The following is a 57,671-nucleotide window of genomic DNA, read 5'->3' as shown; positions in this document are numbered from 1 at the left end:
GAATTGAAGCCGCTTATCGCGATGGAAAAACCAAATGGAAAAAACCGATTTCTTGTGAATTGTACCCTGTACGTGTACAGCGTTATTCAGATTTTGCCGCGGTAAATTACCACCGTTGGCCCATTTGCGATGATGCTTGTAGCTTAGGAAAGCAACTACAAACTCCTATTTATAAATTTGTAAAAGAAGCGCTAATAAAGAAATTCGGTGAAGATTGGTATGCCCAAATCGAGAAAACCGCTCAAGATTTATAAGCTTTTGCCTACTTGGTAATAGGCGTTTATAACAAGGTTTTCAATACCCAGTATCGGGTATCTTTTGCAAGCTAACAATCTGTATTTCAGTATTTTGCTAGTTACACACAAAAAACAACCACTTACAAACTAATTAGGTTCAATTGCAAATTGAGCCTTTTTTATTGCCTTTATTCGTCTGATATTTGAGTCAACCAAAAACCGCAAACTGATGGATGCACGAATGAAATATGTACTGATTGCTTTTAGTTTTTTGATAGGGCTGAGTCCTTGTGAGGCCCAAATTTTTAAAAAGCTTAAAAAGAGAGTTGAGCAAAAAGCCGAACAAGTTATCATTGATAAATCGGCCGATAAGGCTGCCAAAGGCGTTGAAAGCGGGATGGACGATATTTTAAGTGCACCTGAAAACATTCGCGTAAAGTCGAGCAAAATCGCACCCAAAGAGCATTATCATTTTGACTATACCTATGTGCTTGAGATGCAAAGTCAAAAACAGCAAATAAAAATGACCTATTTTCTAAACACAGACAACCAGTATATGGGTATAAAATTGCAAGACGCTGGCGCTGACATGTTTATGGTAATCGATGCACAAAAGAACACACAATTCAGTTTTATTCAGGCTGGCAATCAAAAAATAGTTCAGGCCATGCAGGTCGATTTGGAGGAAGATACTTGGGAAGATGAAAGCGATTACCAATTTAGTGAGTTACCCTCAAAGAAAATTTTAGGCTATCAATGCAAAGGCAAGCGCTACACCAATGATGAATATCAAATCGACCTGTATTTTACGCAAGAGGTTCCGGTAAAAATGATTTATCAACAAAATCAAAACCTCAAGAATTTCCCTGAAGGTTTTGATCCCAACGAAAACGGCTTGGTATTATTAATGGACTTCAAGCACCATAATAAATCAAAACGTAATATGCGTATGCGCTGCATAAGTTTAGAGAAAGAACCTTTTAGTTTTTCGACAGCTGGTTACCAACAATTTTAAACAAACAAACCTTAATCACTAATAACTAACTATCAACTAAACCATTACATTATGAAACTAAAATTACTTTTTACCGCACTTTGTTTAATCGCTATAGGTCTATGGACTAGCCACGCTCAAATGCAAACCAAAATTGGAGCCGCATTGGCTTACGGTACCGAAATTGAAAACATCGGTTTGGGGGCTACAGCCGAATTTCATATTGCAGAACGCATTAGTCTTTCTCCCAATTTTATTTATTACTTCCCTAAAGAAGAAGGACCAATAAAAGTAAATTGGTGGGAAATAAATGCAGACGGGCATTATTACTTTCTAGCCGATGAGGGTATTCAGGTCTTTGGACTTGCGGGGGTAAATTACAGTCAGGTTAAAGTGAAATCTGATATTGATTTTGGTCCGTTTGGCGGTGGCGATTTTGAAGCCAGCGATGATCGGGTAGGCTTAAATATTGGAGCAGGTATTAATTTTGACCTTGGCTCAAACTTAGTACCCTTTGCCAAACTTAAATATGTAATCATAGATGAAGGTCAAGCAGTAATTGCCGCCGGCGTAAAATTTAAAATATAAACTAACTACTACAAACCAATCTTATTATGCAACTTAATTATCAATCTATTAAACTTAGCTTTTTGCTTTTAGCGAGTTTCATGCTTATCGCTTGCAGTAGCGATGACGATTCTGCTTCGCCAACAGGTGAAAATAACGATCAGAGCTCGTACATTTTAAACATCGAGAACAAAGGTGAATTCAGCAACACCTTTATAACAGATACCGAAGGCAGTGATTGGAACAATATGGCTGCCGTTTATGTGAATAGCGACGGAATTGAAGGCTTAAGCATTTCGCTTAGCGATGAAGATAAAAATTTATATCTCACAGGCTTTATAAAAATGAATAATGGTAAAGCCATGCCGCTCACCGACTATGATAGCGAAGAAAACAATCCAGAAAATAGTTCGGCTCTAGCCATTACTTTCACAGGGTTTACCGGTGAAGGCTATATATCTCGCTCGGGAACCGTAACGGTAAAGAACCTAAAAACCTATTTTGCTACCGAAGAGGGCGGCCTAGCTAGTCTAGATTTAATTTTAGACGGTATTTTTGACAATAGCGCCACCGAAATTAACGAATCGCTAAAAATTACGGGAACGCTTAAATTTCGTATCGGGGATGGCCTATACCCTATACCTCCCTCAATAAATTTTTGATGAACCAACTATAACCGAAACCATCAGTTTAAAAACCGGATTGTAGGTTTACCTCGTAAACGACAATTAAACTAACTAACCAATCCTTTTATCCTGTACCGACCGGTTTTCTGGTACAGGTTTTACTAAATTACAAAGCAACTTGATGGCGCAACACCGTTTAAGTTTTGTGTATTTGTGAATAGCCTCGCTATTTTTGTGTTAGCCGTGCAAAGTTGCTTTGTATTTTTTATTCTAGAACTCCCTAAAACTGCATTGAGTTTAGTATTTTTACCCGTAAAACTAACGCATGAACTGGGAACAATTACTAGCACTTACCCGTTACGGAGATGAGCAACCGCGTCTTCGAAAAGACCAAGACGATACCCGATTAGGCTTTGAAGTAGATTATGACAGGGTTATTTTCTCTTCGGCTTTTAGGAGTCTACAAGACAAAACCCAAGTAATTCCATTTTCTAAAACAGACTTTGTTCATACTCGGCTTACCCACAGCTTAGAAGTTTCTGTAGTAGGGCGCTCTTTGGGTCGACAAGTAGGGAAGAAAATTATCGAAAAATACCCCTACCTTCAAGAAGATTTAGGGCATCATTTTAACGATTTTGGTGCTATTGTGGCAGCTGCTTCCTTAGCTCATGACATTGGCAACCCCCCTTTTGGTCATGCAGGTGAAAAAGCCATGGGTGAATTTTTTCTTAGCGGAAAAGGCCAGCGTTTTAAAGACCAAATGACTGCAACACAATACCAAGATTTAATAAAATTTGAAGGAAATGCCAATGGTTTTAAACTACTAAACGAAACGAAAAACGGCAACCTTAACGGTTTACGGCTATCTTATGCCACTTTAGGAGCTTTTACTAAATACCCAAAAGAATCTTTACCGCACAAACCCAGTAACCAAATAAGCGATAAGAAATTTGGTTTTTTCCAGTCAGAAAAACAACTATTTGAAAGTGTAGCCAAAGGTTTAGGCCTAAAAAAGAAAGGCGATGCCCTGAATATCCACTACCATCGTCATCCGTTAACTTTTTTGGTTGAAGCTGCCGATGACATTTGTTATACCATCATCGATTTTGAAGACGGAATAAATTTAGGACTAATCCCCGAAGATAAAGCCTTAGAATACCTCATCCAATTAGTAAAGAAAAGTATAAACACTAGCAAGTACCACTCGCTTACTAGCGTTGGTAGCCGCTTAAGTTATTTACGTTCGCTGGCAATAAACACCTTAATACAAGATGCTGTACGGGTATTTTTAGAGAATGAAGAAGCCATTCTGCAAGGTGAATTTCATCATGCCTTGCTCGACTTCTCGGTGTATGCACCCCAAATAAAAGATATTATCTCTATATCGGTTGAAAAAGTATACCAAAGTCAAGAGGTTATTGAAAAAGAAATTGTGGGCTACCAAGTTATTCACAAGTTGCTAGAGGTTTTTACCGAAGCCATTGAGAACAAAATTAAACACGCTCAAAACAATTATCACGAACTCATTCTTAAAGGATTTTTACAAGACTTTGAGTTGCCCCAAGCTGGCGAAGAAGCATACGATTGGTTAATTCGGCTCACAAGCCACGTAGCGGCCTTAAGCGATAGTCAAGCGTTAAGAATGTACCAAAAATTAAACGCCATACGTTTTTAAGTTCCTTTTTAATATATTTGCAAAAAATTGCGTCATTATTTATGAAAAATCACCTCTTTTATCTCTTTTTATTTTCTTTTTTGTGGCTAACCCCTTCCGCGGAAGCTCAAAGTCAAGAATTCTTACCTCAGATCAAAGCTTACTTAGGTCAAAATAGTTCGCTCAGTCCACAAGATATGCAGCAATTGGTAGTGCGTGACAGTCATTTTGCCACCAGCACGCAAGCCCAAATGCTGTATGTAGATCAATATTATAAAGGCGTACCACTGCAGCAAGCTGTAGGAAGTTTTGCCATTAAAAACAATAAAATAGTTGCAGCCAATCACCGTTTTATTGAACAGCTTGCACAACAAATAAGCAGCAGCCAAGCTAACTTGAGCCCTATTGAAGCAGTAAACCAAGCAGCGGCTTACTTAAAACTAGAGGGAACAGCCGCTGAGATTATTGAGCAAGATCCTCAAAAAAACACTTATCTCATCGCTCAAAATGGCTTATCAAAAAAAGAAATACCAGTAAAATTGGTCTACCAATCGACTGAAGCAGGCTACAGAATGGCTTATAACCTGCGTATATTTACCTTAGATGATTTGCATTGGTGGTCGGTTAGTATTGATGCCGCAACTGGAGAAGTTTTACACGTAAACGATTATCTTTTGCACTGCCAGTTTGAAGAAGTTCCTCACACGCACGAAAAAACGGATGCTACTCCACCTAATTTCACATTAGAAAATCAACAACAAAGCTTGGTAGGCAATGCAGCCTATCGCGTATTCCCTATGCCCATTGAATCCCCTTCTTACGGAAATCGTGTTTTGGTCAATCAACCCGCCGATGCTGTAGCCTCTCCTTTTGGTTGGCACGATATAGATGGTGTGAGCGGAAATGAATTTACCAGCACTCTTGGTAATAATGTCTTTGCAGCCGATTCGCGTGACGGTAACTTTGGAAACTCACCCGATGGCGGAAGCAACTTGGTTTTTGATTTCCCGTTAAACCTCAACCAAGACCCAAAGGGATACCTAGATGCATCGGTAACCAATCTTTTTTATTGGAGTAATTTAGCGCACGACGTATGGTATCAATATGGTTTTGATGAGGCTAGTGGTAATTTTCAAAGGTACAATTACACCAACCAAGGCTTGGCCAATGATGAGGTGTATGCTCGCGGACAATTTAACGCCGATGCAGGACCTGGAAACAATGCTTTTTTTGGTACGTTAGAAGACGGTAATGCGGCAAGTATGAGTATGTTTACTTGGGGAGCACCAGGCGACCCTAATTTGCTTCAAATCGCTAGTCCGAATAATTTAGCCGGAGCTTATGCAGCCAAAGCTGCTTCTTTTGGTCCGTCTATCACCAGTACCGGAGTAAGCGGAAATTTGGTCTTAGCCGAAGATGCTACCCCAGATATTTATAATGCTTGTGAGCCTTTTATCAATACCAATGCTTTAAACAACCAAATTGCGGTAATTAGACGCGGTAGCTGTAATTTTACCTCAAAAGTATTGCAAGCCCAAAATGCTGGAGCCGTTGGGGTGATTGTAGTGAATAATGTAAATGGACCCACTATAAATATGGGAGGAAACCCCAGCGCCACCATTACTATTCCTAGCATTATGATTGATTTGAATACAGGTAGTAACCTAATTAGCAATTTAGAAAATGGAGTAAGCATACAGGCGAGTATTAAAAACGACGGACCCTATCAAAAAGATGGTTCGCTCGATGGCGGAATTATCGCCCACGAATACGGACACGGTATTTCTATCCGCTTGACGGGTGGCGCAGGAACTGCCGATTGCTTATATCCTTGTGAAATTACCAATCCTGACGGAAGTTGTTTTCAAGCTACCGAACAAATGGGTGAAGGATGGAGCGATTATGTCGCTTTAATGATGACTTTAAAAGCAAGCGATACCCGAACCGATGCTAGAGGCATTGCCACCTATGTGGTGAACCAACAGCCGGGCGGTACAGGGATTAGACCTTATGCTTATTCAACCGATTTTAGCATCAATCCCGCTACTTATGACCTTACCAATAATCCAAACTTAAGCGCTCCCCACGGAGTAGGTTTTGTATGGGCCACAATGCTTTGGGAAATGACTTGGGATTTTATTGATCTTTACGGATTTGATCCCGATATTTATAATGGCACAGGCGGTAATAATATGGCCATGCAATTAGTGATAGATGCATTAAAACTACAACCTTGTAATCCTGGCTTTATAGACGGTCGTGATGCCATCTTACAAGCCGATATGATTTTAAACAATGGTGCCAATCAGTGTCTCATTTGGGATGCTTTTGCGCGCAGAGGTTTAGGATTTAGTGCCGACCAAGGAAGCTCGCTAGACCGTACTGACCAATTGGAAGCTTTTGACTTGCCTACTACTTGTACGATGGGAACCGCCACACCGCAGCAAAATTTGTTTCAGGTATACCCTAATCCTACAGAAGGTTTAATACAATTACGTCAACACCAACAACCTGAAGCATTTAAAGTACAAGTATTTGATGTTAAGGGTAGATTGCTTTTAGAACAAGAATTTAATGCCCAACAACAGACGCAGGTGAATTTAAGCATCTTAAATACGGGAGTTTATCTTTTACAAATAAATACAGCGAACCAACAACAAGTTGAAAAGCTAATCATAAATTAAAACTTAGCCGCTTAATATTAAAAGTTAAAAAGAAAACTTTAAAAACTCGGGTAGTTCAAAGACTACCCGAGTTGTTATTTATAAAGCAGTTTATTCTAACTTTTAGAATTTCTTGAACTTTTGTATTTTTAAAATGTAATTAAGAATCAAATAAATTGATGTCTTTATGAAATACTTGAAATATGATTTGATTTTTATTGGCTGCTGTAGCGCACTGTTATTTTTGGCCATACAACAAAATTGGTTAGTTGAGTATCAAGGCTTTATTTTACTACCTATTCTATGTGCTTACTTTGCTGGTAAATGGGTAGGCAAAAGAAAAATAAAACGAAATTAATCGCTGGCTAAGGCCTTAATTTGCCGCCCAATACTTGCGGCGTCTATTTTAGCCAAAGATTTTAATTCGGCTATGCTACCTTGTTCGATAAACATATCAGGAATTCCTAGTTTTACAAAACTACCTGGATATTTTTGCTGAACCAGAAAGTCTTGTATGGCACCACCTACTCCTCCTATTTTCGAAGCATCCTCAATGCTTATTATATGTTGATAAGCGGGAATTTGCTGAGCGAGTAACTCGGTATCTAATGGCTTTACAAAACGCAAATCGATTAAACCAACTTGTGTTTGTATGTTTTCTGGTAAATTGTTTATAGCATCTTGTGCATCGTAAACCGATGAGCCTAGGGCTAGAATTAGAATACGCGTCCCGGTTTTTAACAAATTAGCTTTACCTATGGGTAGCGTTTTAAAGGCTTGTTGCCATTTTAACTCTCTTCCTCTCCCCCGGGGATAACGAATCGCTAAAGGCATATCTAGCTTTTTAGATGCCGTATACAATAAATTACGTAAATCGATTAAATTGCTTGGTGCAGCGATTTGCAAATTGGGTATACAACGCAAATAAGCAATATCAAAAATACCATGGTGTGTGGCCCCATCTTCTCCTACTAAGCCAGCGCGGTCTATACAAAAAACCACCGGTAAATTTTGCAAGGCTACATCGTGAATCACTTGGTCATAAGCGCGTTGCAAAAATGTAGAATATATAGCACAAAAGACCCGTAAACCTTGGGTAGCCATACCCGCGGCAAGGGTTACCGCATGTTGTTCGGCTATGCCCACATCGATTGCCCTTTGTGGGAAAGCCTGCATCATATATTTAAGCGAACTTCCTGTTGGCATAGCTGGGGTGATTGCAAAAATCTGATCGTTCTGTTGTGCTAATTCCAATAAACTCAAACCAAAAACATCTTGAAATTTAGGAGGCAAATGAGCCTCTTGCTTGGGTAAAATCTCACCCGTAATTCGATCAAATTTTCCTGGTGCATGATAGCGCACTTGGTCCAATTCGGCTGGTTTTAAACCCTTACCTTTTGTGGTAATCACGTGTAAAAATTTGGGTCCTTCTACCCTTTCCATCGCCTCAAAAGCACGTAATAAGGCAGATAAGTCGTGACCATCTACTGGGCCGGTGTAATGAAAATTAAGTGCTTCAATAATATTGGCTTGCCTGGGTTTTTTACCAACTGTGGCTTTGGTGAGGTAATTTTTCAGCGCTCCTACACTAGGGTCAATACCCATAGCGTTATCATTTAAGATGATCCATAAATTTGCTGGGGTTACCCCCGCGTGATTTAGCCCTTCAAAAGCCATACCGCTGGCTATAGAAGCATCGCCTATCACCGCTACGTGCCTTTTGGTATAATCTCCTTTTAATTGTGCTGCTAGTGCCATACCCAAAGCTGCCGAAATAGAAGTTGAACTATGGCCCACTCCAAAGCTATCATAAGGACTTTCGCTACGCCTTGGAAAACCACTTAAACCATTAAATTGCCTATTGGTTTCAAAAATGGCGCGTCTACCGGTTAAAATTTTATGACCATAGGCTTGATGTCCAACATCCCAAACCAACTGATCGTAAGGAGTATTGAAATAATAATGCAAGGCTACGGTCAACTCGACCACACCCAAACTAGCCCCTAAATGTCCTTCTTTACTTGCCACCGCATCAATAATAAACCTACGCAACTCTTGCGCTACCTGCGGTAATTTTTCGGTTGATAATTGCCGCAAATCTTTGGGTGAATCTATTGTATTTAATAAAGGAGTTTCCATACTTTGCAAAGGTAAAACTTGCAAACGATATTTAACTATGCTTTCTCCTTTTGATGACACCTATTTTATGAAAAAAGCTATAGATGAAGCGCAAAATGCCTATGAACGCGGAGAAATACCTGTAGGCTGTGTCATTGTAAGCGGCGAACAAATTATTGCGCGCGGACATAATTTAACCGAGAGCCTAAACGATGTTACCGCCCACGCCGAGATGCAAGGAATTACCGCTGCGGCAAATTACCTAGGCGGCAAATACTTAAAAAATTGCACGCTTTATGTTAGCTTAGAGCCTTGCCAGATGTGCGCTGGAGCATTATATTGGAGTCAGATAGATCGAGTGGTTATTGCTGCCGAAGACCTGCATAGAGGTTACCGACAAATGGGAGGAAGTCTACACCCAAAAACAAAAGTTGAATTTGGTTTATTACAAGAAGAATCGGCTCAACTGTTGCAAAGTTTTTTCAAAGAACGCCGGAAAAAATAAAGCAGGATCAAAGAGTAGTCTTCATATTTTTCTTTACTATTTACCTATATAAAACCTGTTAGGGATAGCAGCGGTTACCCTGCAGGTGGCGTTAAGCCACCGAAGCGTATGAGCGCATAGCCCGGCTGCCGATGACTTATGGCAGAACAGCCTAACATGATTTCTTTAACATTTGAAAAGCCTTTTCTAAACGCAATTGCTTATCTTTGATTAAAAAACTTATCGTGCCCAATTATACCGCCACATACACCGATTTGTACCAGCTTAGCATGGCACAGGTTTATTTTAATGAAAATCATCACAGTCAAAAGGCAGTTTTTGATTACTATTTTAGAAAAAATCCTTACCAAGGTGGTTATACTGTTTTTGCAGGTTTAGAAACGCTCCTTGAAAATCTAAACGACTTTCAATTTTCGAAAGAAGATCTTGATTACCTAGCTGAGCAGCATTTTGAAGCAAATTTTTTAAACTATTTAAAAGATTTTCGCTTTCGCGGATCGATTTATTCTGTATTAGAAGGTGATGTGGTATTTCCCAATCAGCCTATCTTGCGGGTAGAAGGCTCACTGCTTGAAGCCCAATTAATTGAGACTTTTTTATTGAATATGCTCAATTTTCAGAGTTTAATCGCTACCAAAGCTCGCCGCATGCGTTATATCGCTCCCAATGGCGTTTTACTCGATTTTGGTCTGCGAAGGGCTCACGGTCCTGGTGGTTATTATGCCTCGCGTGCTGCTTTTATTGGTGGTTTTAATGGCACCAGCAACGTAATAGCGGCTAAGCAGTTTGACATACCTGTATCGGGTACCATGGCGCATTCTTTTGTGCAAAGCTATGACGATGAGCTCCAAGCTTTTAGAGATTTTGCGCAAAACCGTCCTAAAAATTGCGTTTTATTGGTTGACACCTACAACACTTTAAAAAGCGGATTGCCACACGCCATCACGGTAGCAAAAGAAATGGAAGAGCGCGGAGAAAAGTTAATGGGTATTCGCTTAGATAGTGGCGATTTGGCTTATTTTGCTAAAGAATGCAGAAAACGACTCGATGCGGAAGGCTTGTCTTATGTGAAAATTGCCGTTTCAAATCAGTTGGATGAGTACGTAATTAAAAGTTTGCAAGAGCAGGAGGCTCCAATAGACATTTATGGTGTGGGTACCAATTTGGTTGTTGGGAAACCCGATGCAGCTCTTGGCGGAGTTTACAAATTAGTGGCGTACAACCAAGAACCCAGAATAAAAATTTCTGAGAATATTGCCAAAATTACTATGCCCTACTCCAAACAGGTTTATAGGCTAAGTCTAGCTGATGGGCGATGGATAGGTGCAGACGCGGTAGCGCTATTCGATGAAACCGATTTTGATAGCATTCACCACCCGTTTGATCAGTATAAAAGTATGAAGATAGAGCATATAGAAAAAGAAGCTTTATTACAACCTGTGATGCTAAACGGAGAACGCTGCCAGACTCCAAAATCTTTACAAGCAATAGCCGATTATAGTGCAAAACGCTTTGCTCAATTACCCTTGGAGTATAAACGTTTTAGCAACGCTCACCATTACAAAGTGGGTATAAGTAAAAAGTTACGGGACGAAAGAGATGCTTTAATTAAAAAGTTTAAAACTATTTAAAAATGCAGGCAACAGCCTTACTACTTGTAGATATTCAAAACGATTTTATACCTGGCGGTTCCTTAGCGGTTCCCCAGGGCGATACGATTATAAAAGTGAACAACAATTTGCAGCAACATTTTGACCTAGTTGTTGCCACACAAGATTGGCATCCTTCGGGACATATTAGTTTTGCTAGTGAACACGCTAATCATAAGGTTTTTGAGTCGATTAAAATAGACGGAATAGATCAAACTCTTTGGCCCGAGCATTGCGTTCAAAATTCACGGGGAGCCGCTTTTCATCCCGATTTAAACACCCAAAAAGTAGAAGCCATTTTTAGAAAAGGTACCAACCCAAAAATCGATAGTTATTCTGCCTTTTTTGATAATGCCCATTTAAAAAGTACAGGGCTCACGGGCTATTTAAAAGAGAAAGGTGTTAAGCACATTTACTTTACTGGTTTGGCTGCCGATATTTGTGTATTTTTTTCGATTAAAGATGCTTTGCAAGAAGGTTTTAAGTGCACACTTATTGAAGATGCGACCAAAGCCCTTGATCAAAGTGTTTACCAAGAGCAAAAGCAAGAATTAAGTGCCTTGGGGGTGCAGTATGTTACTAGCGATAGCTTTGTGTTGGTTTAACGCAATTTAACAAACGAAAAAATTTGCTGATTGCCTAATCGCAAAAAATACCTGCCAGCCGCCAAATGTTGTAGATCTATTTGCGCTTGTGGTATTAATTGCCCTTGCTTGAGGGTTTTTCCCTGTAAATCATAAATACTGTATTCAAGCTTGGCTGGAGCTCCACTAAGACTCAATTGTTGATTAAGCTGATCAAAAATTAGATTGATCGTCAGTGGTTTTATTGCGGTTAAATCTAGTTTTTCAACCTTAATATTTTTTTGTTCGGTTACCGTCTTGTTGCAATAGGTAGTTTGTAAATTAACCGTATAATCACCTGGTGTAGCATAAGTGTGTTGGGGCTGCACTTGCGTGGAAGTATTTCCATCTCCAAAATCCCATTCTAGGGTTTCAAAAGTACTAGAACTTGCATCAAACTGGACCTGTAATTGATTGGTATTATAGCTGAATATCGCCTGAGCCAAATTGGGCGTGAAATCATAATTGCTCCACACATCATAAAGTTCAGTTTTCACCGCAGCTTTAATAATTTGTGCATCATTGGCCGATAAGTTACCCAAGTAAGCCAATTGAGTAGGATCTTCATTAAATATACTAGTAAAAAACGTACATGCAGCCGCAAAGCTACCTGTATAATTGGGGTGTGAACCGTCTGAAGTATATAAATTAAGATTAGGATGGTTTGTACGTAAATTGCGCCATACTCTACCTACTGGAGCTACTTGGGCTTGGTTGATCTGGCCTAAATCCATATAAGTGTTGTAAATAGCATCATCCATACCTGTGTAAGTACATACCCAAGGTGCATACGGGCAATTCCCAGCATCTCCGTTCTCTCTTCCCCAAGTCATAAATAACATAGGAACAGTGCAGTTCTGATTGGCGGTTATTTTCTGAACAAGGGACGCGACATGCGGATAAACTTCTTGCTGCATCTGCGCCATTCCAAAACTTGTTTCCTGACTTTGACCTTGTAAAATCACGGCATCCCAAGCTTGCTGATTAATTAAATTGGTAACCTGTGCATTGGCATCATGATTCAAAAAACGTGCTCCCCCAGGGGTAAAAGCTACCGCATTTAATTGGTGCCCGGCATTATTAGCCATATCGGTAACCAATTGCGCCAGATTATTGGCTCCCGTATAAGAATTTCCTATAAATAAAACCGACTTTGATTGTTGTGACCAACTAAGGCATCCGTAAAGTAGAAAAATAATGTATAAATAATAGCGCATAGTTTATATTAAAAAATGATAAGTATACATTTTTAAAGGCAAAATTATAAGCCATTAAAAACGAAATTAAATGAGTAGTCTAGATAATAAATATAAAAAGCCAACCGTGAGCGGTTGGCTTTTAAATTGTGAAGAGTGTTATTTTTTTATTTCAACAAGCTAAAATGATAGCCCAGTACTACACCTATATTGCTATATTCACTATCCCAGGTCGTATCATTTAGGAGTATGTCTCTTGGGGTCTGATAGCGAACGGCTATACTGTAGCGGTTGTTATACTTAAAACCAGCTCCCAATGAAAAACTTGTTCCCGATTGCAAAGTCAAAGCAGGTCTTTGCCCGTCAAAACTAACTTCTGAGTCTGAAAAAGGAATATCTATAATCAAGCCAGCCTCTAAAAATAACTTCGCTTTTTTGTTTAAATAAAAGTAGTGACGCCCACCAAATGCTATTTCAATTGAACTGTAGCTTACCTCGTTTACAAAACCTTCAATGGTTTTACTGCCTTCGAAATTCTGAAAAAAAGTTGGCTCTATAAAAGCCGCCCATTTGTTGTTGTGAACAGGTAAAACATATTCAACTTCAATCCCAGCAGTAAAACTGGTTTGATTATCAAACTTTGGTTTACGCGCATCACCTATAGGCGGTGCATCAGTAATTTCGAAAGATGAATTTCTAAAACCAGGTTTTATACCCAAGAATAAGTATGCTATATCATTAGTTTCCTTCTCTAAGTCATAGGTATAATTGGTCGTTTTTTCTAATTTTGCCACATCCTTATTAGTCTTAGTCGTATCTAACTCAAAACAAGCGTTATACTTTATAAAATAGTTCATCAAATCACCTTTCTTATAATCTAATCTGGTGATTTCTTTAGTCGATATTTGTTCGCAACGCAAATGATTGAATAGTTGTTGCTGATATCTATTATTGGTAGTGATGCGATCATACTGATCATAATACTTTTTATAAATCAGCGGCTCTACCCGACCATCTTTCTTCACATAAAAAAAGCGTCTTAAGTTCCCAGATTCATAATAATACAACTTTGCTTTACCCGAAACCAGCAGTTCCAAAATCAAGGTAGCTTCTTCAAGCTTAGATTGTCGCACGTGACTTAAAATATTTAAATTATCTGTACTTCGATCGATTTGCACCGTATGTCTTTCAAATCTACGTCCATGATTCAGGCCAAATGCCAACAGATTTTTTATTTCGGCTGACTGCACTTTTTCTGTTGGAGTGTTTCTGTATTTTATAGAAGTGGGCGTAGACTTCCAATCTTCATCACGGATTTCAACTTGTTGCTTCACCCCAGAATTATTTACGATATAACCGGGCAAATACTGTGTTTGACTAAAAGCAATTTGACAGCAAAAAAGCAGCAAACTGGCAAGCATTAATTTTTTCATTTGGTTTTTTTTTAGGTAAAACCCGCAAATATAAGGCAATGTTAAAATTTAACTAAAATAATGTAGGCAAATTTGAGTTGTCTTTAAAAGTACCAACAAGAATTACCCAGCAGCCGCTACTAAAAAATCCGCTTAAAGCGGATTTTAATCAATTGAAATCTAATTTAATTTATGATTTACTTTCAATCATGATTTGATTTGGAGTGCGCTTAACCCTTATGCTAAAGATTTGTTTTGTAGATGAATTCTTAGTCAATTTGTGAGCTGCTTTAGCAACCTCTTTTTGCATAATTTCTTTATCCTCGAATGTAGCCATTTTTTTCCAGGCATTTTTCGGCTCAGCATCTTTGTTACTCGCTAGTTTTACACTGGCAGCTGGCTTTAAGGTCAGAATATTATCATCAATAGTGAATTCAAAACCGATATAATACGATTCTGATTCTGGGGCGAAATCTAGGGCATACAATTCTTCCACCCAAGAAGAAATTAAGACATCTAAATCATGCTCACTTAAGTCGTAGGTAGATTCAAGAAAATTATCTGGCAGGTTTATAGACAAAGGAAAAATCTTAAATTCTTCTGCTGGTATCGCTTCAACCGTATTGGAAGCTGGCATTAACTCTTGTTCAGATTCACAAGCTATAAAAAATGCACTAAGCACTAAAATGGGAAATACAATTATTTTTTTCATAATTTTAATGAGTATTATCATTATTCATAAAGCAATATAATAATAAACAAATAACTAATTATCACCTTAAACTACAAATAGTATAGAAATACTTTATTATTGACTTGTATTTAGAACTCAATTTAAGGAAATTAAAAATGCAGAACTCTTCCTTTACAGATTAACTAGAATTTTTGCGTAAACACAACTATTGTTCTTGATCCATTTAGAGCTCAATTAAGAGGAGTAAGAAGAACTGAATTCTTCCTGTATAGACTTGAAAAATTATTTGCTTAAAAAATCAAAAACCCAGAAAATGGGATTGATCCATAATAGCCATCAAGTTTTTTAGAATATAAAATATATACGTAATAAGACATCAAGTTAGGGTAAAAACAAAAAAGCCTTACATCGCTGTAAGGCTTTTCGCTCCTCTTCTTGGGCTCGAACCAAGGACCCTCTGATTAACAGTCAGATGCTCTAACCAACTGAGCTAAAGAGGAAGGTTATTTTGCTTCGCTATGATTGCTTAGCGGATGCAAATATAAAAGCTTTTTTCAATTGAACAAAACTTTTTTTAATTTTTTTTACTCAAACAACCATCGGTACACATCATTTCCGTTAGCATATAGTACCAAAGCGATTAAAATAAAGAAACCAACCATTTGGGCATACTCCATAAACTTATCGTTAGGTTTACGTCCTGTAATTATTTCGTACAATAAGAACATCACGTGACCACCGTCTAAAGCCGGAATTGGTAGAATGTTCATAAAGGCTAACATAATTGAAATCAATGCTGTGGTTCCCCAAAAGGCTCTCCAATCCCAAGCATCTGGAAATAAACTACCAATTGCTCCAAAACCTCCCACTTGAGTGGCACCTTTTTTAGTAAACACATACTTAAACTGTGCTACATAATCGTGAAGAGTCCAATAAGTATAAGAAAAACCTTGCGAAATACTCTCGCCCAAACCGTAGGTGCGTTCCTCAAAAGTAATTGGTAAAGGTTTCGGTCTAAATCCAAAAATATTCTCTTCTCCTAAGTTCACCGGTAATTTCAAAGTGTCTGCTCCTCTTAACACACTAAGCTCAACTCGTTTTGCCTCGGTCTGATTTTTATATCGGTTGAATTCTACAAAATTATTTACTGTCTGATTGTTAAATGCTATTACTTGGTCTCCTGCCTTTAGTCCGGCTTTTTCGGCAGGACTATCGGTGGTCACCGAATCGATTGTATTACTTACCATAGGCGAAAAAGGCTGTGTAAAACCAGCCTTAAAAAGTTGCACGCCAATATCTTCTGGCAATTGCAGGGTTTCCTTAGTCCCGTCTTGGTGTAACACCTCAACCTCACTAGCGTCGCGAACCATCAAATAACTATTAATGCTCAATTGGTTTTCTAAGGCTTCGCCATTTACACTCACAATACGGTCACCATCTTTAAAACCATACTCTTGTAAAGGCTCAGCCACACTAAAACCGTTAGGTATCCCATCTTGCGTAACATAATTACTGCCCCAAACAAAGAGTATCATCATATAAATAAGAAAACCCAAGATAATATTAACTGTAACCCCACCAAGCATAATGATTAATCTTTGCCAAGCTGGTTTGCTTCTAAACTCCCATTCTTTGGGTTCTTCAGCCATTTGCTCTTTATCCATACTCTCATCTATCATCCCAGATATTTTCACATATCCGCCTAAAGGCAACCAGCCAATCCCATACACCGTATCACCAATTTTTTTCTTAAAAAGCGCGAATTTCACATCAAAAAATAAAAAGAATTTTTCAACACGGGTTTTAAAAATTTTGGCCGGTATAAAATGACCTAATTCGTGTAAAACAATTAAAAATGAAAGGCTTAATAGTAACTGTATCGCTTTAATTGCAAATGGGCTCATATTTTCTACATTATAAAAATCGCACAAAAGTACTGTTTTCTTGTGGCTTAAAAAAATATAGCCCGTAAAGCTATGCCTTAAAATTTCATAAATTTTGGGCGTTACTTGGCTTAAAAAAACGCTTTATTATTTACGTTTACAATTTTTACTACAACATGAAACGCAATGCTCAATAAAGCATTCCAAGTCGGGCTTTCGCTACTCGCTTTTTTCGGGTTCAACCACCCTCAAAAGAGCTCAGACATGCCGCTCTATCCCTAACGCAAAGACTTTTAATTTTTAACAATAAAGCGCGTGCTTGCTCTCTAAATTGCGTAATTTTGCATAAAAAAAGATGCTACAATTTTTTGCCAAGTATAAATTTTTTGCCGTGGTCATGTTGGTGCTTTCGGCCATTATAGTTACTGCGATATACCAACTTAAAGTACCTGAACCCAATCTACCTATTTATCAACCCAGTATGGTAAACAAAGAATTGGTTGATACTACGGTTCAATACATTCGTAAATATCATAAAATTGCCGATTTTGAATTGATTAATCAAAACGGTGACACCATAACGCAAGAAGATTATGCAGGTAAAATTTATATCGCCGATTTTTTCTTTACCACCTGCCAAACCATTTGCCCTATAATGACAGACCATATGGCCAAGCTTCAAGAGGTTTATAAAAACGATGAAGAGGTTATGCTGCTGTCGCATACCGTCACACCCGATATAGATACCGTGGCTCAACTTAAACGTTATGCCCAAAAGAAGGGCGTTATCGATAGTAAATGGAACTTGGTTACTGGTGACAAAAAACAGATTTATGACTTGGCCAGAAAGTCTTATTGCGTAGCCAAAACTCAAGGAGATGGCGGACCCTATGATATGATTCACACCGAGAACTTCACCTTAATCGACAATAAACGTCGTATTAGAAAATTTTATGATGGTACAGACCCAGAAGCTATAGAGGAGCTTATAGAAGACGTAAAAACATTGAAAAAAATTCAAGCTAGGGAGAAAAAATAATGATTTTTAAAAAAGCCCAGAATATTGGGCTTTTTTTTGTTACTTTTGCTTTGTTTAAATTCAATCTAAATAAAATCATGCCAACCGTAGCTCAATTAAAACGCGGACAGCGTGCAGTAGTTAAAAAATTCTGCGATGACAGTATACCACTCAAGTTACTTGAAATGGGTTGCCTACCAGGCAATGCAATCGAGTTGTTGCAAATCGCTCCTTTTAAAGATCCGTTATATTTAAACATCAATGGGAGTTATGTAGCCATCCGTAAAGATATCGCCGAAAAGATTGAAGTTGAATTAGCATAGTAATTATGGCCAAACAATTAAATGTAGCGCTAATAGGTAATCCCAATACCGGTAAAACCTCTGTATTTAATCAGCTTACCGGGCTAAACCAGCAAGTAGGGAATTATCCTGGGATTACGGTGGAGAAAAAAGAAGGTGTAGCCAAATTATCTCGTACTCACAAAGCACATATTCTAGATCTACCGGGTACTTATAGTTTAAATGCCTCTTCATTAGACGAAAACCTAGTTATCGAGCTTTTATTAAATAAAAACGATAAAGATTATCCAGATGTTGCCGTAGTAATTAGTGACGTAGAGAATCTTAAGCGCAATTTATTGCTTTTTACGCAAATAAAAGATTTGGGGCTTCCTACCATATTGGTGATCAATATGGCAGACCGAATGGACCGCAAAGGAATTAGTCTTGATATACCGGTGCTTGAAAAAGAGTTAAAAACCAAGATTGCACTGGTAAGCTCGCGCAAAAATACGGGTATTGATTATTTGAAAGAACTTATTATTCAATACCAAAATTTGTCTACAGAACCCTGTGTCAACGCTTCGAGCATTGATCCGACCTATTTTGATCGCTTACGTCAGGCTTTTCCTAACCAATCACTATACAAACTATGGTTAGTGATTACCCAAGATGTTAATTTTGGCAATTTGAATCGTAAGGCAATTTTGCCCGACAGCGATTTTACTCCAAAAGCACACTCCGAACTTAAACGATTACAGCAAAAGGAAACCATTGCTCGCTATCAATTTATCAATGGTGTTCTAAAACAAGGCTTTACCAAAGATGTAAATGCTGCCAAAGATTTGCGTGGTCGTTTAGACCGTGTTTTGACGCATAAAGTATGGGGATACGCCATTTTTTTTGGCATTATGCTTTTGATTTTTCAAGCGATTTATGATTGGTCGAGCTACCCTATGGACTTCATCGATTCTACCTTTGCTTCTTTTAGCGAGTGGGCCAAAGACAGTTTGCCCCCAGGCATGTTTACCGACCTTATTGCCGAAGGTATAATTCCTGGTATTGGAGGCGTGGTGATTTTTATACCTCAAATTGCCTTTTTATTTCTTTTTATCTCGATTCTAGAAGAAAGTGGCTATATGAGCCGAGTGGTTTTTTTGATGGATAAAATCATGAAAAGATTTGGCTTAAGCGGAAAAAGTGTTGTTCCATTGGTTTCGGGTACGGCCTGTGCAATTCCAGCTGTAATGGCTACTCGAAATATTGAAGATTGGAAAGAACGGCTCATCACCATTTTGGTAGTTCCTTTTACAACCTGCTCGGCTCGATTACCCGTATATTTAATCATCATTTCTTTAGTTATTCCAGATGAACGCGTATTAGGCTTGTTTAATTTACAGGGGCTTACGCTAATGTTATTGTATTTACTTGGCTTTGGTATGTCGGTATTTTCAGCCTGGGTGCTTAACAAGTTGCTTAAAATGCGAAGCAAAAGCTATTTTGTTATAGAAATGCCCGATTATAAACTTCCTCTTTTTAAAAACGTTGCTATCAACGTGGTTGAAAAAACAAAATCTTTTGTCTTTGGCGCAGGTAAAATTATTTTAGCCATTTCGATTATACTTTGGGTGCTCGCCAGTTATGGCCCCACAGAAGAATTTAAAAACGCAGAAGAAATTGTAATCGAAAATTACGGCGATACTCTAAGCGAAGAAGAGTTTGACACCGAGGTAGCTTCGTTAAAATTAGAAAACTCTTATATTGGGTATATGGGGAAAGCCATTGAACCTGCCGTGGCTCCATTAGGTTATGATTGGAAGATTGGTATTGCAATCATTAGTTCGTTTGCCGCCAGAGAGGTTTTTGTAGGTACTTTAGCTACTATTTATAGTGTAGGAAGCGATAATGAGCAAACCATCAAAAGCCGAATGGCAGCCGAACAAAATCCTATCTTGGGAGGCCCTTTATTTACCTTTGCAAGTGGAATAAGCTTACTACTCTTTTATGCTTTTGCTATGCAGTGTATGAGCACCTTAGCCATTGTAAAACGTGAAACCAACTCGTGGAAATGGCCGACCATACAATTTGTAGCGATGACCCTTATGGCATACGTGGCTGCTTTAATCGCGTTTCAATTCTTAAAATAAATAAGTTATTATGTTACAAGAAATATTAGTACTTATCACTTTCACAGGAGCATTACTCTATTTGTTTACGAAATTGATTTGGACCCCAGGGTTCTTAAAGAAAAAAAGCAGTACAAAAGCCTGTGGTACAACGGGTAAAGGATGCTGCGATTAAACTGATATATAAGAAATAAAAAGGCTACTCATTAAAGTAAGCTTTTTGTTTAATAGCTATACTTTTAGTTCCTATTATTAACTAGTTTACTTTTACTTGAGTATCGATTTGTAGATAATAGTCGCTTTTATCAATAGGTTGTTGAGCTTTTGGATAAGGCATTAAATTGACCAATCGCAATTGCTGCTCAGGTGACCAATATTTCTCAAAAATTGGTGAAGCTAACGCATTCCCTTTTCCCGATACACTTAAAATCTGCTCCGCCACTAATTCGGTGTTCTTATAAAGTTTTAATTTCACCTTAGCCTCACCCGCCCAAACACAGGTTACCGATTCTGGACATCGGGAATCTTGTGCCACATCATCAAAGACTAAATTGTATTCTTGAAAAACTTGAACCGACTGGCCTAAAACTAATTTACCTACAATTTGTATAGCTGGTTTTTGTTGGGCATAGGTCATTAAACTCAAGAGTAAAAATAGTAGCAAGCCAAATGTTTTATATGAATTTTTCATGTTTATTATTTTAATTATCCCCGAAATAAAAAGAATTTGTTTTTTAAATCTTCTATAGCCGTAGGTTTATTGGTAGTAATGTACTTCAAAGCCTCTTCGGTGAACTGCAGGCCTTTATCTGATAAATTAATTACCTGATTTTCGATTTCAATAAGATTATTTTTTTTAGCGAGATCTACCACGGTTTTGGCTTGAATACGATGCCAATTAATATGCTCTTGCAAATGATTGATATGTCTCTCTAGCGGGTCTTCATGATTTTGTAAGTGCAAAAGAAATATCAATAAAGAGACCTCTTTGCGTTGTTGCTTTTCTTTAAAGATAGCTGATATTACCCCTTGTCTTGGCGCAAACATAAACACCAATAAAAAAAGTATACCCAAAACGCTTGTCATAGATCCAGCGATTGAGGCATCTAACCAGTGCGCTAACCAATAGCCTACCAAAGCCGAGAAGACTCCGAAAAGCAGACTTAAAATCAGCATCTTTTTTAAACTGTTGGTAAGAAGATAAGCTGTGGCTGCAGGTGCAATGATGAGGGCAACCACCAAAACCGCTCCCACAGCATCAAAAGCTCCCACAATAGTTACAGAAGAAACACTCATAAGACCGTAATGAATCAGTAAGGGTGAAAAACCTAGACTAGTAGCCAAGCCTTTATCGAATGTACTCATTTTTAATTCTTTAAAAAACAAAATCAGTAAACTAAGACTCATAAATAAAATACAGCCAATAACCCATAAAGATTTCGGACCAAGATCTATATCTCCTACTAGTAGTCGATCAAACGGAGCGAAAGCTAATTCGCCAAGCAGTACTGCATCTATATCAAGATGAACATCATTAGCATTTTGAGCAATTAAGATTACCCCAACACTAAATAAGGCCGGAAAAACCAATCCTATTGCTGTATCTTCTTTCACCAACCTGGTTTTTTGAATAAATTCTACCAGCACTACCGTGAGTACGCCAGTGACAGCTGCCAACAGAATTAGCCAAGGAGAGTTTAAATCTTGCGTGATAAAAAAACCAACTACTAGTCCTGGTAAAATGGAATGGCTAATGGCATCGCTTATCATAGCCATCTTTCTAAGCACCAAGAAAACTCCCGGTATTGCGCAAGCCATTGCCGCCAGAGCTGCAATTAATTGTATTTCTATTTGGGCGTTACTCATATATCTTGAATAGCTTCGTTAGGTTTATAAAAATTTTCTGCTTCTTGGTAGCCCTTGGCAGTTAGCGACCATTGATTACCTCGAATCTCTACCCAATTTTTTTCTTCTAGCTTATTAAGTGTTTTACGCGTATAGCCGTGAAAATTATTAAGGATTTTTATAGCATGTGGATGGGAAATATCTTTATGATTTTGAGCAATATGATACATTACCGAAAGTGTTTTACGCAGGTTAAGTTCCTTTCGGTTGCGATAGAATCTAACTCTTCTAGCGAGTAAACCACGTTGCGGAGCAAATACAAATGAGAGTAATACCAATCCGGCAGCAACCAAAACGATTACTGGTCCGGTAGATAGGTTGTTCTGGCTTGCACTAATAGCAGTACCCAATACACCCGAAAAAGCCCCAAAAATAGCGGCCAAAAAAATCATTACACTTAACCTATTGGTCCATTGACGAGCTGCAGCAGCCGGAGCTAAAAGCATTGCACTCATTAATACCACCCCCACCGTTTGAAGCCCCAAAACAATTGCCAATACAATAAAACCAGTGATTAAAATGTCAAGAAATCTCGTATTAAAACCCAATGTTAAGGTATAATCTGGGTCAAATAGCAGCAATTTCAACTCTTTCCAGAACAAGAGCAAAACAAATAAGCTAACACCTGTTACACCTATCATTACATAAACGTCTTGCACCATTAAGGTAGCGGCTTGACCAAATAAATATTTATCTAATCCTGCCTGGTTGGCATTGGGTAACTTTTGAATAAAGGTGAGTAGTAGCATCCCAAATCCAAAAAATAAAGATAAAATTAGACCTAAAGCCGTATCGTTTTTCAAGCGTGTTTTTTTGACAATACTTTTAATCCAAAATGTACCCAACAATCCGCTAATCAAAGCTCCTAAAAGCAAAAAATGAGTTTGCTTAGTACCGGTCAACAGAAAAGCGAGCGCAATCCCAGGCAAGGCTGCGTGAGAGATAGCGTCTCCTAATAAACTCTGTCTTCTCAATACTGAAAAACTCCCTAACATACCACAAACCGCACCTAAAACAGCCGTACCTAAAGTAATTACACCTAAGGTATAATCGGTAAACAACAACGAAAAATACTCTGTTATATTCATTTTTTTGCCTTTACGGATTGATGGCTACTTTATAGTTAATTCCGTAGGTTTTGGTTAAGTTATCATCGTTAAAGATATCTTTCACAGGACCCGATGCTATTCTTTTAACATTTAAAAAGGTAACCCAATTGAAATACTCGGGTACGGTTTGTAAATCGTGGTGCACTACAATTAATGTTTTTCCCGCATCGCGTAATTCTTTAAGAATTTTAATTATAGCTCTTTCGGTTGTCGCATCTACACCTTGAAAGGGCTCATCCATAAAATATATACTCGCGTTTTGAACCAATGCTCTCGCTAGAAAAATACGCTGTTGTTGTCCGCCAGATAGTTGACTTATTTGTCGGTTTTTAAAAGCAAGCATTCCTACTTTTTCCAAGGCCTCTAAAGCCGATTTTCTTTGCGCTTGCCCTGGGCGTTTTATCCAACCTAAGCTACCATAAGTTCCCATCATGACCACATCAAGAGCGGTTGTAGGAAAATCCCAATCTACCGTTCCTTTTTGCGGCACATAGGCCACCTTTGCACGTTGGGCCTTATAGGGTTTACCAAAAATTTTAACACTGCCTGCGATGGGTTTTATAATACCCAAAATAGCTTTAATAAGTGTAGATTTACCCGCTCCATTCGGTCCCACGATGGCCATTAGCACCCCTTCGGGAATTTTTAAATCGATATCCCAAAGTACGGGTTTGTAGTCATAGGCCACCGTAAGGTCGTCTATTTTTATGGCTAGTTTCTCGTTTCTCACATTCAATTACTTTAGAGCGTCTACAATGGTATGTACATTATAAGTAAACATACCCAAATAGTTACCTTCTGGTGTACCTGAATTACCCAGTGCATCAGAAAAAAGAGTTCCGCCTATAGCGACCTCAAAACCTTCGGCTTGAACCGCCTTTTGCAAAGCTTCAATCGTTCGTTTGGGCACACTACTTTCTATAAATATAGCTTTCACTCTTTTATCGATTATAAATTGTGCTAGATTTTGTACATCTTGCACTCCAGCTTCTGTGGCGGTTGAAAGACCTTGCAACCCTACCACTTGAAAACCATAGGCTTCACCAAAATAATTAAAAGCATCGTGGGCCGTAACTAAAATACGTTTATCTTTGGGTAAAGTTGCAATTTTAGCTTTGATTTGGTTCTCTAGTTTATCTAATTGCGCCAAATAAAGTTCCTCATTTTTTTTAAATAAATTTTGATTGTCTGGATCTAAGCGACAAAGTTCTTTTGTTAGTTGTTGGGTAATCAACTTCCAGTAACCTATATTAAACCAAATATGCGGATCAAAATTAGAGGCAAAATTCTCAGAACCGATAAGTTCCTTTTTGTCTAAAGCTTTTGAAAGAGCTACAGTATTGGTCTGCTGTTGCATTTTTTCAAATACATCTACTAATTTCCCTTCTAAGTGAAGCCCATTATAAAAGACAACATCGGCTTGGGTAAGTTTGGTTACGTCTCCCGCACTAGCTTTATAAAGATGCGGATCGACCCCTGCCCCCATTAAACCTTTAACCTCTATAGCTTCGCCACCAATTTGCTTGGCTAAATCGGTGATCATTGTGGTGGTAGTTACCACCTGTAATTTCCCGTTTTTATTTTGATTTTGCTTTTTACAGCTCCCAAAACAAATCAGTACTACTAGCGCAACTCCTATTTTTTGTATCACCTTCATGCTCTTTCTTTTATTTTGCTTTCTTTATTTCTCTCCACGAATATGTTTTGAGTAGCGGTTTTAGATAACATTATTTCATTATTGCCCACCTTTACCAACATACTTTCATCAAACTCCTGAATACTTTTAATGCTTACAAGTGTGTTTAATCCTATTTTATGCTGATCTAAAAATTGTAAAAAAGAAGAAGAGGCATCGCTAAAACCTTTACAAATCAAGGTGTCTCCTACTTTGAATTCGCTTAAGCGACGCTTTTTAAATTCGGGCAATACTCCAGCAGCATTAGGAATAGGGTCGCCGTGCGGATCAAAACTAGGTCTACCTAAAAAACAATCGAGTTCTTCTACCAATTTTTTAGATTGTATATGTTCTAATTGTTCGGCTACCTCGTGCACCTCATCCCAGTTAAAGTTTAAACACTCTACCAAGAAATACTCCCACAACCTATGTTTTCTGATGATAGCCAATGCCCATGATTTACCCTCAGGGGTTAATGACACGCCATAATACTTTCGATAATTTACCAATTTTTTTTCGGCGAGACGTTTTAACATCTCGGTAACCGAAGCCGCTTTGGTTTGTAATTCTTCAGACAATTTACTGGTAGAAACCCCCTTTTCACTGGATTCCTCAAGATGATATATCGCCTTGAGATAATTTTCTTCAGATTGAGAATACATACAAAATATTTATAATCTACAAAGTTACATTTTATTTACCCAAATAATAATTTAGCTTACCCTAATTTTATTATTCAAAATAAATAAAAAAAAGATTAGGTTTAATAGTTTTGTAAAAATTATTTAGTTTTGCCTAAAAATTTTATTAAACAAGGTTAAAATGAGAATGATTATTTTATTATTTTGTCTGCTTAGCTTTAGTGTTTGGTGTCAAGAAAAAGTCAAGCTTCAAGGCGAGGTTCATTATAAAGAAGAAGTGTAGCCTTTGCAAACATCAGCGTTTTAAATCAATATGTTGGAACCGCAACAGAAATGCAAGGTAATTTTGAACTCCAATTAACTCCAGGACAACACGTTTTAAAGGTACAGGCAATTGGTTTTAAAAACCCAAGAGATTGCTGTAGATACCAATAAAATGAACAAAAAACAACGACACATTTCGCTTAAAGCGGATTTGTTAGGCTTAGACCAAGTTGTGGTTAGTGCTACTCGTAATCGTATCAGTAAAAAAGAGGCTCCTGTAACAGTTAATGTTTTAAGCAATAAAATTTCTAGAGCCGCCCACTCAATATCATTAGCCGATGGTCTAAATTTTCAACCCGGCGTTCGCGTAGAGACCAACTGCCAAAATTGTGGTTTCACGCAAGTTCGATTGAATGGTTTGGGTGGCGAATACACACAAATATTGGCAAACAGCCGCCCTGTTTTTAGTGCACTAAATGGTGTTTATGGTCTTGAACTAATTTCCGTAAGTATTATAGATCGAGTAAAGGCAGTACGCAGCGGAGGTTCGGCTCTATTTGGAGCCAATGCCATTGCAGGAACAATGAATGTTATTACTAAAGATCCGGTATTGAATCAATGGGAGGTGCAAACCGATTTTGCTTCTATAGACGCCAAAAGCACAGACCGAGTTATCAATGCAAGTGCCGCTATCGTTAGCGACGACCTCAACAGCGGTTTAAGTATTTTTGGTACTTCGCGAGATAGACAATCTTATGATGCCGATCAAGATGGTTTTAGTGAAATTACAGCCTTAACCAACACTAGCTTTGGTACTATGGCATTTTTAAAAAAAATTGATCGAGTAGCCTTTAAAAACCCTGAGGTAATTAAACAACTTAATAAAAACTATTATGCTGTGCGAATGGATGTAAATAGCACCCAGCCAATATTTTTTGATCAACAGTGGTTTTTTAATTCCGAAGTCAATTCCAAGCAAAATGCTGTGCATAAATTAGCAAAGCTATTCATCAACCCACCAAATAAAGGAATTGCGCTTCCTGCTACGCTTATTTTAAACCCAAGTTTTAAAGTAAACCAACGCCTCTTTAGTTATTATACCCCCAAACAACTTCTTAACCTGCTATAGGGTTAAAGTCCTCTTTCTTTTTGAATTTGTTCATACGCTTGTTGTACGCGCATAAATTTTTCTTGAGCTCCCTTTTTATAAGCTTCATCCATGCCCACCAGCTTATCTGGGTGGTACTTTTTTGCCATGGTTCTAAATGCCTTTTTCACCTCCGCATCGCTAGCCGATTTATCGATTTCAAGAATTTTATAGGCGCTACTGCTATCGTGAGTATTAACAAACATAGCTTTGATGCTCTCAAAATCATTTTGGGTAAGTTGAAAATGACTTGCAATACGCTTAAGCTGATAAATTTCTGCAGCTGAGATATGCCCATCGGCTTGCGTAATACCAAATAAAAAATGAAGAATTTGCAAGCGCACCTCATATCTCGTTCGAGCTCTAATATAGGTACAGATACGTACTAAATCTATGCTTCGGTGTTTAATTACCTCATTAAAGGTTTTAAATGTAGCATTGGCGCGTTCTTTACCATAGGATTGCACAAAGTAAGATCTTACATAATCTAGTTCACGCTGATTTACACGACCATCTGCCTTGATAATTACCGAGCAAAGGCTTAATAAATTGAGTTCAAAATCTTTAGGAGAAACTTGAGTTTTTCGGCTTTCAAAATACCGGCCAAAATCACCTTTAGAAGAAGATTGTCCCGCACTAACCGATCCAAAAATACGATCTAAAATAGAACCCAAAAAGAATCCGGCTATTGCCCCTCCAAATCTTCCGTAAAGGAAACCTAACACCGCCAACACCCATTTTATCATAATTACACTTTAAAAAAGAAACAAATATAAACTATTAGAAAGAAAACAAGGAAAAGCAAGCTGTAAAAGCATCAAGATCAAAAGCAAATAGGAGATATAGTAATTTAGAATTTGGTATATTTGCTATTCAAATAAAAATAAAAGCTATGTATCCAGCAGAATTAATAAAACCCATGCGTGAAGAATTAACCAGCCAAGGTTTTGAAGAATTACAAAGTGCCCAAGATGTAGACGCTATATTAAAAAAAGAAGGGACTACTTTATTGGTAGTAAACTCGGTTTGTGGTTGTGCTGCAGCCAATGCTAGACCAGGTGCTAAAATGTCTTTAAACAACAGTAAAAAGCCAGATCATTTGGCCACTGTATTTGCTGGGGTTGACAAAGAAGCCACAGATAAAGCTAGAGCGCATATGGTGCCTTTTCCTCCTAGTTCTCCAGCTATTGCCTTATTTAAAGATGGAGAATTAGTGCACATGTTAGAAAGACATCATATTGAGGGGCGCCCCGCCGAAATGATTGCCGATAATTTAAAAGATGCCTATAACGATTATTGCTAATCGCTTATAAGCAAGACTTAATTGCAGCCGCTTCATTATTTGAGGCGGCTGTTTTATTATGCTTGCATTGTTCTTTTAAGTATTTGATGGGTTTCTTTGTAATTATAAAGCTACTTTTGCGTTTTCGCTTGTAATAATTATGAAACAAATTTTATCCTATCCTTTATCGGTTATTTATTATTTTTTCTTTGGTTTATGCTTGGTTGTTTTTCATCCCATTCAATGGATTTGTTTTAACGTATTCGGTTATCAGGCGCATAAAAAAAGTGTAGACTACCTGAATTTCTGTTTGCTTAAATGTTTGCATATTTTAGGAACCCGAATCAGTTTTGAAAATAACTTTGAACTTCCTAGCGGAAAACCTTATATAATTGTTGCCAATCATCAAAGCCCTTACGATATACCGCCCTTGGTATGGTTTTTGAAAAAAATACACCCTAAGTTCATCAGTAAAAAAGAACTAGGAAAAGGAATACCTAGCATATCTTACAACTTAAGACACGGTGGGTCAATTCTTATAGATCGAAAAAACCCAAGGCAAGCCTTACCAGAGATTAAAAAATTTGCCAGCTATTTGAATCAAACCAATAGGTCTGCTGTAATTTTTCCAGAAGGCACAAGAAGTAAAACTGGCATACCCAAGCAATTCTCTCCTAATGGGTTAAAAATGTTGTTTAAATTCTGTCCTGAAGCAACAGTGCTCCCGGTTAGTATAAACAACTCTTGGAAACTGGTGAAAAATGGTTCTTTCCCGCTAGGATTGGGCGTACATTTAAAATGTACTGTGCACCAACCTTTGGCCGTTAAAGATTTTGATGCTGACACTCTATTGGCCAAAACTGAAACCAGCATCACCTCAAACATTATAACCTAAAAAATAATACGCCATGGCTACAAAAAATATACGACTAGAAGTAATGCAGCAATTAGAAGATAAGGTAGACGGCTTTATCGATCAATTTTTAATTCCTGTAGAAAAAATATGGCAACCTACTGATTTCTTACCCAATTCGCAATCGGACGGTTTTTATGACGAGATTACAGAAATTAGGGAGTTAGCCAAAGAATTGCCTTACGATTTTTGGGTAGTATTGGTAGGCGATACTATTACAGAAGAAGCCCTACCTACCTATGAATCTTGGCTTATGGATGTAGAAGGCATAAATCAGCAAGAAGGTGGAACGCCTTGGTCAAAATGGGTAAGATACTGGACAGGAGAAGAGAATAGACACGGTGACGTTTTAAATAAATATTTATACCTATCTGGACGAGTAAATATGAAGGCGGTTGAACAAACCACCCAACACCTTATAAACGATGGCTTTGATATAGGCACCGATCAAGATCCTTACAAAAATTTTGTTTATACCAGTTTTCAAGAATATGCTACTTATGTTTCGCACAACCGTGTGGCAAAATTGGCCAAATCTTACGGGAATAAACCCTTGGCAAAGATGTGTAAAATAATTAGTGGCGACGAGATGAGACACTATAACGCCTATAGCTCTTTTGTAAATGAAATTTTTAAAATAGACCCAAGCAATATGATGATTGCTTTTAAAGACATGATGAAGCATAAGATAATAATGCCGGCCATGTTTTTACGTGAGGCAGGAGATTCTTTGGGCAGTGCTTTTGATGAGTTCTCTATGGCTGCACAACGTATTGGTGTTTATACAGGACAAGATTATGTGGATATTATGCGTCGATTAATTAAACGTTGGGATATTGAAAAAATAACTGGTTTAAATGAAGAAGCTGAAAAAGCACGCGATTTTGTGATGAAATTACCTGCACGTATGGAGCGTATTAATCAGCGTATCCGCATCAGCGAAAAAATAACTCACTTTTCCTGGGTTAATCCAGCTATGGCCAAGTAATTATTGTATGCAGAAAAATAAATTCGTAGCCCAAACCATTACCTTTGTTAAGGATGAATTGGCTGGGGCCGAAGCAGGCCACGATTATTTTCATATAGAGCGTGTTTATAAAATTGCTTTACAGATTGCTCAAATCGAGGGGGCCAATCAAGAAGTGGTTGCTTTAGCCGCTTTACTGCACGATATTGCCGATTACAAATTTCATGAAGGCAACGAAAGCTTAGGCGCACAAAAAGCTGGTGAGTTTTTAGCAAGCATAGATACACCTGAGCCTACCTATAATGCGGTTATAGATATCTTGAAACAAATTGGTTTTAAAGGAGGTCACCAACAAATTAGTCAACCTAGTTTAGAATTACAGGTAGTACAAGATGCCGATTTTTTAGACGCAATGGGAGCTATAGGTATTGCTCGTACTTTTAATTATGGCGGATTTAAAAACAACCTTATTTATGACCCTAATATTTCTCCCAATTTAAATATGAGTAAAGATGTATATAAAAAAGGTGGAGGAACTACTATTAATCATTTTTACGAGAAATTACTGAGATTAAAGGATAAAATACAAACCTCTACCGGTAAAAAAATGGCACAAAAAAGACACCAGTTTATGCAGCAGTATCTTAGCCAATTCTTTCTTGAGTGGGAAGGTAAGGTGTAAAGAAATATTGCTCTTAAAACAAAAAACCTTGACGTTTATCGCCAAGGTTTTTTTTATGAGTAATTCATTAAATTAAGAGTTTGGAAATGATGGTTTTCTCTTGTTCAAGAAAGCTTGCGTACCTTCTTTAAAATCATTTGTTCCAAAGCTCTTTCCAAAGTTCTCAATTTCCTTTTTAAAACCGTTCTCTTTTTTATCATCAAAAGCATTTACCGCATCAATTGCGTAAGCAATGGCAACCAAAGAATTTTTGGTTATTTTTTGAGCTAAATCATTAGCAAACACAAGTAATTCGTCTTGCGGTACTACATGGTTTACCAAACCGTATTGTAAAGCCTGATTTGCATTAATCATCCCTGCAGTCATAATCATTTCAAGTGCTCTTCCTCGTCCTACCAACTGGGTAAGCCTTTGAGTGCCACCATAACCTGGTATTACCCCTAAAGAAGTTTCGGGTAACCCCATTTTTGCGTTATCAGATGCAATTCTAAAATGGGCAGCCATTGCCAATTCTAGCCCTCCGCCTAGCGCAAAACCATTGATAGCAGCTATAACAGGCTTTTTAAGCTGTGCTATTTTATCAAAAACCTCTTGATGACCCTTCTGCGCCAATTCAGTACCTTTTTCTACACTAAAATCAGCAAATTCAGCAATATCGGCTCCTGCTACAAAAGCTTTTTCTCCACTTCCGGTAAGAATTATAATTTTTACCTCATCATCAGATTCCAAGATCTTTATGGCATCATTAATTTCTTTTAAGGTTTCTCGGTTTAAAGCATTTAATTTTTTGGGTCTGTTTATAGTTAATTGAGCCACGCCTTGCTCTTTATCGCAAATGATATTTTCGTAATTCATAGTTATTATAATTTTGGAAATTTCACATAAAAGGTAGTTCCCTTATTTATTTCTGTCGTAAAAGTGATACTCCCTTTATAGGCTTCAACTATATTTTTAATGATGCCTAAACCAAGTCCCATACCACTAGTTTTTGTTGTAAATTTAGGTTCAAATATACAATTTTTATATTCTTCAGGAATTCCGCTTCCTTTATCGCTAACTTCAATCAAAACGTTTTGATTTTTGGTGTAAACCGCCACTTTAACAGGCTCGGATGAATTGCCTTCACTAGCTTGTAAGGCATTTTTAACCAAATTGGTAACCACTCTAATTAGTTGAGACCTGTCGAATATGGCTTTGATTTCACCTTGCTCGGTAGAAAATTCAATATTATGCTCTTTAAAGATATCTAAAGCCAGACCAACTATTTCGGGTACATTTAACTGCTCGCTCTGTTGTGCCGGCATTTTAGCAAAATTAGAAAAAGCCGAAGCAATTGAACTCATAGTATCTATTTGCTGGATTAAAGTTTGGCTATATTCTTTTAGCTTCTGCTTTATATTAGGATCCTGTGGGTTGAAATTACGCTCAAAACTCTGTACCGTTAATCGCATTGGGGTTAACGGATTTTTAATCTCGTGTGCCACTTGTTTGGCCATCTCACGCCAGGCCTGTTCGCGCTCACTTTTAGCCAATTTAATAGCACTCTCCTCTAATTCATCTATCATAGAATTATAAGCGGTGATAAGTAATTTCACCTCATCTGATGCTTTGTTAACGCTTATCTTTGTATTTTCTTTATCTAATCGAGTAGCATGAATTTTTTCACTTACCGTTTTTAATGAGCTTGTAATGTATTTAGACAAAAAATAAGAAAGCAAAATGGCCGCTATAATAAGTACTAAATAGACTTGAGCTAAAAGCCTTAGGAAATCTTTTAGTTGCATCTCTATAAATCCATCGTCTTTTATATGCGGGAGATTTAGAATCCCCAAGGGTTTAAAGTATTTATCGGTAATATAGGTAAACGATGACTGCAGTTTTTCCCCATCTTCTGTGTAAAAGTTTACAAATCGTTTTGAAGGCGAATTCCTTATGTTATTTAATATTTCTTTTGGTATACGGGTGCTGCTTGAATCTTTAAAAAAAGTAGGTTTAGAAGACTTCACCAACTGCCCAGAAAGATTATAAATATTGATTTCTGTGTTATGGATGTTACGTAACTCATATATTTTTTTCCTAAAGATGAGTTCCATATTTTCTGGTACTACGGGGTAAGTAGTGGTTTGAATCTCGTAATTGATACTTGCCCGTATCGAAGCCTCCTTTTGTTTTAGCTTATCTCTTTGATAGGCTTCGGCCTCTTTTTTGTATTGATAGACGGTAACCCCCGCAATAAGCACCGAAGCTCCTAGCACTAGAAATATCATGCTTAGAAAAATACGAGTACGTAAAGAACGGGTTATCCATTTCATAATTTATTCTTTTGTTCGTATGCGCTTATAAAGTTTGATTCCAAGCATTAATAAAATGGCTAAAACGAAAATGCCCACCACACCGTAGATCCAATTTACGGCATTCTTTAGAATTACCAAAAAGACAACCGCAAATAGAATTAAGGTAGAACCCTCATTAAAAATTCGCATTTGATTAGAGCTAAGTTTAAATACGTCTCGTTGCTGAAGCTTAAAAAAATGATGGCATTTCCCGTGGTATACAAACAACAATAAAACAAAACCTAATTTTACGTGCATCCAAGATTGCGATAACCAAGCTGGATTAAGAACAAGCAACCATACTGCAAATAAAGTAGCCAAAATTGCCGATGGCCAAGTAATTATATACCAGAGCCGTTGCGTCATTATTTTAAACTGTTTGTTGAGAATTTCTTTTTCTGGTGAAGGTTTCTCTTGAGCTTCGATTTGATAGATAAACAATCTTGGGATATAAAACAGGCCGGCAAACCAGGTGATCACAAATATTAAATGTAAAGCCTTGATATAATTGTAGTATTCCATGAAAATAAATAATCAATAAAGGGCAGCAAATATCGTGCTATAAATAATCACTAAGCTTGTTTTAAATTTAGTTGTACTTCTCTTTTTAATACCCAACCCGTTACTAAGGTCGAAATCAAATCCGCCAACGGAAAAGAAATCCACACTCCCCATAAGCCATAATATTTTGGCAATATCAAGACCAAAGGTATAAAAAAGAAGCCTTGTCTGCTAAGGGTAAGCAAAAGTGCGGGTATAGCTTTTCCTATTGCCTGAAAATAGGCAGAGCCTATTAACTGCAAAGATATTATGGGTAGGGCCGCGAATACCCAACGCATGGCTGCTGGGGTTTCTTGTAAGATAATAGGGTCTTGGGTAAAAACACTCGCTATTTGCTCTGGAAATATCATAATGATACTGAATATTCCTAATGCTAAAAGACTAGCGCTACCTATAGCTAAATTTATACTCTTTCTAACACGCTGTGGTTTATTGGCACCGTAATTATATCCGGCAATTGGCAAAAAACCTTGTGTTATACCCAAAATGGGAAACAACACAAACATTAACATCCGTGCCACAATAGCATAAACCGTAACCGATTGCGCACCGCCTAATTCATATAATATATTGTTGAGCAATAAGTAGGTAATACTAACAACCGCTTGGCGCGATAGCGTAACAAATCCTAAAGAACCTATTTCTTTAACAATTTGTTTCTCTAAGCCAAAATGCTTCCAGGTTAACTTGAGTTCACTATTTTTTGAAGAAAAAAACCAAAGTATAAATAAGAAACTTACTATATAAGAGCCAGTAGTAGCCCAAGCTGCACCAGCCATGCCCCAATCTAATACATAAATCAAAATATAATCTGCTAGTAAATTCCCCACCGAGGGTATTACCATGGCAATCATCGCAAATTTAGGTTTACCTTCTGCCCTAATACTGCTGTTCCCCATCATGACTAATCCTAAAATGGGGACTCCGTAAAGCACAATTTGGTAGTAAGTTTTGGCAAGATCAAAAATCTCACCCTTACCTCCAAAAGCAGGTATCAAGCTATCGGTATAAACTAAGCCCAACCCAGCTAAGCTTACGCAAAGAAGTAACGTTAAACCAATTTGATTACCAAAGGTTTTAAGCGCTTTCTCATAATTATTGGCTCCCAAGGCGCGGGAGATTATTGAAGCTCCGCCCACGCCTATAGCCATGCCCAGGGCTGCGATAAAAAACGAAACCGGCAGCACCACATTTATAGCTGCAATGGCGGTTGGGCCAATCCAGTTGCCTACAAATATGGTATCTACCATTATATTTAGAGACATAATAAGAACACCGATTGAAGCAGGAACAGATTGCTCTAATAAAAGTTTACCAATAGGTTTTTGTCCCAGCTCTTTTGCATTCTTTTTAGCCATAACAGAACCTTAGGGCTTGTTTACCCATTGGTTAATCCAATTGCTTAAGGTTTGCACCCAATCCTCTCTGTCGTTAAGGCAAGGAATTGTAGTAAAATTTTTTCCGCCATTTTCGTGAAAGATTTCTTCTCCTTCCATAGCTATTTCTTCTAGGGTTTCTAAGCAATCAGAAACAAATGCGGGAGTTACCACTGCCATATTTTTTACACCTTCTTGTCCAAATCGCTCAATTGTTCTATCGGTATATGGTTGTAGCCAAGGGTCAAAACCTAATCTAGATTGAAAAGAAGTACTGTATTTATTTTCTGGCAAGTTTAAACGTTCAGCCACCAATCGCGTACTTTCATAACACTGGTGTCTATAACAAAATTCGTGTGCTGGCGAGGGAGTAACACAACAACTTTTATCTAATTTACAATGCGAGTTGGTTATATCGCTTTTTCTGATATGTCTTTCGGGTACACCGTGATAACTAAACAATAAATGATCGTACTCTTTATCTTTTAAAGCCTCCTGTATACTATTAGAAAGCACTTTAATATAAGCAGGGTTATTATAAAAAGGTGGCAAAGTGTCTATCTGCATTTTGGGATAATGTTTTGCTTGCAACTCTTTGGCCAACACAACAATAGTCTCTATAGTAGCCATGGCGTATTGCGGATATAAAGGCATGAGCAATACTTGGGTAACGCCCTGTTCGTGCAATTCTTTAAGTCCGTCGGCTATGCTAGGATTCCCATAACGCATGGCCAGTGCTATAGGAATATCGGTATGTTCATCTATTTTATCTTGAAGCCTTTTTGACAAAACAATTAAAGGGCTGCCTTCATCCCACCATATTTTTTGATAGGCTTCAGCCGATTTTTTAGGCCGGGTATTCAACACAATACCCTTAACAATTAGCGCTCTTAGCAGCCAGGGCAAATCGATTACCCTTTCATCCATTAAAAACTCATCTAAATATCGCTTAACATCTTTTGGATTTGTACTATCGGGTGAACCCAGATTTACCAGTAAAACTCCTTTCATAAACATTTTATATTTTAGTCAAAAATAATTCTTTATTACACATAGGGATTCTAAACGCCATTTAAAAGAATTATAATTTATCAAGAAAACAAATTTATAGATTGAATATATTTTTTGGGCGTGGTATTAAATTTCTTTTTAAAAGCTGCAATAAAATGGCTTGAGGTGCTATATCCTACTTGTAGACCTACTTCATTAACGTTATAATCGCCACTTTCTAACAATTTTCGGGCATATTCCATTTTGTAATCCAGTAAAAATCCGTAAACCGTATCTCCATATACCTCTTTAAAACCTTCTTTTAATTTTTTTAAACTCAAATCAATTTCATCGGCTAACTCCTGCAGACTAGGTGGTTCTGCCATTTGACTGATGATAATTTCTTTAGCCTGACTTATTTTACGAATATTATCTTCATCGGCTAAGAAAGGACATTGTTCTATATTGGTTTCGGCGGGCATATTAAAATATAAGCTTAACAGCTCAAAAGCTTTGGCTTTTAAATATAACTTCTTAACGGATGGATGCAAGTTAAAATTCAACACCTGACTTAATACTACCGCCATAGACGGACTCACATCGTGCTCTTTATAATATTTGGTATTGCGCTTCTCATCGGTAAGGAAATCAATATAATTAGCTTCATCAGAAAACAACTCATGTAATTTTTTAATTGAAACTATCAAACTCACCCACCAAGAGTTAGGTTTAATAACCAGATGCAGAGGTAAATCTTGTTTAGGATTATACAATAACAAGTTCTTTTCTTCTTTTAAACCAATTTGGTATTTACCTTGATTAAATAAAAATTCTAGATTACCCTTAGTGCAAAAATGAAATTGAATAAAATCTTTGTTGATTTTTTTCTCAATAATGTGATTGTCTTTTTGATTATTTAAGCTCTTAAGAACAAAGAGACCCTCTTCAAGCTTAAAAAGCTCATAAGACCCTGTAGCGTTATTTTTTTTTATGACATTTATCATATTTAATGTATTTTATTTAGAATCATTCTAAAAAGCAAGCAGCAAAACAGCTCAAAACCCCTTAAAAATCCCTTAATGACAAATATCTATATAAAAAACGAGTTAAATTACCTTGAACGATACAAAAAGTACTTCTAGCGTTATTTTTAAAAAAATCTTAACTTTACATTTGCATGCACATTTTAGGTTTTTTCCTTTTATGAGAAATTATCACGTTAGTAGACATCATTCTTTTTACGCCATTGGCTTGAGTTATCAAAAGGCAGATGCGGTAACCCGCGGTCATTTTAGCATAACCAATGAGCAGCGTATCAAAATATTAGAAGAAGCCAAACAAGATGGCTTAGAAGGACTATTGGTTACTTCTACCTGTAATCGTACAGAGGTTTACGGTTTTGCTGAGCATCCGTTTCAACTCATCAAATTATTGTGCAAACACACACAAGGCACCGTTGAAGAATTTGAAGAAGTGGCCTATGTTTATAAAAACCAAGAGGCCATTAGTCATTTGTTTAGAATGGGTACTGGCTTAGACAGTCAAATTGTTGGTGATTTTGAGATTATTAGTCAGCTAAAAGAAGCTTTTCGAGTTAGTAAAAAATATGGTTTAGACAATCCGTTTTTAGAACGTTTAGCCAATGCTGTTATTCAAGCGAGCAAACGTATAAAGAGCGAGACCAACTTATCATCTGGAGCCACTTCGGTATCTTTCGCTTCTGTTCACTACATTTTACAACATGTAAAGCACGTATCAGAAAAAAACATATTGCTTTTTGGTACGGGTAAAATTGGTAGAAATACTTGTGAAAATCTGGTTAAGCACACCAAAAATAAAAGCATTACTCTAATAAATCGCACCAAAGATAAAGCTGAGCGTGTTGCCGGCAAGTTTGATTTAATTGTGAAAGATCATGCCGATTTACAATCTGAAATCAGAAAAACAGATATTCTTATTGTGGCTACTGGGGCTCAAAGACCTACCATATCTAAAGAACTTATTCATGCAGAGCAAGATCTTTTAATTTTGGATTTATCTATTCCTAAAAATGTATCGGATGATGTAACCGATTTAAAAAATGTACGTTTGGTTCATTTAGATTATCTTTCCCAAATGACAGACGACACCTTGGCAAAAAGAAAGGAGTTTATTCCGCAAGCAGAAGCTATTATTGATGAAGTAAAAGCCGACTTTAACGCTTGGTTAGAAAGCCGAAAATTTGCCCCAACCATTAAAGCTTTAAAGCAAAAATTAAAAACCATTAAAGACGAAGAAATTGATTTTCAAAGTAGAAAGATAAACAATTTCAACAACGAGCATGCAGAACTTGTAAGCAATAGAATTATTCAGAAAATAATGAATCAATTTGCCAGTCATTTAAAAGGTGAGCAAGACACATCAGATGCTAGTTTAGATCTCATACAAAAGGTTTTTCAATTAAAGAAAATCAACTCCTAATCAATAACTATGAAAGAGTGTATTCGCATTGGTACCAGAGATAGTTCTTTGGCGCTTTGGCAAGCCAATTTAGTTAAAAGTAAATTGGAGAATTTAGGGTATAAAACCGAATTAAAACCCGTTAAATCTACTGGCGATTTAAATTTAGATCAGCCGCTATACGAGATGGGGATTACAGGTATTTTTACCAAAACCCTAGATGTTGCGATGATTAAGGATGAGATTGATATAGCAGTACACTCCATGAAAGATGTACCTACCGCTTTACCGAAAAGCATCATTCAAACCGCGGTTTTACCAAGAGCAAATGCCCAAGATATATTGGTACACAAGGGTTTAGATTTTGATTCTAAAAAAGGGGTAATCGCTACGGGTAGTCTTAGAAGAAAAGCCCAATGGTTACACCAATACCCATACCACCAAATTGTTAATTTACGTGGAAATGTGAATACGCGCCTAGAAAAATTAGCGAATAATGAGTGGCACGGAGCTATTTTTGCCGCTGCGGGCTTAGAGCGCATCGATTTAAAGCCTGATGAGTTTGTTAATCTCGACTGGATGATTCCAGCTCCAGCACAAGGAGCTATGCTTGTAGTGGCTCGTGAAGATAAAGATTTTGCTATCGAAGCTACACAGCAATTAAACGATAAAAAAACCGCTACCTGTGTGCAAATTGAAAGAGATTTTCTACGCACCCTAGAAGGAGGTTGTACTGCCCCTATCGGAGCTTATGCTAAATTTAAAAACGAGCATGAAATCGAATTTGTAGGTGCTTTGTTTAGTCTAGACGGAAAGAAAAAGCTAGAGGAAAAGGCAATTATCAAATCTCACGAAGTTAGTTTTGCCGGAAAGTACTTAGCAACCGAAATACTCAAAAAGGGAGGCGAAAAATTGATGCGAAAAATAAAGCAGGAGCTTAATAAGTAATTTGCCATGGCTAATTACCACGTTTTAAGTACCAAATTGCTTTCACCTCAGCAATATCTTACGTTTAAGACAAATAAAATTCTTTTAACGCATTATCCTAGCATTAAAATCGTACCCAATCAAGCTGCAAAGCTTCCTGCGAACATCGAGCATGCTATAATTACCAGCCAGAACTCATTCAAAGCAATAAAAGATAAAACCAACATTAAAAAAGCCTATGTGGTAGGTGAAAAAACAGCAACGCTGTTAGAGATGGCAGGAATTTCGGTTATATGTTGGAAACATTACGCTGTAGACCTTCTAGAGGAAATTATAGCAAAACACCAAGATGCACACTTTTATTTTCCTTGCAGCAGCATAAGGCGTGACACCATACCGGAAGGGTTGAAACAGAACAACATTAAATTTACCGAAGTTACAGCCTACCATACAAGTTTAAATCCTAAATCTTTTGAAACAGATTTTGACGCAATTTTATTTTTTAGTCCGAGTGGTGTCAATAGCTACCTTCAAAAAAATCAGCTAAAATCAGATGTTTTGGCTTTTTGCATTGGAACCACCACGGCCCAGGCACTCAAAACACACACTCAAAATATCATTATAGCCGAAAAACCTACGGTCGAAGAACTCATCGCAACGGTCATAAAATATTTTAAGCATAAGATTACAAAAAACAATAAGCAATCACCATATTAAAGCTGGGTTAAAATCACTTAAAACCCTTATAATATGTATCTTTGCTTCAACATTTTAAACCCTTAAAATTTCCTTTACGGAAGTATTTACTATGATAAAAAACGATTTATTTTTACGTGCACTAAAAGGAGAAACGGTAGAGCGCCCGCCGGTATGGATGATGCGTCAAGCAGGAAGATACCTACCCGACTTTATGAAGCTTAAAGAAAAGTATGATTTCTTTACCCGTTGTAGAACTCCTGAACTCGCTACAGAAATAACCGTAATGCCCATACATCAAGTGGGTACAGATGCTGCCATTTTGTTTAGTGACATCTTAGTTATACCACAAGCTATGAATATTGAGGTAGAAATGAAACCTGGTGTTGGACCTTGGTTACCCAACCCTATTCGCAGTGCTAAAGATGTAGAACAAGTGATTGTACCCAACGTAGAGGAAGAATTAGATTACGTTTTTGACGCCATTAAAATGACCAAATTAGCATTAAACCAAGAAGTTCCTTTAATTGGATTTGCTGGTTCGCCTTGGACCATTTTATGTTATGCTGTTCAAGGGCAGGGTTCTAAGAATTTTGACAAAGCAAAACAATTTTGTTTTACACAACCTTTGGCTGCCCATGCACTATTGCAAAAAATAACCGACACAACTATAGCTTATTTAAAACAAAAAGTAAAGGTTGGGGTAGATGCAGTTCAAATTTTTGATTCTTGGGGAGGTATGCTATCACCCGTAGATTACAATGAGTTTTCTTGGCAATATATCCAGCAAATTATCGATGCTTTAAAAGATATAACTCCGGTAATTGCTTTTGGTAAAGGCTGTTGGTATGCTTTAGATCAAATGAGCAAATCTGGAGCATCAGCTTTAGGAGTAGACTGGACCTGCTCTGCTCAAAATGCAAGAGCTTTTACTAATGGAAGTATTACCCTTCAAGGTAATTTTGACCCGTCGCGTCTTTTTTCACCACCAGCAGAAATTAAGAAGATGGTTCATCAAATGATTAATGATTTTGGAAAAGACAAATACATTGTTAACCTAGGGCATGGTATTTTGCCAAACATACCAGTTGAAAATGCACAGGCATTTGTTAATGCTGTAAAAGAATACAAAGCTTAACTATGGCCTTACCGGGTAAACTTTCAAGACTGAGACCAAGACAAATATTACAACTTGTAAAGGTTTTTATAGTGCGCCCTTTTTATATTATTCCTACCTACCGGGCTACGCAATTGGCTATCCATTTGGCACAAGCCCGGTTCGGCAAAGAACATCATTTAAACACCCCTGCCAACGCGTTTAGACACGCTTTATGGAGTTATTTAATTGCTCAAAAAGTTTATAAAAAAAATGAAAATGTGTCAAAAGCTGTACATTGGGCTAAAACCATAACCGATTTACACGAACAAATAGCCCCCAATAAACCACTTGAAAAGGCCATGGATTTACATAACAATAGCATTGGTCTTCGTTTATTTGAAGCCAATTATACCACAAACACTACTGATCAGCTATTAAAATTATTAAACAGAGAAACAGACCAAGCCGTAAAAATAACCAAAGCTGCCGATATTGAAATAAACAAAAATCGGCTTGTTTTTTTAGAAAATTAAATATGCGAGAAAAGTTTTTAGCTTACATACAAGAATTGCAAGACCAGATTACTCAAGCTTTAGAAGAGATTGACACCAAGGCAAAGTTTAAGGAAGACAAGTGGGAAAGAAAAGAAGGTGGCGGTGGCAGAACACGTGTAATTGAAAACGGAAAAGTCTTTGAAAAAGGCGGTGTAAATATTTCGGCTGTGCACGGCCCTCTAGCTCCAGCAATGCAAAAGTATTTCAAAGTAGGAGACGTAGATTTTTTTGCTTGTGGCTTAAGTTTAGTTATTCATCCTAAAAATCCTATGGTTCCTACCGTTCATGCCAATTGGCGCTATTTTGAAATGTATGACAAATCAGGTCAAGTTATAGATCAATGGTTTGGTGGAGGCCAAGACTTAACCCCTTACTACCTCTTTGAAGAAGACGCCAATCACTTTCACAAAATTTGTAAAAAAGCTTGTGATTCTCACGGATCAAATTTGTATACCGAATACAAAAAGAAATGTGATGAATATTTCTGGAATACCCACCGTAATGAAGCTAGAGGTATAGGTGGATTGTTTTTTGATTATTTAAAATCTACACCTAAAAAAAACATAGAAGACTGGTATCAATTTGTTACTCAAGTTGGAGATAGTTTCTTAGATGCCTATCTCCCTATAGTCAATAAAAGAAAGGAACTACCTTACAAAGATGCCCAAAGAGAGTGGCAAGAAATAAGGCGTGGCAGGTATGTTGAGTTTAATCTCATTCATGATAAAGGAACTCTTTTTGGCTTAAAAACAAATGGTCGTATAGAGAGTATATTAATGAGCCTACCGCCTCACGTGCAATGGCAATATAATCACCAACCAACTAATGGTAGTGATGAAGAAAAATTAATTCACGTTTTAAAAAATCCAAGAAATTGGGTGTAAACGTAAAACAAAAATAAATCATTATGTTCCCATTAATAAGAAATAGACGTACCCGAACAAATCAAGCAGTACGTAACCTAATTCAGGAAACTAACCTATCACCAAACGATTTTCAAGCCCCTATTTTTGTGGTAGAAGGTAAGAACAAAAAAGAAGAAATTGCTTCTATGCCAGGTTATTTTCGCTACAGCTTAGATCAATTGGCGCAAGAGATAAAAACCCTTTGGTCATTAGGAATTCAATCTGTACTATTATTTGTAAAAGTTGAAGAATCCTTAAAAGACAATGCGGGCAAGGAGGCTTTAAACCAAAACGGATTAATGCAACGTGCCATAAAGACAGTAAAAGATACGGTACCTGAAATGTTGGTTATGACCGATGTAGCACTAGACCCTTATTCTATTTACGGTCACGACGGTATCGTTGAAAATGGACAAATACAAAATGATGCTTCTGTAGAATTTTTAGCCGCTATGGCTCTATCTCATGCCCAAGCTGGAGCTGATTTTGTTGCGCCAAGCGATATGATGGACGGTCGTATTTTGGTAATGCGCCAGCGCCTTGAAGAAGCGGGCTATTCCCATACGGGAATTATGAGTTATAGCGCCAAGTATGCCTCTGCATTTTATGGCCCTTTTAGAGATGCTTTAGACTCGGCGCCTGTAGACGTACAAAACATTCCTAAAGACAAAAAAACTTATCAAATGAATCCTGCCAATCGGCTTGAAGCTATCCGAGAGGCTCAAATGGACGTCGAGGAAGGTGCAGATATCGTAATGGTGAAACCCGGACTTTGCTATCTAGATATTGTTAGAGATCTAAGAAATGAGTTAACTACACCCATATCTGTATACCAAGTTAGCGGAGAATACGCGATGATTAAAGCTGCCGCCGAAAAAGGTTGGTTAGACGAAGAAGCTGTCATCCTAGAGCAAATCACCGCCATAAAACGTGCAGGTGCCGATTTTATAGCGAGTTATTTCGCTAAACAAGCGGTTCAATTAATACAGTAAAACTTGGCACGATTTTAGGTTAAAGGCCAGTATGAAAAAATTGTTTTTATACTGGCTTTTTTTACTTTCGGTATTCCAACAAGTGGGAATAGCGGCTACATCCAGTTCAAGCAATGTTCTTCCTCGAGATACTCCAGAAAAAGAACACTACTTTTCACAAGAATATCAAAACTCCTTTCAGGGCTTACCTACAGATGAAGTTCGAACCCCACTAGGAGGCGAAAATGAACCCCTTTTTGGTTTTAATTTATTAGATGCCATAACAGATTTGGAGTCAAATCAAGTTTTGACTTTTCATCCACTAAAATCCTCCATTTTTTCATCATTAGATAAAAGGCTCTTATTCGGAGTTTTTCTATTCCCTTTCCATAGTTTTTTATAGTTCTATTGCTACCAGCTATTTATGTCATACCAATAAAACTAACCATTTTTTAACGGAATTAAATAAACTATAAATAAAAGTCTCTTTTTAGAGCATAAAAACCATGGAACGATCTTCTATTTTAATAGGATTACTTTTGCTATTTGCCTTCATTGCCCCATTATTTTATACCATAAACATTAAAAAGAAAAATAATGCTATTTGGGAACAAAAAATTAGAAAAAAAGCAGCTCAAATGCACCTAGAACTAGACGAACTAGAAATAAACACCAAATTGTTTTTGGGTATAAACCGTGCAAAACAAATACTTATTTACGGAAATTTAGATGAAGAAAATTTGAAAATAAAAAGTTTTGGTTTAACCGGAATTACTTGCGAAATAAAACAAAATAGGAGTAAAGAAAAAGGCATCGAGCAAATCGTGATGCTGCTTAAAAATCAATTACAGCAGAGCCAAATAGTTTTTTATAACGAAAAAGACGATTATAACGTGGAAGCTTTAGCACAATTAGAATTGGCTCAAAAATGGCAAAAAGTTCTAAGCTGATAAATCAATAGCCAAAATAGCGATTAGGTTTTGCTAAATTTGTGAAAAATAGGTTGAGTAAATTCTATATTTGTCTTATTTTTCAGAAAATTCATTTTTAATGACCTTATTAATAATTTATGCCCTAGTTTCTATTTTGGCTTCTTTCTTATGCTCTATTTTAGAAGCCGCTCTTTTGAGTTTTACCCCCACTCATATACGCCTTAAAAAAAATGAGGGAAAACAGTATGCTACAACCCTAGCCAGCTTTAAAAAAGATATTGATGTTCCTTTAACAGCTATACTTACCGTGAACACTATAGCTCACACTGTAGGTGCCATTTTAGTGGGTAATCAAGCGGCTATTCTTGCATTAGAACAAGGTATAGATTATCAAGTATTAGGAATAAATTTTGTTGGTTTAGTATCGGCAATAATGACTGTTCTAATTTTAATTCTTTCAGAAATTATTCCTAAAACCATAGGAGCTAGTTATTGGAAGCATTTAGGTCAGTTCACAGCCACCACCCTACAGATTCTTATCTTTCCATTAAAATATACCGGTATTTTATGGTTACTACTACTCACCACAAAACTTATAGGCAATTCTGCTCATGCTAATACCATGAGTCGAGAAGAATTTATAGCCATTACAGATGAAGCCGAAAAAGAAGGCGTTTTTAAAGAAAATGAAACCACCTTTATTAAAAATTTACTTGTTTTCAAATCTGTTATGGCGCAAGACGTTATGACTCCATTTTCGGTGGCTATGATTGCCAATGAAGAACAAAGTGTAGCCGCCTTTATTTCAGAACACCCTACGCTTAAATTTTCTAGGATTCCTGTCTACCATAATCAACCCAACAACATCACCGGTTTTGTGCTTAAAGATGAGATTTTAGAACATATGATTCAAGATAAAGGCGCATTACAACTTGAAAGTCTAAAACGCGACGTATTGCTAACCTACAGCCACACCCCTATTCCTAAATTATTTGAATTTTTCATACAAAAAAGAGCTCATTTAGCCGTTGTAGCCGATCAATATGGAAACACTGTAGGAATTATTACGATGGAAGATATTATTGAAACCTTACTCGGTTTAGAAATTATGGATGAAAGCGACAGTACAGAAGATATGCAGCATCTGGCTAGAAAAAACTGGGAAAAAAGGGCAAAGCGCCTAGGTATTATTCACGATAATCTAGAAGACGAACAATAATTCTTTTGTATCACTAAATAAAAAATTTTTGTTTACATCGGGTAATATTGTAACTTAATCACTTAATTACTAAGCTGATGTTACACCATATCCCGCTTTCTAAAATTTTATTTTTAGATATAGAGACCGTCCCTGAAGTTGAAAAATTTGAACTTTTATCTCCTAAAGTACAATCGCTTTGGGAAAAAAAATCACGTTATCAACGCCAAGATGATATTTCGGCAGAAGAATTTTATGAAAGGGCAGGAATCTGGGCAGAGTTTGGGAAAGTAGTTTGTCTGTCTGTAGGGTATTTTTTAATTCATCCCAAAAGAGAGTTTAGAGTTACCAGTTTTACTGGTAGCGAACCTGAATTATTAACGGCTTTCAACAACCTAGTTACTCAGCACTTCGATAAAAAAGACCAATTATTATGCGCCCATAACGGCAAAGAATTTGATTTTCCTTTCTTAGCGCGAAGAATGCTAATTCATGGTATCGCGCTACCCGACAAACTCAATCTTTTTGGTAAAAAACCTTGGGAAGTGCCCCATTTAGACACCCTAGAACTTTGGAAATTTGGAGATTTCAAGCATTATACCTCGCTTAACTTACTTACCCACGTCTTAGGTATTCCCTCGCCAAAATCAGATATTTCTGGCGATGAAGTAGCTCACGTATTTTATGAAGAACAAAATATAGCAAGAATAAAAAATTATTGTGAAAGAGATGTAGTGGCCATTGCCCAGATTATCTTAAAATTTAAAGGAGAAAGTCTTTTAGACCCTGAAGAAATAAAAAGTGTCTAAAACCAATTGCTACCTTTATTTTGTTATTTTTATTGCGTGTAGACTTTACGGATTTAACCCATGGAAGCCAGCAAATCTTTATTAAAAATTAAACAGCTCAGTCTCGGTTTTACCACTAAGAAAACCTCTTATACCCCTATTTTAAAAAATATTGATTTAGAAATAGGAAAAAATGAGATTGTTGGACTGGTAGGAGAATCTGGATCTGGAAAATCTATACTTAGTTTATGCATTTTGCAACTATTAAGCAAGCAAGCGAAAATTAAAAAGGGCAGTATACAATTTAATAATAGAGAACTATTAGACCTGCCAAAGAAGGAATTTCAAAATTTACGCGGAGTACAAATCGCAATGATATTCCAAGAACCTATGAGCAGTCTAAATCCAGCTATGCGATGCGGCAGACAAGTGGTAGAAATTCTTGCTCAACACACCTCCCTAAGCTTTAAACAAGCTCAACAAAAAACTTTAGAACTTTTTAAACAAGTAAAGCTTCCCGATGTAGAACGTGTTTATAGGGCCTATCCGCACCAAATTAGTGGCGGACAAAAACAACGCGTTATGATCGCTATGGCCATTGCTTGTAAACCCCAACTACTTATCGCCGATGAGCCAACCACCGCTTTAGATGTAACGGTGCAGAATGAAATTCTACTTCTTTTAAAAGAGATTCAAAAAGAGAATCAAATGAGTATTTTATTTATTTCTCATGATTTGGCAGTGGTGTCTAAAATTGCCGACCGGGTAGCTGTGATGTATAGAGGCAAAATACTAGAAGTAAATGAAACCCAAACGCTATTCAAAAATCCACAAAACCAATATACGCGCGCTCTATTACTCTCAAAACCAAGAACAGATGTTCGCTTAAAAAGGCTCCCAACGGTAGAAGATATTTTACAAGACCAATTAAATCTTGCCGTTGAAACTCGAGAAGATAGACAAGAGAAGCATAAAGCTATTTATGCCCAAGCTCCTTTACTCGAAGCTAAAAATTTAAAAAAAGTTTTTACTACTAAAACGGGTTTATGGGGAAGCAAACGGGAATTTACCGCTGTAGATTCGGTGAACTTTAAAATTTATGCAGGTGAAACTTTAGGCTTGGTAGGTGAATCTGGCTGTGGTAAATCTACTCTAGCCGATCTGATTTTGCGATTGACCCCGGCAACCAGCGGACAGGTTTATTATAAAGGAAAAGAGATATTTTCTTTACCTAAGAAGGAGCAAAAAAAGCTACGACAAAAAATTCAATTGATCTTTCAAGACCCTTTTTCTTCGTTGAATCCGCGTCTTACTATAGGTAGGGCTATAATGGAGCCTATGCTGGTACACGGTCTTTATAAAAATAAAGCAGAACGTAAAGACAGAGCTCTCTATTTGCTTAATCGGGTGGGATTAGATAAAAAATATTTTAATCGATTTCCTCATGAGTTTAGTGGTGGGCAGCGTCAGCGTATTGGTATAGCCAGAACGATTGCCGTAAACCCAGAATTGATAATTTGTGATGAATCGGTCTCGGCATTGGATATATCGGTACAAGCTCAAGTGCTCAATTTATTAAATGAATTAAAAGAAGATTTTGGTTTTACTTATTTATTCATTTCGCACGATTTAAGTGTCGTTAAATATATGGCCGATCAACTTCTGGTTATGAATCGAGGAAAGATTGTTGAACGAGGCGATCCTGATTCCATTTACAAAAATCCGCGAAAGCAGTATACTCAAGATTTGATTAAAGCTATGCCAATTTAGGTAAAAGCTATTTGAAAACGAAATCTTCTGTTGGATAATTTAACGGATCATGTATAGAGATGCAGAAAATTACGATGCTGGTGGAGGGGAAGAAATACTATATTCTCAATTTACTAAGTATAATTTCTCCTTTGCTTCTGGGGTTAAATTAGATCAAAATAACAAGCTTGAAGCTTCTCTTATTTTTGATGAAGCTAGAGATGTAGGCTACCCCGCCTTACCGATGGATGTTTCTTTGGCACGTGCTTATATTGGCTCGCTAGAGTACATTCACATTTCTGAAAACACCTTGTATTCTTCTTGGAAAAGCAAAGTATATTATAATGATGTAACCCATATTATGGATGATTCAAAACGACCTGTAGTTCCCATAAGAATGGATATGCCGGGGTGGAGTAAAACCTGGGGCGTATACTCAAAGTTAGTGGGTGCAAAAGAAAACCGTAATTGGAATTTATCTATTAATAGTCATTTTAACAACTCTTTATCCGAAATGACTATGTACCCCGATAACCCAACGAGAAAGAAATATTTATGCCAACGTAATTTATAGTTTTTAAACTGAATATACAGCGAAAAAAATAAAAGTTGATTGTGAGACATTGCATAATCAACTTTTATTTTTTCAAAATCGGACTTATTTTTCGCTCTAAATAAGAATCAAGTTTCTCTGGTTTTGAAGTTGGGGCAAAGCGTTTTATGGGTTTACCCTGTGGGTTTACAATAAACTTAGTAAAATTCCATTTTATAGCATTTGTAAGGAAACCCCCTTGTTCTTTCTTTAAGAATTTAAAAATACGATGTGCACTGGGACCATTAACTTTCACTTTATCAAACATGGGAAAAGTCACACCATAATTTAGCATGCAACCCTCTTGTATACTTTTAGCGTCACCGGGTTCTTGGTTTCCGAATTGATTGCAAGGAAAACCTAATATCACCAATCCTTGGTCTTTATATTTTTGGTACAATTCTTCTAGCCCTTTTAGCTGCGGTGTCAATCCGCATTGACTTGCTGTGTTTACAATAATTAACCATTTACCTTTATACTTTGATAAAGATATTTCTTTACCCTGAATAGTTTTTGCTGTAAAATCGTATAAACTAGTTTCCATATGCTCTTTTGAGTGAAAGTTATAGCTTTTTTAGCGTAAAATGGCTTGAAAACTTGTTATAGTTTTAATAAGGTATTATTGTTAATTATCTGTACTAATAAAATTGGGCAAAATTAAGATAAGGAGAGGTGTGAGTCATATTTCTATGCTAGAACTGGAGTGTTTGAGACAAAAATTAAAAATTCTAGCTCTCCAGTTTAATTGTGGTAGGTATACTGCGCCAGCGATAGTAGCGGCATACTTTTTTGTCCATTTTTTACAATAAAAATGGACAAAAAAGATACAGCGAATAGCGCGGTCTCAATAAACATTGAGAGGCGCCCAAAAACTAAATTTTCATTTCGGGAATATCGCCTTCGATGATTAATTTACCTTCGGTTGCTTTTTGAATTTCTTCTACGCTTACTCCTGGTGCTCTTTCGAGTAATTTAAAGCCAGCGGGAGTAACCTCAATAACCGCCAAATTTGTTACTATTTTGGTCACGCACCCCACTCCTGTTAATGGTAGCGAACATTTTTTTAGTAATTTTGATTGGCCTGCTTTATTGGTATGCATCATAGCAACAATAATATTTTGTGCAGAAGCCACAAGATCCATAGCGCCGCCCATACCTTTTACCATTTTACCTGGTATTTTCCAGTTGGCGATATCGCCATTTTCTGCGACTTCCATAGCTCCCAATATCGTAAGGTCTACGTGTTGGCCACGTATCATACCAAAACTTGTAGCCGAGTCAAAAAAACTTGCTCCAGGTAGAGCGGTAATGGTTTGTTTTCCTGCATTAATCAAATCGGCATCTTCTTCTCCCTCGTAGGGGAAGGGACCCATACCTAGAATACCGTTTTCGCTTTGAAATTCTACGGCTATATCGTCACGTACAAAATTGGCAACCAATGTAGGTATACCAATCCCTAAATTTACATAGTATCCATCTTTTACTTCCTGTGCGATTCGTTTTGCAATTCCGTTCTTATCTAACATTTGTTTGGTTTTGAAAATTATACAATGGCTTTGCTTGCCTTTTGCCGATTATTTTTGTCTAACGGTTCTTTGCTCGATACGTTTTTCGTAACGTTCTCCTTGAAAAATTCTTTGAACAAATATGCCAGGAATATGTATTTGATTGGGATCTAATTCACCTGCCGGAACAAGTTCTTCTACCTCAACCACTGTTATTTTGGCCGCTCCACACATATTAGGGTTAAAATTTCTGGCAGTACCTTTAAAAATTAAGTTTCCTGCTTCATCGCCTTTCCAGGCTTTTACAAAGGCAAAATCTGCCTTATAGGCTTCCTCTAACACATACATTTTCCCATCAAACATACGCGTTTCTTTGTTTAGGGCCACTTCTGTACCATAACCAGCGGGGGTATATATGGCCGGAAAACCTTGTTGAGCTGCTTGACATTTGGCAGCCAAAGTACCCTGTGGGGTGAGTTCTACTTCTAATTCACCGCTAAGCATTTGTCGTTCAAATTCGGCATTTTCTCCTACATAAGAAGAAATCATTTTTTTAATTTGATTTTTCTTGAGTAAAAGACCCAGTCCGAAATCATCTACACCGGCATTATTGGATATACAAGTAATATCTTTTATGTTTTTTGCTACTAATTCTGCAATTGCATTTTCAGGAATACCAGAGAGACCAAAGCCTCCCAACATAAAAGTCATACCGTCTTTTACTCCCGCTAAAGCTTCTTGCACATTAGCTACCGTTTTATTTATCATGGCGTTTCAATTTTAATGGAAAAATACAAAATAATACGCATTGCTACAAGAAGCCGATAATCTAATAAATGGATTTAATTTATCCTATAAACAATAAAAATTTAAGGCGATGCTCAAAAGCATCGCCTTAAATTAGCTTGTTATAATTCTAATTCGCCTATATCTGGCCCACTATCGTCGTCCTGGTCTTCTTCGCCATTTTTATAGTTATCGCAATCTACCTCAATACTTAGATTTTCGGGTTTTTCAAACTCTCCTTTTGAAACATCCAGCTCGGGGTCGTTGTATATTTTTTTCATATAAGAGCCCCAAATTGGTAATGCCATAGTAGCCCCTTGACCGTAGGTTATAGAAGAAAAATGCACCGAACGGTCTTCTCCTCCTACCCACACGCCGGTTGTCAAATTTGGAACTACACCCATAAACCAACCATCACTTTGATTTTGCGTAGTACCGGTTTTTCCTGCAATTGGATTAGTGAGTTTATAGGGATGGCCAGTAACTACCTTTTTATAATATTCGGGAGTCCAACCACTTGTTCTTAAACGCGTACCAGAACCTCCTCGGGTTACACCCTCCATTAAATTAATGGTTACGTAAGCCGCTTCTTCACTCATTACATCACGGGTTTCTGGAACGTGTTGGTAAAGAATAGTTCCATTTTTATCTTCAATTCGGGTGACAATTACAGGTTTAACATACACTCCTTTATTGGCGAAAGTACTATAAGCCGAAACCATCTCGAATACACTTAAATCAACACTACCTAGGGCTATAGCTGCAACGGGATCTATATTACTTGTATCTACGCCAAGTTTATCTAACAGATCAATTACAGGTTCAGGGCCTATTTTATCAATTAAGCGTGCTGTAATGGTATTTAACGAATTAGCTAAAGCCTGCTTAAGATTTACCATACCACCATACTTCCCAGAAGAATTTTTAGGTGTCCAGTCCTTGGTAACCCCGTGTGATCCTGCGGGTATGGTGTGTCGTGTATTGGGTAATTCGTAGCAAGGTGATAGCTGCAACTGATCAATCGCTGTAGCATATACAAAAGGTTTAAAAGTAGAGCCCACTTGTCTTTTTGCTTGCTTTACGTGCTCATATTTAAAATGTCTAAAATTAATGCCCCCAACCCAAGCTTTTACTTCTCCGGTTTGCGGTTCCATAGACATCATTCCTGTATTTAGAAAAGATTTATAATAATAAATAGAGTCTAATGGGGTCATAATAGTGTCTTTCTCTTGGCGCGGATTATTCCAAGTAAAAACGCTCATTTCTGTCTTCTCATTAAAAGAAGCCATAATTTCTTTCTCGCTGGCTCCGTTTTTAAGCATTTGTTTATAGCGACTGCTATTTTTTAGGGCTCGATTAATTATATTATCTATACTCTTTTGAGAAATACCTCGAAAGGGTTTGGTTTTATTTTTTTTGTTTTGCCTATCAAACTCTGCCTGTAAGTTCTTCATATGTTCTTGTACCGCTTCTTCGGCATAAGTTTGCATCTTAGCATCTATACTCGTATAAACCTTAAGACCATCTCTGTATATATTATAAGTAGAGCCATCTTCTTTTGGATTTTCTTTTGCCCAATCTTTCAAGAATTCACGCAGGAACATTCTAAAATAGGTTGCTAATCCTGATTGATGACTTTCTGGTTGATAATTAATTTTTAGTGGTAATTTTTGTAGGCTATCTTTTTCTTTTTCGGTGATATAACCCACTTTTGCCATTTGTTTAAGTACTACGTTTCTCCTATTGGTTACACCTTCTGGGTTTCTTCGAGGGTTGTATAAACTTGAATTTTTAAACATTCCCGCCAATACGGCAGCTTCTTCTATTTTTAACTCGTGCGGTTCTTTTCCTCCAAAATATATTCTTGAAGCCGATCGCACGCCAACGGCATTATTATTAAAATCATAAATATTAAAGTACATCGCTAAGATTTCCTCTTTGGTATAACTTCGCTCTAATCGAACCGCGATAATCCATTCTTTGATTTTTTGGGTAACCCGACCAAGCAAGTCTTTAGCTCCTTCACCATGAAAAAGCTGTTTGGCCAGCTGCTGAGAAAGCGTACTAGCTCCTCCTTTTGACCCCATGTAGATCAAAGCTCTCGCTGTACCACGCGCATCAATACCAGAATGCTTATAATATCTTTCATCTTCTGTTGCAACTAAGGCTTGAACCAAATTTTCTGACAAATCTTCAAATTTGATTGGGGTACGATTTTCATTATAATATTTTCCTAGTGTTTTACCATCTGAGGAGAACACCTCGGTAGCTAAATTGGTTTCGGGATTTTCTAACTGTTCAAAACTTGGCATTTCGCCAAATACGTCCCAACTGGCCAGTAAAAAAAACATAACCACAGCTAATAATCCGGTTAAAAAAAGTAACCAAAAGCCTATAATATATTTAAAAAATCCTGATTGTTTGTCCTCTTTTTTTGTTTTCTTAGCCACTTTCTATAGATATTTAAGGTGTAACCTGCTCAATGCGCACGCCAATTTCGGTTATTCCTGGCAAGTATTCCAAGGGTTCTATTTCGCCTTGAGCGCGCATAAGTTGTTTAATTTTTAGTGTATATTGACCCTGTTCGGGGAATCTAACTTCTTCTCTCAACCAAAGCTTACTTTCTTTTAGACTGCCAGTTCCCTGCCCCAATAGTCGACCGTCGGGATGGGCCATTTTATATTCTAAAGTATCTACAATTTCTTTGCCATACGGAAAAGAAATTGTAGTTTCTAAAAATAGATTATTGTAAGGGTAATTTTGGTCTGCTCTCAAATTGATAAACAAATTGTAGTTGGTTATAGTGTCAACATTCTTAAGGTTAAAAGACATAACAGAATCTTTATGCCAACCAACTAGTGGTACGGTTTGGTAGGTATCGTAAACCCTATTTTTATCACAAGAAAAAAGGCTTATACCAATAACAACAAAGAACAATCGCAGAAAATTAGTCATTTTTAGCTGGTTTTTTCTTTTTAAAACTGCGGTTATTCTTCTTGGCTTGTGGTTTTCTCTTTCTGTTTTTACGCGGCTTCCTCTTCTGCTGTTTTTTAGGCTTATCAAAACGTGTTAAACTATCTTGCCCCACCGCATCTTCAAATTTACCTGATGCAGCCTGAGGCTCTTCGCTAACAAATTCTTCTAAGCTGGCAACAGGTTTATTGTTTTTTGCTGCATGAATTATTTCTTTTACTTGATCTGTTTTTAGCTCAAACCAATTCATCCATTCTCCTTCGTAAGCATACCATAAAGACCCCTTAAAAATATCTATTTTTTGACAAACTGCCGTTCCTTTTTGAGTTTGTAGCTTAGTGTCTTGTCTAGGGAACTCTTTAAGCGCATCGAGGTAAGCGTCTAATTCATAATTTAAACAACACTTTAACTTACCACATTGCCCTGCGAGTTTTAAGGGATTTAAGGACAATTGCTGGTATCTCGCCGCAGAGGTTGTTACACTTCTAAAGTCTGTTAACCAAGTTGAACAACAAAGTTCTCTACCACAAGAGCCTATACCACCTAACCTCGCGGCCTCTTGTCTAAACCCTATTTGGCGCATTTCTATGCGGGTTCTAAATTCATGAGCAAATTCTTTAATCAATTGCCTAAAATCAACCCTTTCTCCTGCTGTATAATAAAAAGTTGCCTTAGAGGCATCACCTTGAAATTCGACATCGCTAATTTTCATTTTTAAATTTAAACGTATAGCAATTTCACGAGCACGCACCTTGATGCCTTCTTCTCTTTCTCGAGCTTCTTGCCAAATATCAATATCTTTTTGCGTTGCTTTTCTGTAAATTTTTAAAACCGAATCATCATCAGGTTTAACCTTCTTCTTTTTCATTTGCACCCTAACCAATTCACCTGTAAGGGTTACCATACCCACATCGTGACCCGGCGATGCTTCTACAGCAACTATATCGCCCATACTTAGGCTAATACGCTCTTGATTTTTAAAAAATTCTTTACGTCCGTTTTTAAACCGGACTTCAACATAAGGAAATTTTTCTTGACCGTTGGGTAAATCCATGTTTGCCAACCAATCAAATACACTTAATTTATTGCAACCATCGGTACCGCAAGTACCGTTATTCTTACACCCTTTTGGCTGTCCGTTTTTTCCAGTAGAACAACTTTCACACCCCATAAACGATTTTTATATATTGAAACGCGAATCTTCTGCCTTTATTTATTTACGGATGAAATCTCGCAAACCTAGCAAGCGCGTTGTAAATTAATATTAAATTATTTTAGGGGATAAATATACTAAAATAAGCTGAGGCAATAGCTTATTAGTTAAAACAGAATTGCTCTAATTTGGATACACTTGGCTTATCTCAGCTCAAAAGCTGCCCTTAAAACAAAAAAAACCGACAAATTAGGTTTGTCGGCTTTACTATTATGCTTTAAATTTCAAGACTTCAGATCTGCCCTTTTTAAAAATCTTGTTGCTATTATGCTTTCCTTTTCTCAAGGCCTTTTGCTCTTCATAAGGCAAGGCATGAATTTCTTTACATTTATCTGAACAGCAATTGTTCATTTTTTCTGCACAAGATGGGCATTGAATGAAAAGTAAATGGCAAGCTTCATTAGCACAATTTACGTGTGTGTCGCAGGCTGCTCCACATTGGTGACATTTGGCAATAACTTCGTCTGAGATTTTTTCGGCTCGTCTATGATCGAACACAAAATTTTTACCGATGAATTTATTTTCCAGGTTTTGCTCTTTTACTTGTCTGGTATATTCGATGATTCCTCCTTCTAATTGATATACGTTTTTAAAACCTCGGTGCTTGTAATATGCACTAGCTTTCTCACAGCGAATACCTCCGGTACAATACATCACTAGATTTTTCTCTTCCTTAAAATCCTTTAAATCATTCTCAATTATAGGTAATGATTCTCTAAAGGTATCGACATCTGGGGTTATAGCTCCTTGAAAATGCCCTATTTCTGTTTCGTAATGATTTCGCATATCAACCAGTACCGTATTGGGATTGCTTATCAACTCATTAAATTTAACTGCATTAACATGCTCTCCTTTTTTGGTAACATCAAAAGTTTTATCATCAAGACCATCTGCTAAGATTTTATCACGCACCTTAACTTTTAGCTTTAAGAAAGACTTCATATCTTGTTCTATCGCGATATTTAATCGAATATCTTTAAGAAAATAAATACCATCTAAAAACGCTTTAAATTCATCAAAGCGCTTAGCAGGAACAGAAAGTTGCGCATTAATTCCTTCGTGGGCTACATAAATTCTGCCCAAGACTTCTTGTTCATCCCAAGCGACAAACAAGTGGTTTCTAAAAAGTTCTGGATTACCGATTTTGGCGTATTGATAGAAAGAGATGGTCAATCGGTCTTCTCCCGCTTCTTCAAGCATGGCTTCTCTTTCTCTCGCACTTAGTTTATTGTACAGTTGCATGCTATACTAATTTTTAAGTTGAACAAAAGTTAAAGCTGCAAAGGTAAACATTTAAATAAAAAAATACCCGAAACTTTTGTTTGGGGTATTTTTTTGAATGGCTAATTCGTTATTAATAATTTAATTTTAAAAAATTATGTATCATAACGAATCGGTCAACCACCATCTATCTTGGCTCCTTCTACAATTGTAAAGCTATTTTCAGAGCCACATAAAAAAAAGGTTTTTTTATTTGTTTTCACAGTAAATGGTCTTTGAGTTTAGATGCAAACTTTTAAAAAAGGTTGCGTTTTAGATTGTAATGATACAAAACTTGTAGTATTTTAGCATCAATTCAAAAAAGAAATAATAGAGTAATCAAGATTATGAGCAAAGACAACGAAAAAGAAGCAAAATTAAAAGCCCTTAAACTTACCTTAGACAAACTTGATAAAACCTACGGGAAGGGTACCGTAATGAAGATGAGCGACCAGGCTGTGCAAGATGTAGATGCTATTTCTTCGGGGTCTTTAGGATTAGACTTAGCTTTGGGTGTTGGCGGATATCCTAGAGGTCGAGTAATTGAAATTTACGGTCCAGAATCTTCTGGTAAAACCACACTTACCTTACATGCCATTGCCGAAGCGCAAAAAGTGGGTGGTATTGCCGCTTTTATCGATGCAGAACATGCATTCGATAGGTTTTATGCAGAAAAATTAGGTGTAGATATCGAAAACCTTATCATATCACAACCAGATCACGGAGAGCAAGCCTTAGAGATTGCCGATAATTTAATTCGTTCAGGCGCAATTGATATTATTGTTGTAGATTCTGTAGCAGCGCTAACGCCAAAAAGTGAGATTGAAGGAGAAATGGGAGATTCTAAAATGGGGCTTCACGCCCGGTTGATGTCTCAGGCGCTACGAAAGTTAACCTCAACCATTAGCAAAACCAATTGTACCGTAATTTTTATTAACCAACTACGTGAGAAAATTGGTGTAATGTTCGGAAACCCCGAAACCACAACTGGTGG

59 protein-coding genes and 1 tRNA gene (2 of these 60 cut by a window edge) are annotated in these 57,671 nt (G+C 37.2%); 34 read left to right on the top strand and 26 right to left on the bottom strand.

The window, feature by feature from the left end; genetic code table 11:
* The 7 genes from FT993_RS07855 to FT993_RS12310 all read left to right on the top strand — a co-directional run.
* Nucleotides 1–254 carry the final stretch of a DUF3109 family protein gene (locus tag FT993_RS07855; protein ID WP_147861987.1) on the top strand. It extends 310 nt beyond the left edge of the window, so 254 of the gene's 564 nt are visible here — the last part of the coding sequence; the start codon falls outside the window, past its left edge; the stop codon is at nt 252–254.
* A 211-nt stretch (nt 255–465) separates the two neighbouring features.
* The gene (locus FT993_RS07850) at nt 466–1,251 is read left to right on the top strand and encodes a DUF4412 domain-containing protein (RefSeq protein WP_147861986.1); all 786 of its coding nucleotides are present in this window, start codon (nt 466–468) and stop codon (nt 1,249–1,251) included.
* A 51-nt stretch (nt 1,252–1,302) separates the two neighbouring features.
* A complete protein-coding gene (locus FT993_RS07845; RefSeq protein WP_147861985.1) occupies nt 1,303–1,818 on the top strand; it encodes an autotransporter outer membrane beta-barrel domain-containing protein in 516 nt (171 codons plus the stop codon).
* Nucleotides 1,819–1,844: 26 nt separating this feature from the next.
* A complete protein-coding gene (locus tag FT993_RS07840; protein WP_147861984.1) occupies nt 1,845–2,459 on the top strand; it encodes a hypothetical protein in 615 nt (204 codons plus the stop codon).
* Between the two features lie 289 nt (nt 2,460–2,748).
* Nucleotides 2,749–4,098 carry a dGTP triphosphohydrolase gene (gene dgt / locus FT993_RS07835; protein WP_147861983.1) on the top strand — a complete coding sequence of 450 codons (1,350 nt, stop codon included), beginning with the start codon at nt 2,749–2,751 and terminating at the stop codon, nt 4,096–4,098.
* Between the two features lie 41 nt (nt 4,099–4,139).
* Nucleotides 4,140–6,761: a T9SS-dependent M36 family metallopeptidase gene (locus FT993_RS07830; RefSeq protein WP_147861982.1), complete on the top strand. Its 2,622-nt coding sequence runs from the start codon at nt 4,140–4,142 to the stop codon at nt 6,759–6,761.
* A gap of 166 nt (nt 6,762–6,927) precedes the next feature.
* Nucleotides 6,928–7,098 carry a hypothetical protein gene (locus FT993_RS12310; protein WP_187240779.1) on the top strand — a complete coding sequence of 57 codons (171 nt, stop codon included), beginning with the start codon at nt 6,928–6,930 and terminating at the stop codon, nt 7,096–7,098.
* Here FT993_RS12310 and FT993_RS07825 read toward each other — a convergent pair.
* Nucleotides 7,095–8,879 (bottom strand): 1-deoxy-D-xylulose-5-phosphate synthase, encoded by a 1,785-nt coding sequence (locus FT993_RS07825; protein ID WP_147862024.1) that lies wholly within the window; start codon nt 8,877–8,879, stop codon nt 7,095–7,097. The two genes, FT993_RS12310 and FT993_RS07825, sit on opposite strands and share 4 nt — an antisense overlap.
* Before the next feature lie 37 nt (nt 8,880–8,916).
* Here FT993_RS07825 and FT993_RS07820 point away from each other — a divergent pair, with 37 nt between their 5' ends.
* The 3 genes from FT993_RS07820 (at nt 8,917) to pncA (ending at nt 11,617) form a co-directional block, all read left to right on the top strand.
* Nucleotides 8,917–9,363 (top strand): nucleoside deaminase, encoded by a 447-nt coding sequence (locus tag FT993_RS07820; protein WP_147861981.1) that lies wholly within the window; start codon nt 8,917–8,919, stop codon nt 9,361–9,363.
* Between the two features lie 224 nt (nt 9,364–9,587).
* On the top strand, nt 9,588–10,994 hold the full coding sequence (locus FT993_RS07815; protein ID WP_147861980.1) for a nicotinate phosphoribosyltransferase: 1,407 nt from the start codon (nt 9,588–9,590) through the stop codon (nt 10,992–10,994).
* 2 nt (nt 10,995–10,996) lie between these two features.
* On the top strand, nt 10,997–11,617 hold the full coding sequence (gene pncA / locus FT993_RS07810) for a bifunctional nicotinamidase/pyrazinamidase (RefSeq protein WP_147861979.1): 621 nt from the start codon (nt 10,997–10,999) through the stop codon (nt 11,615–11,617).
* Here pncA and FT993_RS07805 read toward each other — a convergent pair.
* The 5 genes from FT993_RS07805 to rseP form a co-directional block, all read right to left on the bottom strand.
* Nucleotides 11,614–12,852, bottom strand: a complete 1,239-nt coding sequence (locus FT993_RS07805) for a DUF4886 domain-containing protein (protein ID WP_147861978.1) — start codon at nt 12,850–12,852, stop codon at nt 11,614–11,616. The genes pncA and FT993_RS07805 overlap by 4 nt on opposite strands.
* A gap of 146 nt (nt 12,853–12,998) precedes the next feature.
* A complete protein-coding gene (locus FT993_RS07800; RefSeq protein ID WP_147861977.1) occupies nt 12,999–14,264 on the bottom strand; it encodes an outer membrane beta-barrel protein in 1,266 nt (421 codons plus the stop codon).
* A gap of 169 nt (nt 14,265–14,433) precedes the next feature.
* Nucleotides 14,434–14,955 carry a hypothetical protein gene (locus tag FT993_RS07795; RefSeq protein WP_147861976.1) on the bottom strand — a complete coding sequence of 174 codons (522 nt, stop codon included), beginning with the start codon at nt 14,953–14,955 and terminating at the stop codon, nt 14,434–14,436.
* Nucleotides 14,956–15,363: 408 nt separating this feature from the next.
* Nucleotides 15,364–15,437 (bottom strand) — tRNA-Asn (locus tag FT993_RS07790).
* Nucleotides 15,438–15,521: 84 nt separating this feature from the next.
* Entirely contained in the window at nt 15,522–16,841 is a 1,320-nt protein-coding gene (rseP, locus tag FT993_RS07785) for an RIP metalloprotease RseP (protein WP_147861975.1), read from the bottom strand.
* Nucleotides 16,842–17,175: 334 nt separating this feature from the next.
* Here rseP and FT993_RS07780 point away from each other — a divergent pair, with 334 nt between their 5' ends.
* The 4 genes from FT993_RS07780 (at nt 17,176) to FT993_RS12305 (ending at nt 20,420) form a co-directional block, all read left to right on the top strand.
* Nucleotides 17,176–17,859: an SCO family protein gene (locus FT993_RS07780; RefSeq protein WP_147861974.1), complete on the top strand. Its 684-nt coding sequence runs from the start codon at nt 17,176–17,178 to the stop codon at nt 17,857–17,859.
* Nucleotides 17,860–17,936: 77 nt separating this feature from the next.
* Entirely contained in the window at nt 17,937–18,161 is a 225-nt protein-coding gene (locus FT993_RS07775) for a ferrous iron transport protein A (RefSeq protein ID WP_370450889.1), read from the top strand.
* A gap of 5 nt (nt 18,162–18,166) precedes the next feature.
* A complete protein-coding gene (gene feoB / locus FT993_RS07770; RefSeq protein ID WP_147861973.1) occupies nt 18,167–20,266 on the top strand; it encodes a ferrous iron transport protein B in 2,100 nt (699 codons plus the stop codon).
* Nucleotides 20,267–20,276: 10 nt separating this feature from the next.
* Entirely contained in the window at nt 20,277–20,420 is a 144-nt protein-coding gene (locus tag FT993_RS12305) for a hypothetical protein (protein WP_187240778.1), read from the top strand.
* 81 nt (nt 20,421–20,501) lie between these two features.
* Here the strand turns inward: FT993_RS12305 and FT993_RS07765 are convergent, their stop codons facing one another.
* The 6 genes from FT993_RS07765 to FT993_RS07740 are packed head-to-tail and all read right to left on the bottom strand — an operon-like array spanning nt 20,502 to nt 25,596.
* Nucleotides 20,502–20,936, bottom strand: a complete 435-nt coding sequence (locus FT993_RS07765) for a hypothetical protein (RefSeq protein WP_147861972.1) — start codon at nt 20,934–20,936, stop codon at nt 20,502–20,504.
* A gap of 14 nt (nt 20,937–20,950) precedes the next feature.
* Nucleotides 20,951–22,111 (bottom strand): metal ABC transporter permease, encoded by a 1,161-nt coding sequence (locus FT993_RS07760; protein ID WP_147861971.1) that lies wholly within the window; start codon nt 22,109–22,111, stop codon nt 20,951–20,953.
* Entirely contained in the window at nt 22,108–23,238 is a 1,131-nt protein-coding gene (locus tag FT993_RS07755) for a metal ABC transporter permease (protein ID WP_147861970.1), read from the bottom strand. The genes FT993_RS07760 and FT993_RS07755 overlap by 4 nt, the downstream gene beginning before the upstream one ends.
* Before the next feature lie 10 nt (nt 23,239–23,248).
* Nucleotides 23,249–23,989 (bottom strand): metal ABC transporter ATP-binding protein, encoded by a 741-nt coding sequence (locus FT993_RS07750; protein WP_370450887.1) that lies wholly within the window; start codon nt 23,987–23,989, stop codon nt 23,249–23,251.
* Between the two features lie 6 nt (nt 23,990–23,995).
* Nucleotides 23,996–24,916: a metal ABC transporter solute-binding protein, Zn/Mn family gene (locus FT993_RS07745; protein ID WP_147861968.1), complete on the bottom strand. Its 921-nt coding sequence runs from the start codon at nt 24,914–24,916 to the stop codon at nt 23,996–23,998.
* On the bottom strand, nt 24,913–25,596 hold the full coding sequence (locus FT993_RS07740; RefSeq protein ID WP_147861967.1) for a metal-dependent transcriptional regulator: 684 nt from the start codon (nt 25,594–25,596) through the stop codon (nt 24,913–24,915). The genes FT993_RS07745 and FT993_RS07740 overlap by 4 nt, the downstream gene beginning before the upstream one ends.
* Before the next feature lie 312 nt (nt 25,597–25,908).
* Here FT993_RS07740 and FT993_RS07735 point away from each other — a divergent pair, with 312 nt between their 5' ends.
* Nucleotides 25,909–26,010, top strand: a complete 102-nt coding sequence (locus FT993_RS07735) for a hypothetical protein (RefSeq protein WP_255504447.1) — start codon at nt 25,909–25,911, stop codon at nt 26,008–26,010.
* On the top strand, nt 25,970–26,968 hold the full coding sequence (locus FT993_RS07730; protein ID WP_147861966.1) for a Plug domain-containing protein: 999 nt from the start codon (nt 25,970–25,972) through the stop codon (nt 26,966–26,968). The genes FT993_RS07735 and FT993_RS07730 overlap by 41 nt, the downstream gene beginning before the upstream one ends.
* Nucleotides 26,969–26,970: 2 nt before the next feature.
* On the opposite strand, the gene FT993_RS07725 is transcribed toward FT993_RS07730, so the two are convergent.
* Nucleotides 26,971–27,732 carry a TerB family tellurite resistance protein gene (locus tag FT993_RS07725; protein WP_147861965.1) on the bottom strand — a complete coding sequence of 254 codons (762 nt, stop codon included), beginning with the start codon at nt 27,730–27,732 and terminating at the stop codon, nt 26,971–26,973.
* Between the two features lie 146 nt (nt 27,733–27,878).
* On the opposite strand from FT993_RS07725, the gene FT993_RS07720 reads away from it, so the two are divergent.
* From FT993_RS07720 to FT993_RS07705, 4 genes are all read left to right on the top strand, one after another.
* Nucleotides 27,879–28,289, top strand: a complete 411-nt coding sequence (locus FT993_RS07720) for a BrxA/BrxB family bacilliredoxin (protein ID WP_147861964.1) — start codon at nt 27,879–27,881, stop codon at nt 28,287–28,289.
* A gap of 139 nt (nt 28,290–28,428) precedes the next feature.
* On the top strand, nt 28,429–29,163 hold the full coding sequence (locus FT993_RS07715; RefSeq protein WP_147861963.1) for a 1-acyl-sn-glycerol-3-phosphate acyltransferase: 735 nt from the start codon (nt 28,429–28,431) through the stop codon (nt 29,161–29,163).
* Between the two features lie 13 nt (nt 29,164–29,176).
* Nucleotides 29,177–30,169 (top strand): acyl-ACP desaturase, encoded by a 993-nt coding sequence (locus FT993_RS07710; RefSeq protein WP_147861962.1) that lies wholly within the window; start codon nt 29,177–29,179, stop codon nt 30,167–30,169.
* A 7-nt stretch (nt 30,170–30,176) separates the two neighbouring features.
* Nucleotides 30,177–30,830, top strand: coding sequence for an HD domain-containing protein (locus FT993_RS07705; RefSeq protein ID WP_147861961.1), 654 nt, complete (start codon nt 30,177–30,179; stop codon nt 30,828–30,830).
* Nucleotides 30,831–30,902: 72 nt separating this feature from the next.
* On the opposite strand, the gene FT993_RS07700 is transcribed toward FT993_RS07705, so the two are convergent.
* The 6 genes from FT993_RS07700 to FT993_RS07675 all read right to left on the bottom strand — a co-directional run bounded on the left by FT993_RS07700 (nt 30,903) and on the right by FT993_RS07675 (nt 37,094).
* Nucleotides 30,903–31,685 carry an enoyl-CoA hydratase/isomerase family protein gene (locus tag FT993_RS07700; protein WP_147861960.1) on the bottom strand — a complete coding sequence of 261 codons (783 nt, stop codon included), beginning with the start codon at nt 31,683–31,685 and terminating at the stop codon, nt 30,903–30,905.
* A gap of 5 nt (nt 31,686–31,690) precedes the next feature.
* Nucleotides 31,691–33,142: a PAS domain-containing sensor histidine kinase gene (locus tag FT993_RS07695; RefSeq protein WP_147861959.1), complete on the bottom strand. Its 1,452-nt coding sequence runs from the start codon at nt 33,140–33,142 to the stop codon at nt 31,691–31,693.
* Nucleotides 33,143–33,145: 3 nt separating this feature from the next.
* Complete coding sequence (locus FT993_RS07690) at nt 33,146–33,685, bottom strand: CopD family protein (protein WP_147861958.1); 540 nt, start codon at nt 33,683–33,685, stop codon at nt 33,146–33,148.
* Between the two features lie 50 nt (nt 33,686–33,735).
* Nucleotides 33,736–35,082 (bottom strand): MATE family efflux transporter, encoded by a 1,347-nt coding sequence (locus FT993_RS07685; protein ID WP_147861957.1) that lies wholly within the window; start codon nt 35,080–35,082, stop codon nt 33,736–33,738.
* 9 nt (nt 35,083–35,091) lie between these two features.
* Complete coding sequence (gene hemH / locus FT993_RS07680) at nt 35,092–36,111, bottom strand: ferrochelatase (protein WP_147861956.1); 1,020 nt, start codon at nt 36,109–36,111, stop codon at nt 35,092–35,094.
* An 80-nt stretch (nt 36,112–36,191) separates the two neighbouring features.
* Nucleotides 36,192–37,094, bottom strand: coding sequence for an AraC family transcriptional regulator (locus FT993_RS07675; protein WP_147861955.1), 903 nt, complete (start codon nt 37,092–37,094; stop codon nt 36,192–36,194).
* Nucleotides 37,095–37,293: 199 nt separating this feature from the next.
* Between FT993_RS07675 and hemA the strand changes: the two genes are divergently transcribed.
* The 13 genes from hemA (at nt 37,294) to FT993_RS07610 (ending at nt 48,922) form a co-directional block, all read left to right on the top strand.
* Nucleotides 37,294–38,550, top strand: coding sequence for a glutamyl-tRNA reductase (gene hemA / locus FT993_RS07670; RefSeq protein ID WP_147861954.1), 1,257 nt, complete (start codon nt 37,294–37,296; stop codon nt 38,548–38,550).
* Between the two features lie 9 nt (nt 38,551–38,559).
* Nucleotides 38,560–39,477, top strand: a complete 918-nt coding sequence (gene hemC, locus FT993_RS07665) for a hydroxymethylbilane synthase (RefSeq protein ID WP_147861953.1) — start codon at nt 38,560–38,562, stop codon at nt 39,475–39,477.
* Nucleotides 39,478–39,483: 6 nt separating this feature from the next.
* Nucleotides 39,484–40,173, top strand: a complete 690-nt coding sequence (locus FT993_RS07660) for a uroporphyrinogen-III synthase (RefSeq protein WP_147861952.1) — start codon at nt 39,484–39,486, stop codon at nt 40,171–40,173.
* A gap of 91 nt (nt 40,174–40,264) precedes the next feature.
* Complete coding sequence (gene hemE / locus FT993_RS07655) at nt 40,265–41,290, top strand: uroporphyrinogen decarboxylase (RefSeq protein WP_147861951.1); 1,026 nt, start codon at nt 40,265–40,267, stop codon at nt 41,288–41,290.
* Nucleotides 41,291–41,292: 2 nt separating this feature from the next.
* Complete coding sequence (locus FT993_RS07650; RefSeq protein WP_147861950.1) at nt 41,293–41,784, top strand: hypothetical protein; 492 nt, start codon at nt 41,293–41,295, stop codon at nt 41,782–41,784.
* Between the two features lie 2 nt (nt 41,785–41,786).
* Nucleotides 41,787–42,689 carry an oxygen-dependent coproporphyrinogen oxidase gene (hemF, locus tag FT993_RS07645; protein ID WP_147861949.1) on the top strand — a complete coding sequence of 301 codons (903 nt, stop codon included), beginning with the start codon at nt 41,787–41,789 and terminating at the stop codon, nt 42,687–42,689.
* A gap of 23 nt (nt 42,690–42,712) precedes the next feature.
* Nucleotides 42,713–43,702, top strand: a complete 990-nt coding sequence (hemB, locus tag FT993_RS07640) for a porphobilinogen synthase (RefSeq protein ID WP_147861948.1) — start codon at nt 42,713–42,715, stop codon at nt 43,700–43,702.
* Between the two features lie 31 nt (nt 43,703–43,733).
* Nucleotides 43,734–44,084, top strand: a complete 351-nt coding sequence (locus FT993_RS07635) for a hypothetical protein (RefSeq protein WP_147861947.1) — start codon at nt 43,734–43,736, stop codon at nt 44,082–44,084.
* Nucleotides 44,085–44,187: 103 nt separating this feature from the next.
* Nucleotides 44,188–44,631: a hypothetical protein gene (locus FT993_RS07630; RefSeq protein ID WP_147861946.1), complete on the top strand. Its 444-nt coding sequence runs from the start codon at nt 44,188–44,190 to the stop codon at nt 44,629–44,631.
* A 100-nt stretch (nt 44,632–44,731) separates the two neighbouring features.
* Nucleotides 44,732–45,832 (top strand): CNNM domain-containing protein, encoded by a 1,101-nt coding sequence (locus tag FT993_RS07625; RefSeq protein WP_147861945.1) that lies wholly within the window; start codon nt 44,732–44,734, stop codon nt 45,830–45,832.
* 77 nt (nt 45,833–45,909) lie between these two features.
* Nucleotides 45,910–46,620, top strand: coding sequence for a 3'-5' exonuclease (locus FT993_RS07620; RefSeq protein ID WP_147861944.1), 711 nt, complete (start codon nt 45,910–45,912; stop codon nt 46,618–46,620).
* Between the two features lie 60 nt (nt 46,621–46,680).
* A complete protein-coding gene (locus FT993_RS07615; RefSeq protein WP_147861943.1) occupies nt 46,681–48,369 on the top strand; it encodes an ABC transporter ATP-binding protein in 1,689 nt (562 codons plus the stop codon).
* Nucleotides 48,370–48,418: 49 nt separating this feature from the next.
* Entirely contained in the window at nt 48,419–48,922 is a 504-nt protein-coding gene (locus tag FT993_RS07610) for a hypothetical protein (RefSeq protein WP_147861942.1), read from the top strand.
* 64 nt (nt 48,923–48,986) lie between these two features.
* On the opposite strand, the gene FT993_RS07605 is transcribed toward FT993_RS07610, so the two are convergent.
* The 7 genes from FT993_RS07605 to FT993_RS07575 all read right to left on the bottom strand — a co-directional run bounded on the left by FT993_RS07605 (nt 48,987) and on the right by FT993_RS07575 (nt 56,659).
* The gene (locus FT993_RS07605; RefSeq protein ID WP_147861941.1) at nt 48,987–49,484 is read right to left on the bottom strand and encodes a glutathione peroxidase; all 498 of its coding nucleotides are present in this window, start codon (nt 49,482–49,484) and stop codon (nt 48,987–48,989) included.
* 328 nt (nt 49,485–49,812) lie between these two features.
* Nucleotides 49,813–50,466, bottom strand: coding sequence for a CoA transferase subunit B (locus FT993_RS07600; protein ID WP_147861940.1), 654 nt, complete (start codon nt 50,464–50,466; stop codon nt 49,813–49,815).
* Nucleotides 50,467–50,514: 48 nt separating this feature from the next.
* Nucleotides 50,515–51,213: a CoA transferase subunit A gene (locus tag FT993_RS07595; protein ID WP_147861939.1), complete on the bottom strand. Its 699-nt coding sequence runs from the start codon at nt 51,211–51,213 to the stop codon at nt 50,515–50,517.
* 140 nt (nt 51,214–51,353) lie between these two features.
* On the bottom strand, nt 51,354–53,681 hold the full coding sequence (locus FT993_RS07590; protein WP_255504446.1) for a penicillin-binding protein 1A: 2,328 nt from the start codon (nt 53,679–53,681) through the stop codon (nt 51,354–51,356).
* A 13-nt stretch (nt 53,682–53,694) separates the two neighbouring features.
* Nucleotides 53,695–54,186, bottom strand: coding sequence for a gliding motility lipoprotein GldH (locus FT993_RS07585; RefSeq protein WP_147861938.1), 492 nt, complete (start codon nt 54,184–54,186; stop codon nt 53,695–53,697).
* A complete protein-coding gene (locus tag FT993_RS07580) occupies nt 54,179–55,375 on the bottom strand; it encodes a regulatory iron-sulfur-containing complex subunit RicT (RefSeq protein ID WP_147861937.1) in 1,197 nt (398 codons plus the stop codon). The genes FT993_RS07585 and FT993_RS07580 overlap by 8 nt, the downstream gene beginning before the upstream one ends.
* A gap of 252 nt (nt 55,376–55,627) precedes the next feature.
* A complete protein-coding gene (locus FT993_RS07575; RefSeq protein ID WP_147861936.1) occupies nt 55,628–56,659 on the bottom strand; it encodes a rhodanese-related sulfurtransferase in 1,032 nt (343 codons plus the stop codon).
* Nucleotides 56,660–57,024: 365 nt separating this feature from the next.
* Between FT993_RS07575 and recA the strand changes: the two genes are divergently transcribed.
* Nucleotides 57,025–57,671, top strand: the 5' portion of a protein-coding gene (gene recA / locus FT993_RS07570) for a recombinase RecA (protein ID WP_147861935.1). The gene runs 367 nt beyond the window's last position; 647 of the gene's 1,014 nt are visible here — the first part of the coding sequence; the start codon lies at nt 57,025–57,027; its stop codon lies beyond the right edge, outside the window.

The sequence above is a fragment of the Mesonia sp. HuA40 genome (assembly GCF_008017835.1).
In the GTDB taxonomy this organism is placed as follows: Bacteria; Bacteroidota; Bacteroidia; order Flavobacteriales; family Flavobacteriaceae; genus Mesonia.
This window is presented reverse-complemented; position numbering and strand designations above follow the sequence as displayed.

What these genes read in the sequence shown, in the direction of transcription:
- FT993_RS07850 (WP_147861986.1), top strand. Translation starts at nt 466, where the DNA reads ATGGATGCACGAATGAAATATGTACTGATTGCTTTTAGTTTTTTGATA.
- FT993_RS07845 (WP_147861985.1), top strand. Translation starts at nt 1,303, where the DNA reads ATGAAACTAAAATTACTTTTTACCGCACTTTGTTTAATCGCTATAGGT.
- FT993_RS07840 (WP_147861984.1), top strand. Translation starts at nt 1,845, where the DNA reads ATGCAACTTAATTATCAATCTATTAAACTTAGCTTTTTGCTTTTAGCG.
- dgt (WP_147861983.1), top strand. Translation starts at nt 2,749, where the DNA reads ATGAACTGGGAACAATTACTAGCACTTACCCGTTACGGAGATGAGCAA.
- FT993_RS07830 (WP_147861982.1), top strand. Translation starts at nt 4,140, where the DNA reads ATGAAAAATCACCTCTTTTATCTCTTTTTATTTTCTTTTTTGTGGCTA.
- FT993_RS12310 (WP_187240779.1), top strand. Translation starts at nt 6,928, where the DNA reads ATGAAATACTTGAAATATGATTTGATTTTTATTGGCTGCTGTAGCGCA.
- FT993_RS07825 (WP_147862024.1), bottom strand. Translation starts at nt 8,879, where the DNA reads ATGGAAACTCCTTTATTAAATACAATAGATTCACCCAAAGATTTGCGG.
- FT993_RS07820 (WP_147861981.1), top strand. Translation starts at nt 8,917, where the DNA reads ATGCTTTCTCCTTTTGATGACACCTATTTTATGAAAAAAGCTATAGAT.
- pncA (WP_147861979.1), top strand. Translation starts at nt 10,997, where the DNA reads ATGCAGGCAACAGCCTTACTACTTGTAGATATTCAAAACGATTTTATA.
- FT993_RS07805 (WP_147861978.1), bottom strand. Translation starts at nt 12,852, where the DNA reads ATGCGCTATTATTTATACATTATTTTTCTACTTTACGGATGCCTTAGT.
- FT993_RS07800 (WP_147861977.1), bottom strand. Translation starts at nt 14,264, where the DNA reads ATGAAAAAATTAATGCTTGCCAGTTTGCTGCTTTTTTGCTGTCAAATT.
- FT993_RS07795 (WP_147861976.1), bottom strand. Translation starts at nt 14,955, where the DNA reads ATGAAAAAAATAATTGTATTTCCCATTTTAGTGCTTAGTGCATTTTTT.
- rseP (WP_147861975.1), bottom strand. Translation starts at nt 16,841, where the DNA reads ATGAGCCCATTTGCAATTAAAGCGATACAGTTACTATTAAGCCTTTCA.
- FT993_RS07780 (WP_147861974.1), top strand. Translation starts at nt 17,176, where the DNA reads ATGCTACAATTTTTTGCCAAGTATAAATTTTTTGCCGTGGTCATGTTG.
- FT993_RS07775 (WP_370450889.1), top strand. Translation starts at nt 17,937, where the DNA reads ATGCCAACCGTAGCTCAATTAAAACGCGGACAGCGTGCAGTAGTTAAA.
- feoB (WP_147861973.1), top strand. Translation starts at nt 18,167, where the DNA reads ATGGCCAAACAATTAAATGTAGCGCTAATAGGTAATCCCAATACCGGT.
- FT993_RS12305 (WP_187240778.1), top strand. Translation starts at nt 20,277, where the DNA reads ATGTTACAAGAAATATTAGTACTTATCACTTTCACAGGAGCATTACTC.
- FT993_RS07765 (WP_147861972.1), bottom strand. Translation starts at nt 20,936, where the DNA reads ATGAAAAATTCATATAAAACATTTGGCTTGCTACTATTTTTACTCTTG.
- FT993_RS07760 (WP_147861971.1), bottom strand. Translation starts at nt 22,111, where the DNA reads ATGAGTAACGCCCAAATAGAAATACAATTAATTGCAGCTCTGGCGGCA.
- FT993_RS07755 (WP_147861970.1), bottom strand. Translation starts at nt 23,238, where the DNA reads ATGAATATAACAGAGTATTTTTCGTTGTTGTTTACCGATTATACCTTA.
- FT993_RS07745 (WP_147861968.1), bottom strand. Translation starts at nt 24,916, where the DNA reads ATGAAGGTGATACAAAAAATAGGAGTTGCGCTAGTAGTACTGATTTGT.
- FT993_RS07740 (WP_147861967.1), bottom strand. Translation starts at nt 25,596, where the DNA reads ATGTATTCTCAATCTGAAGAAAATTATCTCAAGGCGATATATCATCTT.
- FT993_RS07735 (WP_255504447.1), top strand. Translation starts at nt 25,909, where the DNA reads ATGCAAGGTAATTTTGAACTCCAATTAACTCCAGGACAACACGTTTTA.
- FT993_RS07725 (WP_147861965.1), bottom strand. Translation starts at nt 27,732, where the DNA reads ATGATAAAATGGGTGTTGGCGGTGTTAGGTTTCCTTTACGGAAGATTT.
- FT993_RS07720 (WP_147861964.1), top strand. Translation starts at nt 27,879, where the DNA reads ATGTATCCAGCAGAATTAATAAAACCCATGCGTGAAGAATTAACCAGC.
- FT993_RS07715 (WP_147861963.1), top strand. Translation starts at nt 28,429, where the DNA reads ATGAAACAAATTTTATCCTATCCTTTATCGGTTATTTATTATTTTTTC.
- FT993_RS07710 (WP_147861962.1), top strand. Translation starts at nt 29,177, where the DNA reads ATGGCTACAAAAAATATACGACTAGAAGTAATGCAGCAATTAGAAGAT.
- FT993_RS07705 (WP_147861961.1), top strand. Translation starts at nt 30,177, where the DNA reads ATGCAGAAAAATAAATTCGTAGCCCAAACCATTACCTTTGTTAAGGAT.
- FT993_RS07700 (WP_147861960.1), bottom strand. Translation starts at nt 31,685, where the DNA reads ATGAATTACGAAAATATCATTTGCGATAAAGAGCAAGGCGTGGCTCAA.
- FT993_RS07695 (WP_147861959.1), bottom strand. Translation starts at nt 33,142, where the DNA reads ATGAAATGGATAACCCGTTCTTTACGTACTCGTATTTTTCTAAGCATG.
- FT993_RS07690 (WP_147861958.1), bottom strand. Translation starts at nt 33,685, where the DNA reads ATGGAATACTACAATTATATCAAGGCTTTACATTTAATATTTGTGATC.
- FT993_RS07685 (WP_147861957.1), bottom strand. Translation starts at nt 35,082, where the DNA reads ATGGCTAAAAAGAATGCAAAAGAGCTGGGACAAAAACCTATTGGTAAA.
- hemH (WP_147861956.1), bottom strand. Translation starts at nt 36,111, where the DNA reads ATGAAAGGAGTTTTACTGGTAAATCTGGGTTCACCCGATAGTACAAAT.
- FT993_RS07675 (WP_147861955.1), bottom strand. Translation starts at nt 37,094, where the DNA reads ATGATAAATGTCATAAAAAAAAATAACGCTACAGGGTCTTATGAGCTT.
- hemA (WP_147861954.1), top strand. Translation starts at nt 37,294, where the DNA reads ATGAGAAATTATCACGTTAGTAGACATCATTCTTTTTACGCCATTGGC.
- hemC (WP_147861953.1), top strand. Translation starts at nt 38,560, where the DNA reads ATGAAAGAGTGTATTCGCATTGGTACCAGAGATAGTTCTTTGGCGCTT.
- FT993_RS07660 (WP_147861952.1), top strand. Translation starts at nt 39,484, where the DNA reads ATGGCTAATTACCACGTTTTAAGTACCAAATTGCTTTCACCTCAGCAA.
- hemE (WP_147861951.1), top strand. Translation starts at nt 40,265, where the DNA reads ATGATAAAAAACGATTTATTTTTACGTGCACTAAAAGGAGAAACGGTA.
- FT993_RS07650 (WP_147861950.1), top strand. Translation starts at nt 41,293, where the DNA reads ATGGCCTTACCGGGTAAACTTTCAAGACTGAGACCAAGACAAATATTA.
- hemF (WP_147861949.1), top strand. Translation starts at nt 41,787, where the DNA reads ATGCGAGAAAAGTTTTTAGCTTACATACAAGAATTGCAAGACCAGATT.
- hemB (WP_147861948.1), top strand. Translation starts at nt 42,713, where the DNA reads ATGTTCCCATTAATAAGAAATAGACGTACCCGAACAAATCAAGCAGTA.
- FT993_RS07635 (WP_147861947.1), top strand. Translation starts at nt 43,734, where the DNA reads ATGAAAAAATTGTTTTTATACTGGCTTTTTTTACTTTCGGTATTCCAA.
- FT993_RS07630 (WP_147861946.1), top strand. Translation starts at nt 44,188, where the DNA reads ATGGAACGATCTTCTATTTTAATAGGATTACTTTTGCTATTTGCCTTC.
- FT993_RS07625 (WP_147861945.1), top strand. Translation starts at nt 44,732, where the DNA reads ATGACCTTATTAATAATTTATGCCCTAGTTTCTATTTTGGCTTCTTTC.
- FT993_RS07620 (WP_147861944.1), top strand. Translation starts at nt 45,910, where the DNA reads ATGTTACACCATATCCCGCTTTCTAAAATTTTATTTTTAGATATAGAG.
- FT993_RS07615 (WP_147861943.1), top strand. Translation starts at nt 46,681, where the DNA reads ATGGAAGCCAGCAAATCTTTATTAAAAATTAAACAGCTCAGTCTCGGT.
- FT993_RS07610 (WP_147861942.1), top strand. Translation starts at nt 48,419, where the DNA reads ATGTATAGAGATGCAGAAAATTACGATGCTGGTGGAGGGGAAGAAATA.
- FT993_RS07605 (WP_147861941.1), bottom strand. Translation starts at nt 49,484, where the DNA reads ATGGAAACTAGTTTATACGATTTTACAGCAAAAACTATTCAGGGTAAA.
- FT993_RS07600 (WP_147861940.1), bottom strand. Translation starts at nt 50,466, where the DNA reads ATGTTAGATAAGAACGGAATTGCAAAACGAATCGCACAGGAAGTAAAA.
- FT993_RS07595 (WP_147861939.1), bottom strand. Translation starts at nt 51,213, where the DNA reads ATGATAAATAAAACGGTAGCTAATGTGCAAGAAGCTTTAGCGGGAGTA.
- FT993_RS07585 (WP_147861938.1), bottom strand. Translation starts at nt 54,186, where the DNA reads ATGACTAATTTTCTGCGATTGTTCTTTGTTGTTATTGGTATAAGCCTT.
- FT993_RS07580 (WP_147861937.1), bottom strand. Translation starts at nt 55,375, where the DNA reads ATGGGGTGTGAAAGTTGTTCTACTGGAAAAAACGGACAGCCAAAAGGG.
- FT993_RS07575 (WP_147861936.1), bottom strand. Translation starts at nt 56,659, where the DNA reads ATGCAACTGTACAATAAACTAAGTGCGAGAGAAAGAGAAGCCATGCTT.